The organism is Streptomyces sp. CoH27 (genome assembly GCF_020181035.1).
GTDB lineage: Bacteria > Actinomycetota > Actinomycetes > Streptomycetales > Streptomycetaceae > Streptomyces > Streptomyces camelliae.
Genome location: NZ_JAIQYY010000039.1, coordinates 1 through 50688, shown reverse-complemented (window position 1 = coordinate 50688; position 50688 = coordinate 1). Strand labels below are relative to the sequence as shown.

At 68.8% G+C, this 50688-nt stretch carries 40 protein-coding genes and 5 pseudogenes; 21 read left to right on the top strand and 24 right to left on the bottom strand.

The window, feature by feature from the left end:
* Nucleotides 1–676: 676 nt before the first annotated feature.
* Nucleotides 677–1315, top strand: coding sequence for a hypothetical protein (locus tag LE548_RS40015; RefSeq protein WP_225101965.1), 639 nt, complete (start codon nucleotides 677–679; stop codon nucleotides 1313–1315).
* Between the two features lie 396 nt (nucleotides 1316–1711).
* On the opposite strand, the gene LE548_RS40010 is transcribed toward LE548_RS40015, so the two are convergent.
* The 6 genes from LE548_RS40010 to LE548_RS39985 form a co-directional block, all read right to left on the bottom strand.
* Nucleotides 1712–2230, bottom strand: coding sequence for a hypothetical protein (locus tag LE548_RS40010; protein ID WP_225101964.1), 519 nt, complete (start codon nucleotides 2228–2230; stop codon nucleotides 1712–1714).
* 779 nt (nucleotides 2231–3009) lie between these two features.
* Entirely contained in the window at nucleotides 3010–4188 is a 1179-nt protein-coding gene (locus LE548_RS40005; protein WP_225101963.1) for a S1 family peptidase, read from the bottom strand.
* Between the two features lie 173 nt (nucleotides 4189–4361).
* Nucleotides 4362–5351, bottom strand: coding sequence for a LysR family transcriptional regulator (locus LE548_RS40000; RefSeq protein ID WP_225101962.1), 990 nt, complete (start codon nucleotides 5349–5351; stop codon nucleotides 4362–4364).
* A gap of 132 nt (nucleotides 5352–5483) precedes the next feature.
* Nucleotides 5484–5642: a hypothetical protein gene (locus LE548_RS39995; RefSeq protein WP_225101961.1), complete on the bottom strand. Its 159-nt coding sequence runs from the start codon at nucleotides 5640–5642 to the stop codon at nucleotides 5484–5486.
* A gap of 158 nt (nucleotides 5643–5800) precedes the next feature.
* The gene (locus tag LE548_RS39990; protein ID WP_225101960.1) at nucleotides 5801–7105 is read right to left on the bottom strand and encodes a sensor histidine kinase KdpD; all 1305 of its coding nucleotides are present in this window, start codon (nucleotides 7103–7105) and stop codon (nucleotides 5801–5803) included.
* Nucleotides 7102–7767, bottom strand: coding sequence for a response regulator transcription factor (locus LE548_RS39985; protein ID WP_225101959.1), 666 nt, complete (start codon nucleotides 7765–7767; stop codon nucleotides 7102–7104). The genes LE548_RS39990 and LE548_RS39985 overlap by 4 nt, the downstream gene beginning before the upstream one ends.
* 1210 nt (nucleotides 7768–8977) lie before the next feature.
* Between LE548_RS39985 and LE548_RS39980 the strand changes: the two genes are divergently transcribed.
* Both LE548_RS39980 and LE548_RS39975 read left to right on the top strand, forming a co-directional pair.
* Nucleotides 8978–10444, top strand: a complete 1467-nt coding sequence (locus LE548_RS39980) for a multicopper oxidase family protein (protein WP_225101958.1) — start codon at nucleotides 8978–8980, stop codon at nucleotides 10442–10444.
* Between the two features lie 502 nt (nucleotides 10445–10946).
* Complete coding sequence (locus LE548_RS39975; protein ID WP_225101957.1) at nucleotides 10947–11444, top strand: nucleotidyltransferase domain-containing protein; 498 nt, start codon at nucleotides 10947–10949, stop codon at nucleotides 11442–11444.
* A 55-nt stretch (nucleotides 11445–11499) separates the two neighbouring features.
* Here LE548_RS39975 and LE548_RS39970 read toward each other — a convergent pair whose 3' ends face one another.
* Complete coding sequence (locus LE548_RS39970; RefSeq protein WP_225101956.1) at nucleotides 11500–12057, bottom strand: transposase; 558 nt, start codon at nucleotides 12055–12057, stop codon at nucleotides 11500–11502.
* Nucleotides 12024–12563: a winged helix-turn-helix domain-containing protein gene (locus tag LE548_RS39965; protein ID WP_225101955.1), complete on the bottom strand. Its 540-nt coding sequence runs from the start codon at nucleotides 12561–12563 to the stop codon at nucleotides 12024–12026. Before LE548_RS39965 ends, LE548_RS39970 begins: the two co-directional genes overlap by 34 nt.
* A 257-nt stretch (nucleotides 12564–12820) precedes the next feature.
* On the opposite strand from LE548_RS39965, the pseudogene LE548_RS39960 reads away from it, so the two are divergent.
* A pseudogene (locus LE548_RS39960) lies at nucleotides 12821–13162 on the top strand (transposase); the annotation flags it as partial.
* Nucleotides 13163–13182: 20 nt separating this feature from the next.
* On the opposite strand, the pseudogene LE548_RS39955 reads toward LE548_RS39960, so the two are convergent.
* A pseudogene (locus LE548_RS39955) lies at nucleotides 13183–14354 on the bottom strand (IS3 family transposase).
* Between the two features lie 287 nt (nucleotides 14355–14641).
* On the opposite strand from LE548_RS39955, the gene LE548_RS46235 reads away from it, so the two are divergent.
* The gene (locus LE548_RS46235) at nucleotides 14642–15262 is read left to right on the top strand and encodes a TetR/AcrR family transcriptional regulator (protein ID WP_225101954.1); all 621 of its coding nucleotides are present in this window, start codon (nucleotides 14642–14644) and stop codon (nucleotides 15260–15262) included.
* A gap of 325 nt (nucleotides 15263–15587) precedes the next feature.
* On the opposite strand, the gene LE548_RS39945 is transcribed toward LE548_RS46235, so the two are convergent.
* The 3 genes from LE548_RS39945 to LE548_RS39935 form a co-directional block, all read right to left on the bottom strand.
* The gene (locus tag LE548_RS39945; protein WP_225101953.1) at nucleotides 15588–15995 is read right to left on the bottom strand and encodes a hypothetical protein; all 408 of its coding nucleotides are present in this window, start codon (nucleotides 15993–15995) and stop codon (nucleotides 15588–15590) included.
* Nucleotides 15996–16010: 15 nt separating this feature from the next.
* Nucleotides 16011–17162 (bottom strand): hypothetical protein, encoded by a 1152-nt coding sequence (locus LE548_RS39940; RefSeq protein WP_225101952.1) that lies wholly within the window; start codon nucleotides 17160–17162, stop codon nucleotides 16011–16013.
* Between the two features lie 933 nt (nucleotides 17163–18095).
* Nucleotides 18096–18506 (bottom strand): hypothetical protein, encoded by a 411-nt coding sequence (locus tag LE548_RS39935; RefSeq protein ID WP_225101951.1) that lies wholly within the window; start codon nucleotides 18504–18506, stop codon nucleotides 18096–18098.
* Nucleotides 18507–19275: 769 nt separating this feature from the next.
* Between LE548_RS39935 and LE548_RS39930 the strand changes: the two genes are divergently transcribed.
* The 4 genes and pseudogenes from LE548_RS39930 to LE548_RS39915 form a co-directional block, all read left to right on the top strand.
* Nucleotides 19276–19719, top strand: coding sequence for a M48 family metallopeptidase (locus tag LE548_RS39930; RefSeq protein ID WP_225101950.1), 444 nt, complete (start codon nucleotides 19276–19278; stop codon nucleotides 19717–19719).
* A gap of 71 nt (nucleotides 19720–19790) precedes the next feature.
* A complete protein-coding gene (locus LE548_RS39925; protein ID WP_225101949.1) occupies nucleotides 19791–20318 on the top strand; it encodes a DUF4303 domain-containing protein in 528 nt (175 codons plus the stop codon).
* Between the two features lie 454 nt (nucleotides 20319–20772).
* Nucleotides 20773–20937 (top strand): hypothetical protein, encoded by a 165-nt coding sequence (locus LE548_RS39920; RefSeq protein WP_225101948.1) that lies wholly within the window; start codon nucleotides 20773–20775, stop codon nucleotides 20935–20937.
* A gap of 153 nt (nucleotides 20938–21090) precedes the next feature.
* Nucleotides 21091–21270, top strand: a pseudogene (locus LE548_RS39915) (IS5/IS1182 family transposase); the annotation flags it as partial.
* A gap of 612 nt (nucleotides 21271–21882) precedes the next feature.
* On the opposite strand, the gene LE548_RS45755 reads toward LE548_RS39915, so the two are convergent.
* On the bottom strand, nucleotides 21883–22431 hold the full coding sequence (locus tag LE548_RS45755) for a WD40 repeat domain-containing protein (protein WP_263637124.1): 549 nt from the start codon (nucleotides 22429–22431) through the stop codon (nucleotides 21883–21885).
* A gap of 215 nt (nucleotides 22432–22646) precedes the next feature.
* On the opposite strand from LE548_RS45755, the gene LE548_RS39905 reads away from it, so the two are divergent.
* Nucleotides 22647–23654, top strand: coding sequence for a lipopolysaccharide assembly protein LapB (locus LE548_RS39905; protein ID WP_225101947.1), 1008 nt, complete (start codon nucleotides 22647–22649; stop codon nucleotides 23652–23654).
* Nucleotides 23655–23834: 180 nt separating this feature from the next.
* Nucleotides 23835–24275 (top strand): hypothetical protein, encoded by a 441-nt coding sequence (locus LE548_RS39900; RefSeq protein ID WP_225101946.1) that lies wholly within the window; start codon nucleotides 23835–23837, stop codon nucleotides 24273–24275.
* Nucleotides 24276–24518: 243 nt separating this feature from the next.
* On the opposite strand, the gene LE548_RS39895 is transcribed toward LE548_RS39900, so the two are convergent.
* The 7 genes and pseudogenes from LE548_RS39895 to LE548_RS39870 all read right to left on the bottom strand — a co-directional run bounded on the left by LE548_RS39895 (nucleotide 24519) and on the right by LE548_RS39870 (nucleotide 33147).
* Complete coding sequence (locus tag LE548_RS39895) at nucleotides 24519–25583, bottom strand: family 20 glycosylhydrolase (RefSeq protein ID WP_225101945.1); 1065 nt, start codon at nucleotides 25581–25583, stop codon at nucleotides 24519–24521.
* 1 nt (nucleotide 25584) lies between these two features.
* Nucleotides 25585–26058, bottom strand: a pseudogene (locus tag LE548_RS46780) (glycoside hydrolase family 20 zincin-like fold domain-containing protein); the annotation flags it as partial.
* Nucleotides 26055–29156: a hypothetical protein gene (locus LE548_RS39885; protein ID WP_225101944.1), complete on the bottom strand. Its 3102-nt coding sequence runs from the start codon at nucleotides 29154–29156 to the stop codon at nucleotides 26055–26057. The pseudogene LE548_RS46780 and the gene LE548_RS39885, both read right to left, overlap by 4 nt.
* A 122-nt stretch (nucleotides 29157–29278) precedes the next feature.
* Complete coding sequence (locus LE548_RS39880) at nucleotides 29279–29833, bottom strand: hypothetical protein (protein ID WP_225101943.1); 555 nt, start codon at nucleotides 29831–29833, stop codon at nucleotides 29279–29281.
* Between the two features lie 409 nt (nucleotides 29834–30242).
* Nucleotides 30243–31484 (bottom strand): substrate-binding domain-containing protein, encoded by a 1242-nt coding sequence (locus LE548_RS46775; RefSeq protein WP_374116234.1) that lies wholly within the window; start codon nucleotides 31482–31484, stop codon nucleotides 30243–30245.
* Nucleotides 31481–32152 carry a LacI family DNA-binding transcriptional regulator gene (locus LE548_RS45750; protein WP_263637123.1) on the bottom strand — a complete coding sequence of 224 codons (672 nt, stop codon included), beginning with the start codon at nucleotides 32150–32152 and terminating at the stop codon, nucleotides 31481–31483. The genes LE548_RS46775 and LE548_RS45750 overlap by 4 nt, the downstream gene beginning before the upstream one ends.
* Nucleotides 32153–32448: 296 nt before the next feature.
* On the bottom strand, nucleotides 32449–33147 hold the full coding sequence (locus LE548_RS39870; RefSeq protein WP_225101942.1) for an SDR family oxidoreductase: 699 nt from the start codon (nucleotides 33145–33147) through the stop codon (nucleotides 32449–32451).
* Between the two features lie 166 nt (nucleotides 33148–33313).
* On the opposite strand from LE548_RS39870, the gene LE548_RS39865 reads away from it, so the two are divergent.
* The 5 genes from LE548_RS39865 (at nucleotide 33314) to LE548_RS39845 (ending at nucleotide 38533) form a co-directional block, all read left to right on the top strand.
* Nucleotides 33314–34138, top strand: coding sequence for a LysR family transcriptional regulator (locus LE548_RS39865; RefSeq protein WP_225101941.1), 825 nt, complete (start codon nucleotides 33314–33316; stop codon nucleotides 34136–34138).
* A 114-nt stretch (nucleotides 34139–34252) separates the two neighbouring features.
* Nucleotides 34253–35086: a hypothetical protein gene (locus tag LE548_RS39860; protein WP_225101940.1), complete on the top strand. Its 834-nt coding sequence runs from the start codon at nucleotides 34253–34255 to the stop codon at nucleotides 35084–35086.
* Nucleotides 35087–35534: 448 nt separating this feature from the next.
* Nucleotides 35535–37274 carry a hypothetical protein gene (locus LE548_RS39855; RefSeq protein ID WP_225101939.1) on the top strand — a complete coding sequence of 580 codons (1740 nt, stop codon included), beginning with the start codon at nucleotides 35535–35537 and terminating at the stop codon, nucleotides 37272–37274.
* A complete protein-coding gene (locus LE548_RS39850) occupies nucleotides 37267–37644 on the top strand; it encodes a hypothetical protein (RefSeq protein WP_225101938.1) in 378 nt (125 codons plus the stop codon). The genes LE548_RS39855 and LE548_RS39850 overlap by 8 nt, the downstream gene beginning before the upstream one ends.
* Before the next feature lie 7 nt (nucleotides 37645–37651).
* Entirely contained in the window at nucleotides 37652–38533 is an 882-nt protein-coding gene (locus tag LE548_RS39845; RefSeq protein WP_225101937.1) for a hypothetical protein, read from the top strand.
* Between the two features lie 147 nt (nucleotides 38534–38680).
* Here LE548_RS39845 and LE548_RS39840 read toward each other — a convergent pair.
* Nucleotides 38681–39676, bottom strand: a pseudogene (locus LE548_RS39840) (IS701 family transposase).
* Nucleotides 39677–39837: 161 nt separating this feature from the next.
* Between LE548_RS39840 and LE548_RS39835 the strand changes: the two are divergent.
* Together LE548_RS39835 and LE548_RS39830 are read left to right on the top strand one after the other, a co-directional pair.
* Nucleotides 39838–40791 (top strand): IS630 family transposase, encoded by a 954-nt coding sequence (locus LE548_RS39835; protein ID WP_225101936.1) that lies wholly within the window; start codon nucleotides 39838–39840, stop codon nucleotides 40789–40791.
* Nucleotides 40792–40882: 91 nt separating this feature from the next.
* Entirely contained in the window at nucleotides 40883–41353 is a 471-nt protein-coding gene (locus LE548_RS39830; RefSeq protein ID WP_225101935.1) for an HIT family protein, read from the top strand.
* 531 nt (nucleotides 41354–41884) lie between these two features.
* Here the strand turns inward: LE548_RS39830 and LE548_RS39825 are convergent.
* Both LE548_RS39825 and LE548_RS39820 read right to left on the bottom strand, forming a co-directional pair.
* The gene (locus LE548_RS39825; RefSeq protein ID WP_225101934.1) at nucleotides 41885–43924 is read right to left on the bottom strand and encodes a PQQ-binding-like beta-propeller repeat protein; all 2040 of its coding nucleotides are present in this window, start codon (nucleotides 43922–43924) and stop codon (nucleotides 41885–41887) included.
* A 408-nt stretch (nucleotides 43925–44332) separates the two neighbouring features.
* Nucleotides 44333–46300, bottom strand: coding sequence for a WD40 repeat domain-containing protein (locus LE548_RS39820; protein WP_225101933.1), 1968 nt, complete (start codon nucleotides 46298–46300; stop codon nucleotides 44333–44335).
* 444 nt (nucleotides 46301–46744) lie between these two features.
* Here LE548_RS39820 and LE548_RS39815 point away from each other — a divergent pair, with 444 nt between their 5' ends.
* Nucleotides 46745–48853 (top strand): WD40 repeat domain-containing protein, encoded by a 2109-nt coding sequence (locus tag LE548_RS39815; protein WP_225101932.1) that lies wholly within the window; start codon nucleotides 46745–46747, stop codon nucleotides 48851–48853.
* A 4-nt stretch (nucleotides 48854–48857) separates the two neighbouring features.
* On the top strand, nucleotides 48858–49457 hold the full coding sequence (locus LE548_RS46770) for a transposase (protein WP_225101931.1): 600 nt from the start codon (nucleotides 48858–48860) through the stop codon (nucleotides 49455–49457).
* Nucleotides 49458–49466: 9 nt separating this feature from the next.
* Here LE548_RS46770 and LE548_RS39805 read toward each other — a convergent pair whose 3' ends face one another.
* Nucleotides 49467–50003 carry a DUF4240 domain-containing protein gene (locus LE548_RS39805; RefSeq protein ID WP_225101930.1) on the bottom strand — a complete coding sequence of 179 codons (537 nt, stop codon included), beginning with the start codon at nucleotides 50001–50003 and terminating at the stop codon, nucleotides 49467–49469.
* A 308-nt stretch (nucleotides 50004–50311) separates the two neighbouring features.
* Here LE548_RS39805 and LE548_RS39800 point away from each other — a divergent pair, with 308 nt between their 5' ends.
* Entirely contained in the window at nucleotides 50312–50614 is a 303-nt protein-coding gene (locus LE548_RS39800) for a poly-gamma-glutamate hydrolase family protein (protein ID WP_225101966.1), read from the top strand.
* The last annotated feature ends 74 nt before the right edge of the window (nucleotides 50615–50688 follow it).

The following is a 50688-nucleotide window of genomic DNA, read 5'->3' as shown; positions in this document are numbered from 1 at the left end:
CGCGAAGACGCGGGCATGCCCACCCCGCCGCTGGCCTCTCCAACAGGACGCGCCGGTGAGGCCAAGACCACGGTCGGCGCCTGATCCTGAAGCCGGGCAACGCCACGGCGGGGCCGGCATCACTTCGTCGGCGAGTGGAGTGGCGGTCGTCCTTTGGGACGGCCGGGGATCGCAACATCCCGACGACGGCCGCGGCGATGCTCAGGCCGCTGGATAATGGTCGCCCTCCGGGACGACCGAGGATCGCAACCCATCCGTGCTGGGGTGCCCCGCTGCCACCCGAGGGCGTGGTGACCGCGCCCAAGGATCGCAACAAGGCCCCGACCCCGCCGCCGATATCGTCGTCGCCGAGTGGCGGCCGTCCTCCGGGGCAGCCACGGATCGCAACCAGAAGCCCGGCTCCCCGTTCGTCAGAACACCCTCGGGTGGGCGGCCGTCCTTCGGGGCGGCCGCAGCAGATCGCCGCCGACTGCCTTGCCGCGCTCGCGAAGGCCGACAAGGACGCCGAGAAGATCGCCAACGGCGGCTGACCGACTGCCCCGCATCCCGGGCGCCAGCCAAGGTCCGTCAAGGGGAACGGTGCGACCGATACCGACGCCGTTGAAGATCTTCTACACATGATCAAGATCGTGCATAATGCGTCACGCGCGTACATATGTTCGACCACGGGAGAGACGTGAACATCTTCAAGCGGGCAGCCCGCGCGGCCGCCGCAATGGCGCTTTCGGTGGCCGGAGTAATCGCCCTCGGCGGTACTGCCCACGCTGGCTCATCCGGCCAGCAGTTGATGATCGTGGACAACAAGAACACGACAACCTCTGTCAAGATCATCGGCCTCGACCAGAGCGGCAACAGCGCCCAGGGCTGCTTCAACACCCCCGACTTCAAGAACGCCATCAGTGGCTGGTGGTGGCAGGGCAACGTCACCGTAGTCGCCTACAACGGCCAGAACTGCACCGGCGGCGACAACTGGTCCGGCTCCACGAACGTGCCCGCCAACCGGCCCGGTGGGGACTGGTGGGCCATAGTCACCGGCGACAACTCGCCTGCAGCCACCCAACAGATCGAATTCTTCGACAACCAGGGCATTGCCTACTCCATGTACGTTGAGGGCAACAACCAGGCGAACCAATGGGTCGGCCACTGCGTGGCAACTCCCGGCTGGGACAGCCTCGACAGCAACTGGTGGTGGCGTGGCGAGGTGCACATCACCACCTACCCGACCAGCGACTGCTCGGGCTCCTCGAACGGCTACTACGTGCGGTACGTCAACGGAAATGGCTCAAGCGCATACTGGTTCGGCGTCACCGACTAGCGGATCGTCTCAGACCGCAGCACCGTACGCCTCGTACCGGGGGCCGTGCTTGTGCAGGTCTCCCACTACCTGCCCCCGGCACAGGCCGGGCAGCACAAGACGGCGACCAACGGGCTGGGCTGAGGACCGCCGCGTGAAACCCGCCCTCGGCTGAGCCGAGGGCGAGTGATCACCACCTAGGCACACTGGGCACACCATCCCCGCGGGTGCGGGGATGGTCCCGAGTGACTTCTGCGTCAGGGCCAGGTCGAGTCCTGCTCCCCGCACCCGCGGGGATGGTCCCCTTCACGTAGAACCGGTAGTCCGACTTCTGGTCTGCTCCCCGCGCCGCGGGGGGTTGCGTCCATGTGACGAGGATTTTTAGTTGGCACAAAAGAGGGATAGTTGGCACCAAGATCACGATCGTTCTCCGAGGTGGCGGCGCATCACCTCGATGCACACGGCTCGGGCGGCGTTTGATCGGTCTCGCGGATACGGCACCCCGAGGTTCATGCCGCTGCCGGTGGTGATCGGCGGCTGGTCCCAGGCGAGACTCATCTGTGCGCCGGCCTCCGCTCGGGCCGTGGCCACGAGCGTTGCGTAGGGGCCCGTCACCGCCGATGCCTCGATCTCGAGCCACGCCTGGTGGAAGGCCATCTGAGTCAGTAGGCCGCTGACTTCGTCGGTGAGCTGTTGTCGTACGGCGGAGGAGGACTTGGGGCGACGCCGTATGCGGTACGGCATCTCCAAGTACTCCTCGACCGCCGTCAGGGCTTCGGCGAAGGTCTTGGCGCGGCGTTCCCTGCGTACGGCCCGCTGGTTGAGGGCGTACGTGAGATAGGCGCCGAAGAGAGCGATGCACGGAACGTTCAGCGCGGACGTCTGGGCCCAGATCCAGCTGCCGTCCGTCGCCTGTGCCGCCGCGATGACCGCCACGCACCACTCTCCGGCATGCCGTGAGGAGCATCCTCCATCAGCCACTGACCGCCGTGTTCACCGCCGGTGAGCCGCCAGTAGTGTTCGAGGAGACAAGTGTGTGCGGACTATCTCGATGAGGTCCAACAGCCCTTTCGAACTCGTCCAACGCCGCTCTTCCGGGTCGCGCGGATACCAGGGGCGGAGGGCGTCGTCGAACTTGTACCGGTGCTTCGAGGGAACCCCGGGCTTGGCGTACGTCAGTGAGTCGCGGCGGTACGAGTGGCGGAGTGCGTCACCGAATTGGCGCCGGGCGTTCCGTTCGAGCGGGGCCCATCATGCCGTGACGAGGTCGGCGGACCGGAAGAGATCGGATCGACGCCGTTTCGCATGCGAGCGGTGTACAGCAGGTCGTTGAGGTGGTCGATCTCGTGGTGGATGAGGAGGGAGAGGCCGCCCGCCACGGCGCGCCAGGTCCGAGAGAGGGGGGCGGCACTGGTGGGACAGCCGGTGCAATCGAGTTCACGGTCGCGGAGGTTCGGCGGTTTCTGGCAGTTTGTCGTCCCCGGCCGCCTCAGCTTGGTGGCCGCCGAGGGCGATACCATGCCCTGAGCTGGTCGAACGGGCGCCGACGCCAAGCGGTCGCATGCCGCTGTCACTGCCTGCGACGCCGTGGCACGATCGAGGGGCGGTCTGCAGAAGGCCACCCCTGACCGCTCCGCGGCCCTCATCCCTGAGCCGCCTGAGGAAACCCGCAGGTCAGACAGGGAACTCCTGCTGGAGTATCAGCCGGTTCTGGATCAACCGGTGGCCAGGGTCAGGCCGTAGGCCTGGAGTATCGGGTTGACGGGCTGGAAGTAGGTGGTTCCGCCGACGGTGCAGTTGCCGGAGCCGCCGGAGGTGACGCCCTGGGCCTGGTTGCCGGAGATGAACGAGCCGCCGGAGTCGCCGGGCTCGGCGCACACGCTGGTACGGGTGAGGCCGAGCACGCTGCCCTGCGCGTAGTTGACGGTGGCGTTGAACTGCTGGACGCTGCCGCAGTGCCAGCCTGTGGTGGAACCGGAGCGGCAGACCGAGGAGCCGATGGGGGCGACGTCGGAGCCGGAGACCGTCACCGTGCCGCCGGCGTAGTTTTTGACCTGGGGCTGGGCCGTCCAGGTCGAATCGGCCTGCACCCACGAGTAGTCGTTGCCGGGGAAGGTCGAGCCCTGGAAGGTTCCTATGGAGGTGCCGTCTGGAGCCGCGGCGCTGGAGCCCGCTTGTCCGCAGTGGCCGGCGCTGACGAAGCCGGGCTGGCCGTTCTGGGTGACTGGGAAGCCGATCGAGCAGCGGGCGGCGCTGTTGATGAAGTAGGCGTCACCGCCGCGGAGGTCGGCCAGCGGGCGGGGGGCGTCCGAGGCGCGGACGACCCGGACGAGGAAGTGGTCCACTCCGGACCTGGCGAGGAAGTCTTTGGTGCGGTTGGTGTCGGTGGACTGGACGACGACGGTGTTGGCCGCTTGGTCGACGTACCACAGCGGCGTGTTCTTCGGGGTGGCGGTGCGGGCCGCCGCGTCGAGCGTGGCCTTGGCCCGGTCGAGCGTGGCGAGGGAGTTGCGGACGACCCGGGCTCGGCCACCGTCCGCGACTATGGTCCGGGCGGCGGCGGGGTCGGTGGTGGCGACCGTCAGGGTGGTGTCGGCATTGCTGAGCCAGGCGCCGGCCCAGCGGTTGCCGAGTGCCCGCTTGAGCGCTTCCTGCGTCGCGGCGGCCCGGGCTTCGCCGGCCAGGCGGGTTGCGGCGGCCTGCGGAGTGAGGCCGAGGTCGCGCCGGAGCGCCGGGAGCAGGGCGGCGGGTACCGGGGCCGCAACCTCTTGATGGGCCGTCATGGCGTTGGCGATCGCAGTGTCGTTCGTGCTGGCGCCCGCCGGTGCGACCGTGGCGACCAGCGCGGCGATGGCCAGGGAACCGGCGGCAACCGCTGTGTGACGTCGGAGCATTGGGGTCTCCTTTGAGTGGGGGTTGCCGGAACCCTAGCCAGGATGGAAAGCGCCCGGGACATGTCAAAGTGCCCCTCTGTCGGCGCTATGGACCTGGCTGTAACACGGGAGGAGAAGGGCCGGTCAGGGCGTCGCGTCCGCGCGGGTTCTGAGCGGGTCGGGGCCGGACGGGGTCAGCGGTCCGCCGAGAGTGGAGCGCCATGCTCCCCGAGCCGTACAGCCGTTTCCTCCTGTCGCCGCAGCCATGCCGCGTACACCGGATTGCGGGCCGCCGCCTCCGCGTGTGCTGCTCTGGCGTGGCAGAGCAACTCGTCCGCGAGGCGCACCGACGCATGCGGGCGCCAGCAGATCAGCTGACGCCAGCTCAACTGCGGTGGTGCCAGCGGAACGGCCACGGTGCCGGCGGGCGGCGAGAACGTCGCCCGGCACAGGGCGGCGGCCCGGTTCGAGAGGACGAGGTGAAGGCAGGAGGCGGCGTCGGCCTCGTACACCGACCGGGGCAGGAAGCCCGCGCGGACGCAGGCGGCCGCGAAGCACTCTCCGAAGCAGCTCTCGCCGGGCGGCAGTGCCCAGCGCTCATCAGCGAGCTGTTCGAGCCTCAACTCCCGCTCACCTGCCAGCGGATGCTCCTCGTTGAGCAGGGCGAACACCGGGTCGACGGCGATCTCCCGCCATTCCAGCCGTTCGTCGCCCGTCGCATTGCGGTGCCCGCAGTACCCGGTCAGGGCGACGTCCAACCGACCGTCGACCACCCGGGTCACCAGCTCTGAGGCTGACATGGACGATTGAGTGCTCACCACCAGCTCGGGCCGGGCTGTCGCCAGTCGGTCGACCAGTGCGCCCAGGAATGGACCGTGGGTCGCCCCCAAGTGCAGTTCGCCGTCCTCGCGCGCCGTGGTCGCGAACCGCAGGGCGTCCTCCTGCAGTTGACGCATCGCGGGCAGCAGAACTCGGCTCCGCTCCAGCACCAGAACACCCAGCGGGGTCGGCTGTACGCCTTCCCGGCCCCGCTCGAAGAGCTTCCCGCCCACGGCGGCTTCGATCCGTTTCAGCTGGCTGGAGAGCGCCGATTGCGCGAGTCCCAGGCGGTCCGCGGCTTTGGTCACGCTTCCGGCATCACCGATGGCCCGGATCATCCTCAGATGTCGAAACTCCAGCTCCATGGGCAGACCTATACGGTAGAAAGTCGGCGAATAGTCGTCGGGGCGAAGATTTGACGAGAGTTCGGTTCGTGGACGACGTCCCGCAGGACCGCCGAAGCAGCGACCAGATCACGGCGTCGTGATGGTGCCCGTTCAGGTGCACGAACCCCGCAGATGCTCTCCGGGAGGAATCCCGCCGACGAGGTCGCGGGCCCGCCACACCGTGCCCATGCCGTCGGCTCCCAGCCGCACCATGAGTTCGAACCGCTCGGCCACCACATCGCCGACCATGTGTTCCCGCATCCGGGCCATGAAACCGATTCCTCGCTCCGCGCGCCTCCGGACCGGTCCCGTAGAACCGGTGGTGCACGTCCTTTGCTCGTTGCCTGCTGTTCGGGGGACCACCGGAAGTCTGCCTGGAGGAACCTGAGGATTCGGTGAGGCGTCCCCACCAGGGCGCGGGCGCCGCGTCAGGGCCGCTTCTGGTCCCGGACGGGCACGCTCAGGAGGAACCGGGACCCGCCGCGGGCACTGGGGACGACGGTGAGCGAGCCGCCGTGCGCGTGGGCCACCCAGGCGGCGATGGACAGCCCGAGGCCGCTGGAACCGGAACCGCTGTGGAAGCGTTCGAACAGGGACTTCGCCTGACCTGGCGGTATGCCGGGGCCCGCGTCGTCGACCGTGACGGTGCCGTCTACGGTGACGGTGATCTCGACGTCGGCGGGCTCACCCGGGGTGTGGCCGTGGGTGAGCGCGTTGCCCAGCAGGTTGGCGACGGCACGGCGCAGCAGTCCCGCGTCCGCGAGGACGACCACGGCTTCGGCCCGGACGGCCACCCGGTGCCCGTGCGCCGGGGTGTCGGCGACGACGGCATCGACGAGCTGGTCGAGTCGCAGTGGCTCCCGTTCCAGCGGGACGGCGCCGGCCATCAGTCGGGCGCGGGTGAGCAGGTCGTCGACCAGCTCGCTCATCCGGGTGGACTGGCGCAGTGTGCGGCGCAGCACTTCGTGGCTGTCCGCCTCCCCACGCAGGCCGGTCTCGGCGAGCAGTCGCATCGAGGTGATGGGGGTGCGCAGGTCGTGGGCGGCGTCGGCGAAGAAGGCCTCTTGCTGGTCGAGTGCCGTGAGCGCCGGCCGGACGGCGCGTCCGGCGAGCCAGCGGCCGGCCATGGCCGAAACGGCTACCAGGACCGCACAGGCGATGGTGAGGAGCAGCGTCAGCCGCCTGTGGCTGTCCAGGTGCCCGGAGGTGTCGAAGGCCGCGACCACCACGGCGTCCGTGGTGCCGGCCGGTCCGGTGACGGGCTCGGCGGACAGGCGCAGCCGGCGGCCCTTCGGTGTGGTCGCGGTGCTCAAGGCGCCGTGTCCCTCCCGGGCGGCCTTGGCAGCGGCCTCCTGCAGGGCCTGGGCGGGGACGGCCAGGCAGGGCCGGCGCGGTGAGACCACGCGGGACAGGCGCCCGCCACTAGCGGTGAACAGGGTCACCGGGGGGCAGTCGTACGCACCGTCCTTCGGGGCCGGGTATGCGAGGACACCGTCCTCATCAGGGGTGAGGCCGGCGGCGATGTCGCTGGTCCTTGTCTGCAGGTCGGAGTCGACCTGGTCGCGCCAGGACGCGTCGTCAGCGTGCACCGCGAAGACCGTCATGCCGATCAGGCCGAGCGCGCTCACGAGGGTGAAGAGCAGAGTGATGCGTCGTCGCATCCGGTGGATCCGGCCGGTCGGCGTCGGCGGCGTCCGGCGGCGTGTCCGGCCCGCCGCGACGCGCAGTCTCATGCCGGAGGCTCCAGCCGGTACCCGATCCCGCGGACGGTGTGGATCAGCGGCGGATCGCCCAGCTTGCGACGCAGCTGGGAGACCAGGACCTCGACCACGTTGGAGTTCGGCTCGGTCAGCTCGTCCCAGCAGCGCTCTATGAGCTCGGTGCGCCGCACGGCCTCGCCGGGCCGGGCGGCGAGGATTTCCAGCACGGCGAACTCCTTTACGGTGAGAGTCAGCAGGACGCCGTCGCGGTGGACCGTGCGGCGGGCCGAGTCGACCTCCAGGCCGCCACAGCGGACCACTGAGGGCCGGACGGCGGCGGTGCGCCGGCACAGGTTCCGCACCCGGGCGACCAGCTCCGGGACGGCGAACGGCTTGACCAGGTAGTCGTCGCCGCCCGTGGCGAAGCCCTCGACGCGGTCGGCGACGGAGTCGCGCGCTGTGAGGAAGAGGACCGGTACGGTGCTGCCGTCCGCCCTCATCCGGTGCACGTACTCCGCGGAGTCGCCGGACGGCAGCATCCGGTCGAAGACGACACAGTCGTAGCCGGTGATGTACATCGCCTCGTCGGCGGCGGGGAGGTCCCCGGCCTCGTCGACGGCCAGTCCTCCGCCGCGCAGTGCGGCAGCCACGGCGAACCGCAGGTCATCGTCGTCCTCGACCACCAGTACGCGCATGTCGGCCAGGATAGGCGTCGACAGGCGCCGAGGCGTCGGCGAGGACATGAATGCGCTCACAGGCTCCGGTGGATTCCTGTCGTCACCGCTGAACCCTGTCGTCACCGCTGAACCTCTCCACCATCGACGGGTCTCCCAGCCCACGTCGAACCATGGGGCGGGGTGGCGGCGCCTCTCCGATGACCAGGGGGACGTCTCATCGGAAGGCACCGCCACTCATCGGCCCACGACCGCCAACGGCTCCGGACCGAAAGTGTCGGCGGCGCGGCTCTCCGTCCGCGGGGGACCGGAGGCCGCTGCTGCCAACGCGCACGATCATCACAGGGGAAACCTGAGCATTCGGTGAGCTCCGCCGCCTTCGCCTGCCGACGCCGCCCTGGACGCCGACCCACCGGGCTCATCGCGCGACTCGCGTCATCCGGGCAGGGGAGCGTGGTGAGCTGGTGGTGCCACACGCCCGAGTCCGCCGCTGCCCGGCCGCGGTACCGGCCGCCAGGGTCGCCGCCAGTGCGAGAGCCGGCAATCCGGCCCGACGCGCCTGGGGCACGACCCGCTGCCGAAGCATGGCTCCGCAGCCCGGCCGGATCAGGTCCCGGTGGAGCCGCACCGGGTCATCCCTGGCCACCACTACTCGCACGCGGCTGTGCGTCACAACCGGGCCGCGGACGGCGCGCGCAGTCCGCCCTCATCAAATCCTCAGGGTTCCTCAGGAAGTCTCCAGGGCCGTCATGGAACGGAGCCGAGGAGGGGCGCGGATCGTGCAGTCGTTTGTGTACGAGTGGAGCACGCAGGGTGGGGAGCGGGCGTGGTGAAGGCCGGTGGACGGAGGCGACGGGCGGTACATGGCAGTGGGGCCGGTCACCGTACTCGCGGCGACGGGCTCCACTGCGTTTCGGGCCTTGGATCTTGCTTCCACGGGCCACTGCTGTGCCTGACGCCAGGTTCGGCTATGCCGCCCGGCCCCGGGGCGTGGCTTAGATCAGGTGGTCCAACCTGGGGCTTTTTGCTCCCCGTTCAGCAGGTACGCCCAGAGAGGAATAGTTTGTTGACCGCACGCTCGACCGCGAGTCGATCGCCCATCGCCCGTCTCGGAGTCCTCGTTGTCGGGGCCACTCTCCTGTTTTCCTGCCTCGCAGGTTGCGTGGGCGCAAAGCCAAACTCGGCGGCTACTGGAAAGCCACTTCCGACCACCGAAAAGCAGGCGGCTGGCATGGTGCCCGGCGCTGCGCTGCTGGAACCGCCCGAACTCAACAAGACAACCCCTGAGGATCTGACGGTTGAACTGACGACGGTTGAGAGAGAGGTGATGATCTCGGGCAAGAAGGTGCTTGCGGAGACCTACAACGGAAGCCTCGTCGGGCCGACCCTTCACGTGGTTCCTGGCCAGCGTGTCACCTTGAAACTGACCAACAAACTTGGCACGGCAACCAACTTGCACTTCCACGGGATGCACCTGCCCCCGGTGGGAAGCGCAGACAACATCATGCTGTCCGCTCAGCCTGGTCAAACTCTGACCTACCATCTCGAAATCCCCGCAAACCAGCCACCTGGGACGTATTGGTACCACGACCACGACATGTGCCCCAAGTCCGGCCACTCGATGCCCGGAATGGAGATGACCGCTGCCCCAAAGGACGCTCGCTGCGACGGAACTGAGAGCCAGATCGGGGCGGGCCTGTCAGGAACCATTATTGTCGGGGACAATCGCGAATCATTGCCGCCGGCCTACCGCCGGATCACGGCTCATACCTTGGCCCTCAAGGACGCCCAGATCAGCGGAACCAGCTCGATCGTCTACCCGGACGGGGTCCTGGAGCCCGCATCACCGACGGTTCGCCTGGTCAACGGTCAGTACCGGCCTACGGTGAACTTGAAAGCCGGCGAAACCCAGTTGTGGCGAATAGCCAATGAAGGTTACGCCATCTTCTACGATCTCCAGCTCGACGGCGGCAGATTCACAGTCGTCGGCCAGGACGGGAATCCCTCTGCAGCGCCGGCTCGGGTGAGACACCTCCTGATTCCGCCCGGCGGACGCTTCGACGTCCTGGTGACTGCCGGAGCCCCCGGAACAACCTGGCTCAGAACCCTCGCCCACGAGACCGGGCCGGAGGGCGACGGAGACTCCTACCCCAACACCACCCTCATGAAGGTCAATGTCCAACAGGGCCGCGGGAGCGCGGGGTCGGCTGCGACTGGGGCACCGTCGGGCATGGCCACCTCGCCCCAGGTCACTGGGCCGCTTCCCGGATCCCTTCCCGATCTGTCCGGAGAACCCATCGCCCAGTCTCGAAGCGTGGTCCTGAGTGACGACGGCGGCAACAACTTCTACATCAACGGCAAGCTGTTCGACATGAAGCCGACTTTCACGAAACCGGCCACGCTTGGTACGGTCGAAGAATGGACGCTCACTAACACGAGTGGTCATGATCATCCGTTCCATCTCCATACCGCACCGTTCCAGGTCCTCAGCGTGAACGGCGTTGCCCAGCCGCCCGCCGACTACAGGGATGGTGTGACCGTTCCCCACGCAGTCGATGGAGTGGCCGGAAAAGCAGTGATCCGGATGCGCTTTACGGACTTCAGCGGGCAATGGATGTTCCACTGCCACATCGCTGGACATGAGGACAACGGAATGATGGGCTCCGTGAAAGTCATTGCTGCCGGCAGCACGGGATAAGCAGCACGTCAGCGTCGGCCGGTGCGGCGCGGGTTGGGCAGGCGGACGCACTCCTTGGCATCCCGCTCAGTACTCCAGCCGGAGATGTGATCTTGCTGGTGGGGGCCGGTGGGAAGACAGGTGCGGCCACCGGTGATCATCGTCAGGTGTGTGGACTGAGTCTGGATGCACCACCGTACGGATCATCGGCAGAGAAGCTGTATCGGGACCTGGAGTCCGTCAGACGCACACGGGGCCTCCGCTGACAGCGGGGGGTAGCGGGCCCCTCCTCCCGGCGAAACACCCCCTCACCTGCGCTGTACCAAAGTGCCAACTATCTCTCTGTTTCCGGTTCACCAGTTGCTGAAGCTACTGAGCTTGAATGGGTGATGTCGGCTCGGTGTGGCCCGCGCTTCGCCTGCGCTTGGGGCGACGTCGAGTGCGGTGCCGCTGTTGTGTCGTATCTCGGTGGCGTCCGCCCGTCGGCGCTGCCAGAGTGCCCCCTGTGCTGAGTGAAACTGATGTGGTCGGAGTCCTGCACCTGCTGGAGACCGCGGGCGCGACGGCATGGGTGGATGGCGGTTGGGGTGTGGACGCTCTGGTCGGTGAGACGACCCGAGCCCACTCTGATCTCGACCTGGTCGTCTTGCTGGACGAACTCCCCGTAGTGCGGACGACCCTGACCAAGGCCGGGTTCACGGAAATCTTGCGAGACTGGCTTCCCACCGCGCTGGCCGTCGCGGACGGAACCGGCAGGGAGATCGACCTGCACCCCATCACTGGGTCGCGCCGCGAGGGGGGATATCAGCTTCTCCCCGGCGGTGAGCGGTTCCACTATCCAGCGCCGACAACCGGGACCATCGGCGGGCACCAGGTCTGGTGTGTTGACGCCGCCACACAGGTGCAGTGCCACATCGGCTACGTGGCCACCGAAAAGGACCTCCGCGACATGGCACGCTTGCATGCCAGCACGGGAGTCGCCCTCCCCGAGGAGTACACGGTCCGGCCGCCCGGCCACTGAGTGCTTCAGCGGCCGAACTCACCGACTCGCGCGCTCGCTCTTCTCTGGTTGCACATCAGTTCTCCAGGACCAAGCCGGAGCCGGTGAGGCAGCCGTCGATCATGTCAGGCCGGTACTGGAGCTGCTTGAGTCGCCGTTTCACCGCGCGCGTGACTTGGGCGAGGTCGGCGGCGGCGAGGTTGCCGACGTCGCGCTTTACTAGCGACCAGACACCTTCGGTGGGGTTCAGGTCCGGGGCGTAAGTGGGCAGCTGTACGACGGTGAGCCAGTCTGCGTTCGCGTCGATGAACGCGCTTAGCGGCCTGGTCAGGTGCAGCCGCACATTGTCCCAGACCAACACGATCGGACCGCCGAGCTGGATGCGGGCGCGGACGATCAAATCCCGGAAGTCACGCCACCCGAAGCCCTTCCGCTGGTCCTTGCGCCCGGTGTACTCCCGGACCGCATAGAACAGCCGGGAACGTCCACCGGGCTTGTAGCATGTCATACCGACCATCGACACCCGTCCGGAGCCCCGACCACGTACCCGCACGACGGGGGTGCGGCCGATCCTGCCCCAGGTCCTGGCACGCGGCGGAGTCAGCGACTGGCCAGCCTCGTCCTCGAAGACCAACCAGGCCCCTCGCTCCGCCGCAAGGCTCTTACCCGCGGCCAGGTCTCCTTCCTCCACACCTCCACCGCCGCGTCATCGCGCTCGATCGCCCGCCGGGCGGGCTGCTGCCAGCTCCAGCCGTACCGCCGCAACAGCCGCCAGGTCCCCTCGACCGTGTAGGAGACGTGGAAGAGCCGGCCGATCAGCGTCTTCACCCGAGCCAGCGTCCACCGCTGATCCGCCCAGCCGTGAACAAGCGGACCACGCTCCAACTCCCGCTCCAGCCGTGCGACCTGTACCTCGCTGAGCTTCGGCCGGCCCGGCGAGCCCTTCGACACCACCCCGGCCCGGCCGCGCTCGCGCCAGGCCCGGCGCCACCGCTCCACCGATCGCTCGCTCACCCGCAACCCGGCGGCGATCTCTTTGTTAGTCTCCCCGCCCTCGAAACGAGCCACGGCCTGCAGCCTAATCCGCTCGCGCGCGGCCCTCTCGCCGTCGGTCAGCCCTCCACCCTGCGCGTACCTCACGGCCCAAGGGCTACCGGAGCAGACCGGCCACTGTCAGGCGAACAGCCCGACATCACTCGATCAAGTTCAGTAGTTGGCATCAGCGCAGGTCACGAACGTTGCCGGGTGCCAACTATCGATCCTGGTCACAGTCCAGGGAAGTGGTGTACGGGTTCGACCTGATCCGGGAGTCTGCTCCGGCGTTGGGATGAGGCCCGCATAGATGAACGGTCACCGGCTGATCTTCGAGGTGTCGAAGCTCGAAGGAGATCAGCACGATGACCGCACCGGACAGTCTGCCCCTGCACGCCCTCGCGGAAGAGAACCTTGCCGCGGTGAGTCCCGATCTGCTGCGCGCGATGGTCAAGACGTTCACCGACGCGCTCATGTCCGCGGAGGCCGATGCCCTCTGCAACGCCGAATACGGGCAGGTCAGCGACGAACGCGTCAACCACCGCAACGGCTACCGGGCACGTGAGTGGGACACCCGCGCAGGGACCGTCGAGCTGGCCGTCCCCAAGCTGCGCCAGGGTAGTTACTTCCCGCACTGGCTTCTCGAACGGCGCCGGCGGGCCGAGCAGGCCCTCATCTCGGTGGTGGCCACCGCCGGGGCTTCCACCTTGATCGTGGACACCGGTTGTCATGCAGCGATGACCAGCGTAGTTGATCTCTGCTCGAAGGCGACCGGCGCGAGGTAGCCGATCGTGGAGTAGCTGCGCCGGTGGCTGTAGAAGCCGAGCCAGCGGAAGACTGCGAGCCTGGCGGCTCGTGCGGTCGGCCAGCCGCGCCGGTCGGGCAGGATCCCCCGCTTGAGCGAGGCGAAGAACGACTCCGCGGCGGCATTGTCCGCGGAGGTGCCGACCGCTCCCATGGATCAGAGGATCCCGGCCTGGTGGCAAGCGTCGCTGAACGCCTTCGACCCGTACTGAGCCCCGTGATCGCTGTGGAAAATGACGCCGTCCACCTGCCCGCCGTGAGTACGGACAGCCGCGCCGAGCTCGTCGGTGACGAGCTCGGCCCGCATGTGATCGGCCATCGACCAGCCCAGCAGGCGACGGGAGAACACGTCGATGACGGTGGCCAGATGCAGGAACTTCCCGCCGGCGATGGGGAGATAGGTGATGTCACCGACCCATGCCCGGTCGGCGACGGATGCGGTGAAGTTCCGCCGCAGCAGATCGGGCACCGCCTGGGCGGCGGGATCCGGGATCGTAGTGCGGTGTCGCCGCTGCAACCTCCGCCCCTGGATGCCGTGTTGGCGCACGAGCCGCTCGATGCGCTTGCGGTTCACCATCACACCGCTCGCGCGAAGCTCGGCGGTGATCCGCTTGGCGCCGTACGTCATCCCGGACTCTGTGTGGACCTTGCGTATCCGCCGGGTGAGCGCTGCGTCGGCGGCCTTCTTCGCGGCCCGCGCCGGCGCGGTCTTCAGCCACCGGTAGAACCCGGACCGGGACAGATTCAGCACGGTGCACAGCTGCTTCACGCCGAAGGCGTCGCGATGGTCGGCAACGAACTCGAAGCGGCTCACCAGTTCATCTCGCCCGCAAAATACTTGGCCGCCCGGCGCAGGATGTCACGTTCCATCTCCAGCTCGCGGACCTGCTTACGCAAGGCCGCGATCTCCGCGTCCTTCGTGGACTCCGCGAGCGCCTCGGGACGCTCGGCGTTCTCCGCAGTCTTGACCCACTGCCGAAGCGTCTCGTGATTCACGCCGAGTTCGGCGGCGATGCGTGAAACGGGCCGGCCCGACGAACGCGCCAGCGCCACCGCGTCGGCCCGGAACTCCGCCGAGTACTTGTAGGTCCCCACTCGGGACTCCTCTCCCTGAATTCAAGATCCAGTGTCGAGGTGTCCACGATCAAGGTGGAGGGCCCCCTCCGGAACACCCCCTCGGAACCATCCGCCGTCCATTCGGCCCCGACGACCGACCGCTCGGGACGCCACCAGGCCGGAAGCCCGACTCCACGCCGTTCAAAATCCGCGGTCCTCCGCCGTCACCACAACCCATCCGTTCCGGCCACACCGACAGACACACTATTGGAGTGAATTCCAACTGTGGAAGAGCGCAAAATCTTGGGGTTCTGTAAAGTCGCCCTGTGGCAGCGAACGAGACCTCCCGAACGGCCCGCCGGGCCGCCGCGACGCGACAGTCGATCATCGAAGCGGCGGAGGCGATCCTCGTCGCGGGCGGGCCCACGGCCCTGACCCTGGAGGCCGTCGCCGAACGCGCCGACGTGGCCGTGCAGACAGTCTACAACCGGGTAGGCGGGAGATCCGCGGTCCTCGTCGCGGTGGCCGAGCGGGCCTTCCGGGAGAACCGGGAGTACATGGACGCCGCCTACGCCGCCCCCGGCACCCCGCGCGAACGCATCCTGCTGGCCGCCGACGCCTACGCACGCTTCGCCCTCGAACGCCCGCACCACTTCCGGCTGCTCGCCGAACCCCCCGCCGACGCCGGGTCACTGAAGGGCATCGCCGACCTCGTCGACGAACAGAACGCCAAACTCACCGCCGCACTGCGCGACGGCATCGCCGACGGCTCCTTCAACCCCGACCTGGACCCCCGAGCCACCGCCTACGCCCTGTGGGCCGCCATGAACGGCATCCTCGCCCTGAGCTGGCGCGCCGACCGCCTCCATGTCGACCCACAGGACATGGGCCCCGTGCTCGACACCATCCTCACCGTGTTCACCCGGGGCCTCGACGCAAGGACCTGACCCTGCGCATGCACCAGTCAGGTGTTCCGGGGTGGGTTCCTTCGCGAAGACTTCGGCGTCGAATGCAGGTACCGGGACGACTCCAGCAGCACCTCGACGGTGGAGGACTGCGGTTGGAGGACATCGGACAGCACCATGCACTCGTCCTCGCGCCGCGCTGCAGAATTTCGTGGAGGGGGCAGGCCGGCAGGTTGTCGGGGTAGAAGCTGCAGGCGGAGTCGAGCATGCCTCGGTTCTACCGCTTGGTGGCCCCGTCGTCTCGCGCAGCTGCCTCGACTGCCCCAACTCGTAGGGCGATGTTGGAGAGTTCTGGCAGTGGTCCGCACTACGCGCTCTCCTCGCCTTGAATCCCGTCAGTCCTGGTCGGCTCGGACGCCGCACGACCTGTGTCGTCCGTGTCGGGCAACACATAGCCCTCGGATTCGTCCCAGGGAAGGTCCACGTCCTCCAGGTGCACGTGCCATTCGCCGTCGAGGGTGCGACGCAGCTGGGTGAGCGAGCCCAGGACGTGGGTGATCACCGGAAGCAGCCGGTCGGGATCGAGTGGCAGTCTTGTGGATCCGGCGAGGATCTCGTCCGGGTCGATCCCTTCTGCGCTGTAGAGGAACAGCTGCTCTTCGTCCGCATACGGGAAGGAGGCTGCGCGGGCGGCGACGATGCGCTGGATGGCGGCCGTCTCGACCCCGGTCAGCGGCTCCGCCCGGCTCGCGTGGTAGTAGAGGGAGACACTCATGGCGCGAACGTACCGTCAGGGTCTGACAGCGCGTTCTGGGGGCGAGCAGCCGCACCGGCCGGCGTCTCGTCGCCTGGCATGCGTGTCGAGGTGGTGGCGGGTCGTGGCGACGTCATCCGTCGAAGGACGACCAGTCGATGCCCAGTTCACCGAACGGCCGTAGTGCGCCGCGGTGCTGTGCGCCGATCGTGATCTCGAACATGCCGTCGCCCAGGTCACTGGTGCATGCGATGAGGCCGGGGGCGACGTGGAACGTCGTCGGGTCGGCCGGCCACCGCCACGGCCGGAGCGGCACGGAGCGCAACCGGTCGGTGAGGTCCTGTACGAGCGGCTCGGCACTGGGGGGTACCAGGCTTGGGCTAGGTACGGTGCCCCGGCCATCGCCTCGAACAACGAGAACTGCATCAGGAAGCCGCTGAGCGGCTCGCGTTCGGCGCTGTCCTCCGCCGCTGTCAGCCAGACGACCGGGTCGACCTCGGCCGGGTCCAGCTCCCAGTGGAAGCAGAGCTGGTTCTCCTCGCCGAAGACGACCCGTCGCGGATCCGCGCCCGGGCGCAGCTCGGTGGCCGGCAGGATCCGGTTCTGCCCGCCCAGCATCCCGGGCCGCTGGTAGGCCAGCCGGTAGAACTCCCGCAGGGCGCGCGGCAGGTCGGCGGGCACCGCACCGGGTGCGGCCGGGGCAAGACCCGGCCGCGGGTACCAGCCCGTGGCAAAGTGTCCCAGCGCCCTGACACGATCCTCCCCCAGCCGCGTGAGCCAGTCCAGGCTCGGCGTTTGCGGTGACCGACCGGTCGGCCGCACCTCGTCCAGGACCTCAGGCGCAAGCGGGGGCTCGATCCTCAGGTCGCACTGGAGCAGTTCACCGGCGGCACAGGACGAATAAACCGGCCGGCCCACGCCCAGATAGCGGCAGCCCCCGAAGACACGCACGAAAAGATGTACGGGGAGGGGACCGTCCGACTCGTCCACCATCCGTGCTCTCACCACGGCCGACGCCGGGCCCATCAGCCGGAACAGCTGACCGCTCCACACCCCGCTCACGCCCGGCTCGTCCACAGCGTCGCAAAGAATCACCGACGCGTCGGCGCCGAGCACCACCCGGGCACCGCCCGCCGTCGACGAACGCGCATGGCCTCCGGCGAGCGAGCACGCAGCCTCCTCGCCCACTATGTCCAACTGTTGGATCACGTGTGGGTCTCCCGCTGCAACGACTCGTACACTACCTCAGACTCCTGCCCCGCCGGACGTCGGCCAGGCCCGCCGGCACCGCACGTCCCGTACGCCGCGCTCGGTACCTCGCGTGTGAACATGAACTCCTCCAAGGCTGCTACGAGTGCGGGGCGACTCCGCGTCGTCCAGGTGCCGAGCAATACCCCGGCACCCGCCCCGCCGTCCCGGCCGCCCCTGCGTCGATCCAGGCGCAGGAAGTCCACGACGTAACACCCCTGGGGATCACCTTCCGGCTCCCAGCGCGTATCGAAGCACAGTCCCGAACCCGCATGGTCAGCGCTGATCAGCACTGACCCGTACAGCCAGTCGATGGTGTCGGGCCCGGGGTCCACTTCGTAGAGGCTGTTCCAGCTCACCGTCCAGCCAGCAGGGACGCGCAACGGCTGTATCTTCCGCCATGTCTCGCCCACGGTCATGAGGCGAGATCACCGCGCGGTACGCCAGAGCCGTCCCTGAACAGGAGCTGTCTGGTATCCACCGCCTTCAGCCGGTCGGCGGCGAAGCGGGCCCGCGAGGTGGGCAGGGTCAGCACGAGGTCTCCTCTGCGCCGCGGTGCTCGTATCCCCAGAGATCTGCCGGGCCTCGGCAGCCCGGCCCGGGACGGGCGGCGATGACGGCGCGAACGGTGTCGGGGAGTTCCGGGTTGGCGAGAGCTCGTGGTCGCGGTCTCCGCGAGCGGCCCGGGCTGGCTGGATTTCTTGCGGCAGCGCGGGGTTGGCGCCGAGGTCCTCCGCATGGCTGGGGATCGGCGCCGGGTCGGCTCTGCGGGTGTAGTCGGCCAACGCCTCGGGCGTGGTCGTGTGCCGAGCCACGGTGATCGCCGCTCGGCCAGCCTCCTCGGTCTCGCCGTCGAGGGGCTTCGAGCGGGAATCACCGCATGACACCGCCTTGCTGAGGATCGAAGACAATCGCACCCTGTATCTCTTCAAGGTAGACCATAAGCGAGATGATCTGGTTCGTGTACTCGCGGGCATCGTCGTCCCCGAAGACGACCCGGACCCGTCTTGCGACAGCCGAGAGATCAAAAGGCACCGATCCTCCGATCAACCGGTGCACAAAGCGCGCATCCTCTGCCACAGTCTCGCTCTCTTCGTAAGCGATGCGCGTCAGCCATGCTCCCCACCTGAGGGCGAGCGTAGGGCCCTTGGAGAAGGGAAGCCGCTCCCACTGCAGCGTGAAGCCCGCTGCGTCTTCGAAGAGCGCGCGCAGGTCAGCGGCCAGTGATTCGTTGGATATCTCTGGGGAGTCGGGACCGAGAAAAGCATGGAGTGCAAAAGTCATTGTCGCTGTTCAATCATCCGAGAGCAGTGGAATCAGGGTCGGCATGAGTCCGATCAGGCGCCGCTCCGGTGGCGTACTCCGGCACCAGACCTTGCGTGCCGATGGCATTGACGAGCGGCGGCCGGCCACGCGACCGGAGGTGGCTGAATCGGGTACGGAGGGATTCGGCGGTGCCTTCGTTGAAGCAACTTCAGCGGCGAGCGTGACCGGCGGAGCCGCTGTCCGGCCACAGAGCCCCGTGGTCGCCGCAGGGCCGACGGACAGTCCGGTCCGCTCTCGGGGGGCCTCTCCAGAGGGCGCAGTTCCGCCTGGCCGCGGCTGCTCTCCTCGGCCAACGCCCTGCTCGCGACGGGTTCGGGTCTCTCACGAAGACGGGATCCTATTTGAGCACCTCCCAATCATGGAGTGTCTTCCATGGTTGGGTTGAAGTCCATTACAGTGCCGTGGGTGTCGACTGTGCAGAAGCAGAAGGAGCTCTCACCGGCGACGTACACGGGCCGCCCGCGGAGGTGTACGCCGTTCCGCCGTCCGGGATGCCGATTCCGCTGTTCGACGGCGCAAGGCCGGCTGCAACGCGCTGGTCTGCGGCAGCCGGGACGAGCTGAAGTTGTGCGTCCTTCGGGTCGAGCGGACTCATGCCGCCACGGTGGCAGCGGCCAGATGGACAACATCGACGTGATCGCCACCAACACACTCGGACCCGCCCCATGTCCTCAGTGAGGAACCGGCTTGAACCGGCCGCCCGTACACGCGAATCAAAGGAACAGCCATGCCCCTGCCCGACGACCTCTCCGCCGAGATCGACGGCTTGTGCCGTCGCGGCGACACCCTGGCCGAAGCGGGCCAACTCGACGAGGCCAAGGCGCTGTACGTGGAGGCCCTGCGACTGCTGCCGGGTGATCCGAGCGACTGGGCGGCCTCGACCTGGATCTACGTGGCGATCGGTGACGTGCATTTTCGGAAGGGTGTCTTCGACAGGGCGTACCGGTGCTTCCACAACGCCGTCCGGTGCCCCGGCGGACTGGGCAACCCGTTCATCCATCTCCGCCTGGGCCAGAGCGCCTTGGAACTCGGTGACCACCACCGCGCGGCGGACGAGTTGATGCGGGCCTACATGGGCGGCGGTCCTGACATCTTCGACGAGGACGACCCCAAGTACCTCGCTTTCCTGCGGGCCCGCGCCGACCTCGGCCATGCCCGGGGTTCAGGGTGAGCCCCGGGCGAGCCCGGGAGTGTCGCCCCGAGGAAACACCCGCCGCACCTGAGAGCGAAGCGCCGCTGACCATGCTCCTGCCTGCCGCCCGATCGGCCTTCACCCGCCTCGCGGAGGGGCTCGGCGGCACGGAGTGCTGCGGATACGCGCTGTACTCCGACGCGGCGGCGATGACGGTCTGCTGCGCGGTCAACACACGGGATCATCTGGCCCGCAGCCAGGCCGCCGATCCGGACGACGCGGAGTACTACCGGTGGAGCCCGGCCGAATGGGCGTACGAGGGTGCGGGCCATGAGTACTTCACCGAGGTGAACCGGCACCTGCTCACACGCTCCATGACTCTCGGCGGCCGGGAGCTGTGCCAGTGGCGCGAGAGCGTGTACGAGGCATGCGTGGTGACCTTGGAGACACTGTTGGCGGAGGACATCATCGAGCGGGACGGCGACACCGTCGTGGTCTTCGCCGTCTCCGACCACACGGATGCGGAACGGGAGGCGGGCTGGATCCGCCGTCTCAACCCGCCACACCAGACCCGGCGTTTCACCCGCTGGCTCCGCGCCATCGGCAGCCCGGCCGGCGAAACACCACGCGCCCGGTGACGGAATGCGCGTTGTCCCGTCCCCAGGTGTGGTTCACGGCCCTGTGACCGGTTCTCAGCCCGTCTGCTTCAGGACAGCTGAATGCACGCAGTCGTCTCGTCCTGGAGAGTAACAATGGGTGTTCTGATCGACTACTTCCGCGCACCTGACGCCGCATCCGTTGTCCGGGTGCTCAAACAGACAGATGGCGCGTCCCCACTCGGCACGGAGCCCTCTGTCTTCGACGGAGTCGAGGCCAAGGGGGTGGATCCGACCGTTGTCCTGGCGATGCTGATCGCTGCTATTCGGCAGGTTGCGTGGCAGGTGGACCTGGTCGAGGAGACCACCGTGTGGCCGGCCTCCCCGGTCCCAGGCCCGGAGGACACCGAGGACGAGGCCAGCCGAGGCCAGCCCCTGGCTGACGGGACCGTGGGTGTCCGAACTACGTCCTCCGGTACGGGACACCCTGGCGGCAGTGCGCGACCTCGACGTGCCGGCCATCACTGCCGCATGGGTACAAGCGGAGGAACTGCACGGAGCGCGCGCCGAAGACATGCAACCCGTAGCCGAGGAACTCATCCGGCTCGCCAGGCGGGCTCGCGAAGCCGACGAGCAGCTCTACTGCTGGCAATGCCTGTGAGGAGGTCCGGCTGCCTGTCAACGGCATGCCCGTGCCCGCACACCGCGTCCGCCACTGCCGGTGCGACACGGCCGAAGGGCACGAGGCCACAACCAAGCTGAGCCGCGGACCCGACCGCCCGGCCGTCAACGACGCGGCAGCCATAGCGAGTGACATGTCGAGTGCACGCACGCCTGGCAGAACGCCTTCCACCGCCTTGCCCGCTGCTGCGAACGGCGCATCACCGTCATCGATGCCTTCGTCGCCCTCGCAGACACAATCATCACTGTCCGTAGCCTGAACAGACGAGCCTGGAACACCCACCGCTGGGACGACCGCCCGAAACGCCGCCCAGGAGTGCCCGCCTATCCGCGCGGGCTCGGCAGTGTGTATCCCGGTAGCCGTATCTGGCGTGAATACACAGGTGGAGTGCCTTCTGTAGGGGCGGGCTCCTCGTAACACTCGAGAAGCAGGTCGCCACACAGGTCGTCCAGCTCGTTCGGCGCTTCCTCCAGCAAGGCGTGGGCCCACGCCTCGAGGGACGCGTTCTTCAGCGCATCGTTCGGAACCTGATGGACCGGCTCGGGACCCATCACCTCCCACCCCGACGAACCGTGTTCGCGGAACAGCAGCCGCCACCAATACGGCTGCCAGTAGGGCTTCTTCAACGAGGGCCAACTCCCCAGTTCCGTTGCGGACGGTGGCTGCTTGGTCGAGGTGGGCAGCCGTGCCTGGTGACGCTTTTGATGCGAGGTGAGGGGTCGCGGCGGTCGTGGGTAGGTGTGTGCGTTCGCCCGGGTGGGTTCGGCATCGTCGCCTTGTCGTCCGCTTCGGCGGGTGCGGGCCCGCACCCCGCTGGGCCCGCCATCTTGCTGCCGCCGGTGACACATGCTGTCTGGAACCAGACGGTCGCGGCCGCCGTATCAGTGCCGTATGGCACGGCGGCGCCCAGCGTGGTCTGTGCGGTCAGCGAGGGGAGAAACAGGCGAGTTCCCCGCCGAATCCGACCAGCAGTTCTCCGCCCGGCGCCACCGCCACCGCCGCCGCCAGGACAAGGTCCGGGAAGGGCAGGGTCACGATCTGTTCGCCGGTGGTCAGGTCCCACACCCGCACCGTCCGATCGTCGCTGCCGGTGACGGCGACGGGCCGGCCATCCACCACCGCCGTCGCCACCGCCCACACCCCGCGGGTGTGGCCGGTCAGGGTGTGTATGAGCTGCGGGGTGACCATGCCACCCGTGGCCCAGTCCACCCCCCAACGTGCCGCCGGCTCGCCCGCCACCGGCACAGCCGTGATCCGCGCCGCCAGCCCGCGGTCCCCGTACCGGGCCGCGTCCAACGCCAGCAACTGCCGCCGCACCCCAGCCCCCGCATCCCGGTGCAGATGCGCCGATGCCCGGTACATCGCCGCCGCCAGCTCCTCCTCCCGCCCTGCAGCCCCGTCCAGCGCGGGCAGGACCCGTCCCGGGACGGTGTTCACCAGCCACCCCGGATCGGTCAACCACCCGCCCGCCATGGCACTTTCACGGTACGGACCACCACTTTGAAGACCGGCGCTGTCCAACTCGAGCTCCTTCTGTGCATTCGACACCGGCGTGCACGGTAATGGGTGCAGAGCCAATACTGGAATGCATTCCATGATTGGAGAGTGATCAAGTAAGATCCGCTCTTGGTGAGAGATCCGAACTCGGCGAGAGCAGAGTGTTGACCGAAGGCGCGGGAGGCGGAGCGGTGAGTGGCGCGCAAGGTGGGGGCGATGGTCTTCCGGGGCCGCTGAGGCTGCCCGATCCGGGCGATCTCCTCGACGACGAGAGCTTCGACCAGCTCGACTTTGCGGGCATCCTCGAACTCGCGCGTGCCTTCATCGACGCCGACGCGGTAGAGCACGCCTCCGCCCTCGCGGTGCGTGCCACCGCCTCCGCCAGCCCGAAGCGGCGCACGGCCGGCGTACTCGTCTCGGCCTTGGTGCAGCTCGCCAGAAAGAGGCCGAAGGACGCGCTGAAGAGCGTCAACAGCGTGGGCGAGTCCCCGGACCCGGACATCGCCGGCGAGGTCTTCCTCATCCGGGGCATGGCGATGCACGCCCGACGCAAGTGGGCGGAGGCCGACGCCAACTACCAACTGGCGATGATGCTCCGTAACGGCGCCACCTCGGGCCTTGCGGCCATCCACCTCGGCTTCCTGCGTGTGAGCCTCGGCGACGAGGAGGCGGCAGCACAGAACTTCGCCGCCGCCACGACCTGCGGCGACCCCGTGGTCATCGCGCGGGCTCAGCTCGAACTGGCCCTGGCCTTCGACCGCAACGGCCGGCGCGACGCCGCGATCGCCCCTTACGAGGCCGCGATGAGCAGCCCGCACCCCAACGTCGCACTGCGCGCGGCGTTCAACCTCGCCGGGTTGCTCAGGGACAGTGGCGACCCCAAAGCGGCCGTGTTGTCAGGAGCCATGCTCGAACGCGTCTACGCCACTGGTCATCCCGACTACGCGCCCAAGGCCGCGGTCGAACTCGCGGTCGGCCGCCTGGAGGCGGACCAGACCGACGGCGTCGTGGAGTTGCTCACCGTCGGCACCACCTCGGCCGACCCTGCGGTCGCCGCCTTGGCCCACCTCCACCTCGGCTCCTGCCTCGTGGACCCCGTCCAGGCCGACCAGCACCTCGCCATCGCCATGAAGACCGGCTCACGCGAGATCAAGCGGGCCGCTTCCCGGACTCGCAAGCTACGGCGCGCAGCGAACTGACCTTCACCGAGTCGCAGGGAGGCGGCATGAAGACTTCCGTTGGCAGATTTCCAAGAAGGTCGTCCCTTCTCGAACCGCAGAAAGGCTGAGGCCGCGGTGCCGCACACCGAACGAGCCAGTGCATCCGTCACGCGGTCGTCAGCGGCTGTCGCCGCCCTCGTCACCGCAGGCATGCTGGTGATGGCCCTCACAGGCTGCAGCAACAGCGACCCGGTCACCAAGGGGAAGGTCGGCACGACGTTGGACATGAACACGGACGGTGTGCGACTGAGGGTGACCGTCGTGAAAGTCCAGGACACCGGCTCCGGGACCACCGTCCAGTTCAGCGCCAGCGACCCCGACCACTCGAAGACCGCCAACATCAAGAACCAATCCTTCGTCGCGGTGGACGGCTCGGGCACCTGGTCGTTCCCGGCCCAAGGCGTCGTCGTCAACGCGCACCCACCCGACGTCGGCCACAACATCGGCCCCGGCCAGACGGTCACCGGACTCATCACCTTCCAGGTCACCGGCGTGACCCAGATCCTCTACAACGGCGCCGGCTTCGTCGTGAACGCCAACGGTGATCCGGTCAACGGCGGTTCCGCCTACTACGAAGGCTCCTGGACCGTCAGCCGCTGAGCATCCCACAGGCCGCTCGCCCACCGTCGTCAGTGAGGTGTCCGTCGACGTCAGGGCGATGCGGATCGTGACGGCGACCCGGAAGCCGATTGCGGAGGCGGCCGAGGATCTGGCCATCCACCCCGGGACGCTGCACAACTGGGTGTCGCGTGCACGGCGCAACGGGCCCCGCCGTCGGACCGGCCGGTGGCCGGCTGCGGGAAAGTGACGGGCGGCATCGCCCCGCCCCCCGGCTCGGGCCGCTCAGGGCGGCGGCGATCCGACCTTGTCGATCAGAACGCTGAACTGGCCGTAGCGGGTGGCTGACTTGGGTGAACCCCAGGCGATCTGGGCCAGCGACCGCAGCGGGTCCCTGATCCTGGAGGCGACATGGTCCTCGGTGTAGGAGTTGTCGCTGTCGGACCAGATCGCCATCTGCGCGCCACGCAGGCGCGGGCTGTCGGCCGGGATCGTCTGGCTGCCCTTGCCGAGGGCGAACCGGTTGACCGCGAAATCGTCGTAGATGGCCGCGGGGTCGGGGTAGGAGTCGTTGTCAGTGTCTCCGTACAGGACGTTGGAGTTGCTGTTGAGCAGCGCATAGCCCTGCTGGTGGAGGTCGGCGGCGCTGGGGGATGAAGAGCCGTACCAGTGCTCGATGGTCAGTCCGGCTCCGACCCGTACCACGGTGTCCGGGACCAACTGGTCGTTCCACATGCTGGGTTGCCTGCCGTTTGCACGCAGATAGGCCACGAGCCGGTTGATGAAGTCGTAGGCCAGGTCCCAGCCGGTGGCGCCGGGACCGTGCAGGCGCCGGGCCGTCGCGGCCAGCTGTGGGAAGGAAGCCAGTTCGGAAGTGGTCAGCCACTCGTCGGCGCCGATGCTCCATCGTGGTCCCGGAAAGACGTCCAGGTACTCGCTGAGGAACGATCGGGCCAGGTCGTATGCTGCGTCCATCTTGGACAGGTCGAGGCTGAGGTAGCCGTTGGCCCGGCGCAACGCCAGGCCCGGGTGCTGGCCGAGCATCGGGTTCATGTGTCCCGGCATGTCGATCTCCGGGACGATGGTGATGTGCCGGGCCGCGGCGTAGGAGACGAGATCGGCCATCTCGGCTTTGGTGTAGCGCTTCTCGGCGACGGCGGCGGGATGGGTGTCGCATTCCAGGCGGTATGCCTGTGTGTCGGTCAGGTGCAGGTGCAGGGTGTTGTATTTGAGCCAGGCGAGTTCTCGGACGAGGGCTTTGAGGGAAGCCGATGGAGTAGTACTTGCGGGCCACGTCGAGCATGAACGAACGCTCGGGGTACGCGGGTGCGTCGGTGCTGCTGCCGCCAAAGATCGTGGTGCTCTGGCCCAGGAGTTGCCCGACCGTCCGAGTGCCGTGGAAGACGCCCGTGTCGCTGGAGCCGCTGATGGTGAGTGCTGCTCGGACGTTGAGCCAGTAGGCGTCCTTGGGCAGTTCGGGGTTGTCGAGGGCAAGGTAGATGTCGCCGGTCAGCGCGTCGTTCGCGGTACCGGTCGTCACGGTTGGGGTGACGCCGGTGAGTGCCTTCACCTCGGCGGCGAAGAGACGGGCGGTGGTCGACAGCAGCGGCATGGCACCGGCGGTGACGACGATTTTCGGGGACTCACCGAGGGTGAACCTGGTTGGGCCTGCAGTCCAGTTGGTCAGGGCTGGTATGACCGTCGGGACGCTGGAAGCAGTACGGTTTCGCGTCGGTGAGGCCCCGCCGCACGCGGCTGCAGCAACAAGTCCACCCCCGAGGAGCCATCCGGCGAACCGTCTGCGGTTCGGAAAACGGTCCGTCACCGGTTTCCCTCCGGTTCGTCGAGCACGGTCACCTCCGAGCCGTAGGCCACGGCCAGCCGGCCGTCCGGCGCCGTCGCGAGCGCGGTGACGGGGTCGGTGAACTGCGTGGGAGAACCAAGCTGTTCGAGCGTTGTCAGGTCCCAGACGCGGACGGTCCCATCCTCGCCCCCGGTGATCGCGGCGGGACGCCCGTTGAGTACGGCGGTGGTCAGCGAGACGGCTCCGGTCTCGTGCACGGTCAGGGGTTCGCCCAGAGGGGCTGCGGTGGCCAGATCCCACACCCGCAGCATTCCCCTCGTGTCGTCGTTGCTGAGGGTGGCCACGACGGGACGGTTCTCGACGACCGCGGTGGCCACCGCGTCGAGGAACTCCTCCTCGTCGTCGCTGTCGGGGTTCGGCTCGACGGCCATGAACTCCCCCACCCGGGCGCCGGTCGCCAGATCCCACACCAAGACCGTACCCGTGCCGTCCCCGGTGACCGCGACCGCGCGGCCGTCCAGCAGCGCCGTGGCCACGTCGGCCACATCCTCCTCGTGACCGGGCAACGGCCCCCGCAGGAGCCTGCGATCCGCCAGGTCCCATATGTGTACGGCGCCAGCCCTGTCGCCGGTGACCAGGACGGGACGCCCGTCGAGCACCGTCGCCGCGAGGGCGTTCACGGCGTCGGGGTGTGCCAGGGGCCTACCGGTCTCCTCGCCGGTGGCCAGGTCCCATACCCTGGCCATGCCGTCGTAGCCGCCCGTGATCACGACAAGCCGGCCGTCGATGTGCGCCGTCGCCATCGCGGACCCGGTGCCGCCGTGCCCGGTGATCGGCGTGCCCACCACGTCCCCCGTGGCGAGATCCCACACCCGGGCCGTGTCATCGGCGCCCGCGCTGACCACCACCGCGCGACCGTCGGTCTCGGCCGTGGCGACGGAGTGGACGGTGTCGCTGTGCCCGGACGACCGGTCACCCGGTGACTCGAACCAGGGCAGTTCCCAGACCCGGATCCGTCCGTCGGCGCAGGCAAGGACGGCGAGGGGCCGCGCCTCGGCCACGGTGGCCGCCACCGCGCGGATCTGACCATTGAAACCGGTGTAGACCGAGGCGAGTTCCGCGCCGTCGGCCAGGTCATAGACCCGCGCGATCGCGCTCAAGCCTCCGGTGACGACGATGTCGCGGCCGTGCGCCTGCGCCAGGACCGCCCCGCGCGCGCCATTGGCCTCCCCCGAGATCGTGCTGCCCATCTGCGTGCCGGTCCCCATCTCGGCGACGACGACCTCGCCGCTTCTCCCGCCGCAGACCATGACCGGCCGGCCGTCGAGGACCGCCGTCGTCAAGGACTGTGCCTCGCCGGCTCGGGGAATCCGGCCGCGCAGCTGCGTCAGCCAGCGTTTGTCCAGGTCCCACACCCGCCCGACGCCCTCCTCATCGAACGTGATCGCCACCGTTCGGCGGTCGATCACGGCAGTGGCCAGCAGGCGCAACGGGGTGTTGCCGTCAGTGAGCGGCTTGCCGACCGGCTCGCCTGTCGCGAGGTCCCAGAGGCGTACGGTCCCGTCGGCGCCCGCGCTGACCGCCACCGGCCGACGGCGGACCCTGGTCGTGGCCACCGCCGTCACCGGGCCCGTGTGACCGGTCAGGGGCGCGGACAGGTCCTGACGGCTCCTCAGATCCCGTATGCGGACGGTCCCGTCATCGCCCCCGCTGACCACCACCGTACGGCCCTCCAGTGCCTCCACGGCCAGCGAGACCACGGCGCCGCGGTGGCCCTCCAAGGCGGCGCCCAATGGCTCGCCGCTGCCCAGATCCCACACCCGCACCGTGCCGTCGGCGCCCGCGCTGACCGCGACGGGGCGACCGTCGAGCAGCGCCGTGACCACGCCGTACGCACCGCCTTCGTGGCCCGCCGCACTCCAGCGGAAGCCGCCGAGTCGTGTGCCGGTGGACCATGCGACACGTCCCCACCCCGGGGCGGGCTCGTCCGGCAGGGGCACGGCGCTGATCCGCGATGCCAGCTGCCGGTCGCCGTGCCGCACGGCGTCCAGGGCGAGCAGGGAGCGGCGTACGGCGGCGGGGGCGGTCGCGTGCAGCTCGGCCGAGGTCTGGTAGACCCGCATGACGGACGCGACCCCCGGACCCACCGCCAGCTCCAGCAGGGCGTTCACGGTAGCCGGGTCGGCGGTCACCAGGAACCCCGGGTCGCCCGTCAGCACCCGGCCCAGCCGCTGAGCGGCCTCGGAGGCAAACTCCGTGTGATCACCCTCGGCCGCCCGCCGCCAGTGAACGGTGGCCTGGCCGGTGTCGCCGCGCTCCGCCAGCAGGTCGCCGAGGCGCAGTTGGGCGAGCTGGCTCTGGGGCTGTACATCGGCCTCCACGGCACTGCGCAGAAGAACTTCGGCCGACTCCATGTCGCCCTGCTCCATGTGCGATTTCGCCCGGGCCAGCAAGACCGCGGTCGAAGCGTGGGAAACGGTGCTGGGGCTGTATATATCGTCCAGCACCTGCTCCGCCTCCTCGTCCTGTCCCAGGTACGTGTCGAGGTCGGAGATCCGCTGCCGGGCGATCTGGGCGAGGGGCGGCGGCCCGCTCAGCAGGGTGTAGTACAGCCGCGCGGCCTCCGTCCGATCGCCCGCGCGCTCCTTCAACTCGGCCAGGTACAAGGCCGCTGGGGGAACGACGGGCTCGTATCCAGACGCGCACGCCGTACTCAGCAGAGGCAGGGCCCGCTCGTCGTCGTCCGCCTTGACGTGCATGAGCCCCAGAGCCAGTGCGGAGCGGGCGGCCAATCGGCGCAGCGGGGACCGCCCGGCCCGCTCGAAGTACGTGGCCGCCTGCAGGACGTCGCCCTGGCGAGCGACAGCGACCCCCCGGAAGTAGAGCACGTCGTACTCGGCCTCGGCACCGGCAAGGGCGACCGCACGATCCATCGCCGCAGCTGCCTCTTCGTAGCCTTCCGCCACCCCCAACCCGACCATGCAGGTGAGGAATTCGGCTGCGGCCCGCTTGCCCGGATCGCCACTCGCCCGCGCCGCATGGGCCAGCCATACGGCCTCCGCGCTACGGTCCTCCGCCACCAGTCGGTCGAGCCGCTCCATCACACTCTCGTACGTCATGCCCATCATCGCGACCGAGTCCTGAAGGGCATCCTGTTTCTGCTCGATACGCCGCTGCCGCCTGCGGTGCAGCCAGCCTCCAACACCCCGCCCGTCTTTCGTTCCCACCGCTCTTCTCTCTTTCAGCCGGTCCGGCGAGCGACGTGGATCTGCACGCCCCGGGTGAGGGTCTCGCCGAGAATGCTCACGTAGGTGTCGCGTTCCATGCCCTTGAGGTCACTGATCCGGGGCAGGCTGCTCTCTCCGTAGCCGTTCTGCGGAACCAGGTCGAAGCGCACGTCGCGGAACTTCGCCGGATCGGAGCGGTACTTCTTGAGGGTGAGGAGGGCGGGCAGGGTGTCCGTCCGCACCTCGCCGCCGAGGAGAAACGGCTGGAACACGCTGACCGTCCTTCCCCTGGTCGCCCTTCCCAGCCCGTCCTGCCCCGACCGGCCGCAGAATCCGCGCGTTTCGAGTTCCACCTGAACTCCACTGGGCAGCGGTATGCCTGCGCCGGCGTCGACCTCCAGATCGAGGCCGGGCACGTTCTGCTCCCCCTTCCTGCTCATCGTCACCATCAAGGGGAGGACGGCGTCCGTGTCGTAGTCGACGTCATGGCAGAAGCTGCCCAGTACGACCGTCTCGAGCGGTTCCGCGTCCGTGAAAAGGTCACCGGAGTCCGGGGCTGCCTCCGACACGCCCCGGCGAGCGTTCCGCAGGGACCCGGTGGCCAGGGCAACGCTGTAGCGCGTCCCACCCTGGTTCCGGACCGCGAAGCTCCCCCGGGGGACACGGTGAGGGCCAGGGCGGGATCAGCGGTCGGCGTCGCGGACGACGATGGCGATGGCGATGCCGAGGACAGCGTCGCCGTGGGTGTCACGGACGGGGTTTGCGCGGTGCTCGTCCGCTCGGCGGCCCCGGGCGCGGCCTCGCCGACCCGGCCGCAGGCGCCGACCGCCAGACCGAACCCCGCGCCGGGCACCAACACCACTCCACTCCGGGCAGCCCGGCGGCGACGAACAGATCCGTATCGGCCCTTGGCGGACTGCGCCATGAGTCAACTCCATTGGGCCAGGCCTTAGCTTGATCCAACTCCAAGAGTGGAAGTTATTCCAAGTCTGGAGAGCTGTAAAGGTGCCCTGATCGCAACGCCTTGACTGCGGAGGCTGGCGCAGAGCGTGCCGGCGCAGTGAGCCGGTCGTGGGCGGTGAGGCCGACGCCTGCCGAATCCCTTACGCCGGTGGCGGTCATGCGTACCAAGGAGGGGTCAGGTGGAAGTGCGGTCCGGCGGGGCGGGTCGCGTCGAGTTTTTCGGCGATCGCCAGGAGCATGCGGGCCCCCGCCGTTCCGCCGTCCCCTCCAACCACGACGCCGTGCGCGGTGGCGACAGGCGGGCCGATGCGAGGCCGGCCCCAGCCTCACCACGCGAGTCAGGCCGGGGGCGGATCGGCCGATGCCGCGGAGGGCGCGCGGAGTGATGAAGCGCGCCGGCCAGTCGCCGGGCTCCAGCAGTACGGTCTCGGCGGTTGCGGGTTCACTCCGCGCGCTCCGCCGTCCGCCGAAGGCCACCCGTACCCGCACGGTCGCGCAGGTACGTGCGCTGAGCGGCGTGAAGGGCCGCGGGACGGGGATCTGCTCCCCGGACTCCACGCGGACGACGTCAGCGCCGTCCAGCTCCACCCCGTAGGCGGTCTGCGCCCGTCCCTGTCGTGGGACGGCACGTAGCGCCGCGGGCCTGCGCCCGTCGTGACCGCAGTTCCGCCCGCTCATAGCCATCGGGTGATGAGCGCGTCGGTGCGCCGATGAGCCGCCGACGACGGTGACGCCGCAGATCGGTCGATGCGCCTGCGGGCGACGCTCGCAGCCGAGTGCGGGCCCGATGGGAGCGCCGCTGGAAGCACGAGCGACGAGTTGGGGGCGCAGGTGCTGGGAGGCGGCGGGTTCACCGGCGATGCGGTGCAGGAGTCGGCGTACAGCCGCGCGACCGAGTTCGGCCATAGGTGAGTGGACGCTCGTCAACGGTATGGGCAGTTCGGCGGCGAGGGGGGTGTCGTTGAAGCCGACCAGGGCAAAGTCGCTGCCGGGGCGCAGGCCCAGGTCGCGGGCGGCGCCCATGGCGCCGAGGGCGGCGAGGTCGGCGAGGTCGGCGAGGTCGTTGACCGCGAAGAGCGCGGTGGGCCTGTCGGTGGGCACGAGCAGCTCCGCCGCGGCCCGACGTCCGCCGGGGATGTCGAAGGAGCAGTGGCGCACCCGGTGGCCCGGGACCGGCAGGCCGGCCTCACGGTAGCGGTCCAGGAAGCCTGCCGCGCGGTCGGTTCCGGTGCTGGCGAACGGTTCTCCGGCGATCACCGCGACCCGGCGGTGCCCCAGTCCCAGCAGGTGTCCGCCGCCATCCGCCCGCCCAGGAAGTCGTCGCAGGTCACGGCGGGATGATCCCCGTCCGTGCGGCGGTTGACCAGGACGTACGGGACGCGTCGCAGCACGGGGTCGGCCGGCACAGCGCCGTCGAGATGAGCGTCACCGATGATCAGCCCGTCCACCCGGCGGCCCAGCACCATCGCGATCCGCTCCCGCTGCACGGCAGGATCGTCGCGGGTGTTGGTGACGAAGACCGACAGCCCGTGTGCGGCCGCCTCCTCCTCCACACCCTCGTGGATGGTGGCCACCACGATCTCCGACAGACGCGGGAAGAGCACCCCCACCAGGTTGCTGCGCCGGGTGCGCAGACTGGTGGCGTGAGGATTGGGCCGGTACCCCAACTCCCGGGCCAGGGACCGGATGCGCTGCGCCGTCTCCCCGGATGGCGCCCGGCCCTGCACGTCCGCCTTGCCGTTGAGGACCCGCGACACCGTCGAGACGTGCAGCCCCAGCCGCTCTGCGATCCCCTGCAACGTGACCGGCTCGTCCGTACCCGTCGTAGCGCCACCCCAGCGCCAGGGGAACCGCCGCAGGAGCACGCAGAACGAGAAGCGGAGGAAGCGAATGAGCCCATCGAGCGCCGCCTGCGCCGCAGCCATGGAGTAGGAGGCCCGTGAGCTCCTTTCCTGGCTCAACGGAGATCCGGACCTCATCGACCCTGACCGCGCCCAGGCCCTGGTCTGGGCGGAGATCGAGCTGGCGGATCTCCACTCGCATGGCCACACCGATCACGAACTGCGTCCACTCGTCGCCCGAGTCATGTCGTTGCCGGCCGGGATCATCATCCGGCTGCACGGCGCCTCGGGGTGGGGTGACCCGCCCCGAGGCGCCGTGCAGCCCATCGGCATGTCCTGGCTGGCGGAAGCCGCAAGGCCATGGCGTCACGTAGAGGGGGTCATCGCGCGCCGATGGTGGCTCCGCCGTCGATCACGAGTGTCTGGCCGGTGGTGTAGGCGTTCGACATGAGGTGCGTGAATGCCTTGGCGACGTCGGCGGGCTCGCCGATCCTGCCGACCGGCAGTTCCGCAGCCGTCGCGCTGTAGAGCTGCTCACGCTCGGCATCGGGCATGCCGTCCCACAGCGGGCTGCGAACCAGGCCCGGGAAGACCGCGTTGACCCGGACCGGTGCGAGTTCGGCCGCAGCCGCCCGGGTGAATGCCTCGATGGCGCCCAGGATCGTGGCGCACGCCGTGAAGCCCGGGGTCGGCCTCAGGAGCCCGGCGCCGCCGCTGAGCGTCACCGACTTGCGCACGTACGGCAGGGCTGCCTGGGTGGCCGCGATCGCTCCCCACACCCGGACCGACGCCAGGTCCTGCATCGCTCGAACGTCAGTGTCGGCAAGCGCACCGAACAGCAGGTCGTCGCCCGCAGTGACAACGAGGTGGTCGTGCGCGCCGATGCCGGCGAAGAAGGTTCGCACAGCTTTGGCGTCCCGAAGGTCGAGTGCGTATCCCTCGGCGGACTCGGGGAGCCGGTCCAAGGCTGCTGCGACCGCCTCGGGACGTCGGGATGCGACGACAACGCCAGCGCCCAGCGCAGCCGCGCGCTGGGCGGTCGCCCAGCCGATGCCCGAAGTACCGCCGATGATCACCACCCGGTCACCGTCGAGTTCGGACGGGACAGACAGGACCTGGTCCGTGGGAGCGGTCATGGAGAGATCTCGCCTTCATGAGGAGTTATTGAGGGGCACCAACGACACTGCAGGCTGCGCGGCGGTCCCGTCCAAGACCTCTTCAGCACGCGAGCGATACCCTGAAGGCATGGATGGCGACCTGGACCTGAGGAAGATCCGCTACTTCCTCGCGGTGGCGGACGAGGGCAACTTCACTCGCGCCGCGGCTTCGCTGCACATTGCCCAGCCCGTCCTCAGCCGCCAGATCCAAACCCTCGAACGAGAACTGGGGGGCCCTCTCTTCATCCGCCGCCCCCGCTCACTCGAACTGACGCCGGCCGGCCGGGAACTGCTCAAGGACGGACGGAAGCTGCTGGCGGATGCGGCTGATCTGGCAGCGAACGTCAGGGGCCTCGCCACCGGACGATCCGTGTTCACGGTCGGGCACCACCGCGCGATCTCGGTCCGCGCAGCCGTAAGAGCTTTCCAGGCCGAACACCCGACCCTCACGGTCAGGACAGTGGCTCTCGACGCGGATACCCAAGCCGCCGCACTACTCGTCGGAGATGCCGACGTGGCCGTGGTGCTTCCGCCGTTGGCCACCGAAGGACTCATCACTCAGATTCTCAAGATGGAACCCACCCTGATCAGGGTGTCCTCGGAACATGACCTCGCGCAACATGCCGAAGTCACGCTCACGGACCTGGCTCCCTACGAGAACGTGCGGTTTGAGACCGCAGGGGAAAACGGTCGCCCTGTGCGGAACGTCGAAGAAAGGATTGAACTCCTGGCCAGCAGCACTGGTGTGTACATGACGCCTGCTCTCTGTGCTGACCGCTACCGCCATCCGGACGTCGCGTCCATCCCCGTCAGCGATGCCCCGCCGACCCCGATCCTCCTCGCCTGGGCGTCCTCCCGAGACTCGCAAATGACGAGAGACTTCGTCGCTATCGCGACAGCATCAACGTCATGACCCGCAACATCTAGCAGCTCAACTGGATCACTCGGACGATCGATCACTTTGCCGAAGCCCTGGCCCCGGGGGGTACGTCAGATGCGTACCATTACGCTCTGTCATGCTTCGGGAATGAGGCATCAGCAGATCCTGGACAAGCTCGCGGCTGGTGGAATCGTCCAGGCGATGAATGAGGATGTGGCTCGGTGGACCAGCGAGCAGATGTCATACCGCGGCCGGTCGCATACAGAGGTCGAGAAGACGGTGATACGGCCGCTCCTCACACGTTGGCGTTGCCTGCTCGACGCCGCTGACGCCACACCGGCGGCCAAGGACGTCGCGTGGGTGGCGCTGGCCACCTTGCTGCACAAGTACGGATTCCACGACAGCGCCATCACCGCGAGAGCCTTGACCTCCATCGACGAGCTCAACCGTCACGTCGTCCTGTCCGACGCGTTCGAAAGGCAGTCCCCGGCGATCAAGGCATTGCTGCGGTCGGCACCGACACCACTGACGCGTCGGCCGCGCAATCCCAGAACGGTCACCTTCCTACGCCCCGGCGACGTTGTCTCCATCCAACTCGCCGACCGCTTCCACGCCGCGTTCGTCCACGGGCTGCACGGTGCGAACGAATTCCCGGTGATTGAGTTCTACGCCGGATCCTTCACCCAGCCGCCCACCATGGCACAGCTGGCAGACCGGCCAGCGGCCCGAGCAGGCGCTCGCGCCCGCTTCGGCGTCGTGGGCCTGACCTACCTGCCCGACCCCGCCCATCAAGTGGTGGCACTGGCCTCGCAGCACTCCAAGGCACCGCACGGAGGCGAACCCCAGGCAGGCGGCGGCCTGTGGAGCTTGACTGACATCATCGCCTTGCCAAGGACCACGGCGGCACTCTTCGACGACGACCGGGAGCAGCACCTCCAAATCGGCGGTGGGGGGTCTCATGCTGCAGGGTCGGTACGGTGAGGCGCGAGGACCTCCGGCACGGGTATCGCCATGCCCGCGACCAGCAGCGGTCACCCAACCGAGACTTCCGTTCGACGGACACTGCCCAAGATCGGAGAGACAACAACCTCTTAGCGCGGCCAGCGCGTGACCGTGCGCGACGACGTCGTACGCCCGGCCCCGCGCAACACCCCTCGGGCCCGTGGAACCCGACGCCCCGCAGCGTCACGCGACGACCCGTCCCCGCACGGCAAGGGTCATAAAGGGCAGCCAGCCGCGCACGGCGACGCCGTCATGCCACTGAAGAATCGAGGTCAATGGGCCGCACAGTGACACCCCCTCGCCACGGCCGCACTATCCGCACCATTTATCCATTCGGTAATCGCGCCGTCACTCCTTATGCTTGGATGTTGGCCCGTCAACTCACTGAGCGCATACGGCAGGGCAGAACGCCCCGGGGGACGAGACAGTGACGCAGCAGACCTTGGTGCCGCCGCAACCGGAGCCGTCAGACGGACGATCCACGCCGCCCGCAGGCGGACGCACCCCACCGCACGCCAGCGAGGCGACCCGGCTGCTGTGCGCCGGCACCTACCTCGACGAGGTCTACCGGCACGCGGTCATCGAGGAGTTGTACGTCCACGAGGAACGCATCGTCGCCCCCTCGTTCGGTTTCGACGCCGCCCGTGTGCTGGCTCACGCGCTGCGCGCCCAACGCCTGTATCTGGGCTGGGCGTTGGTGATTCTGCTGCTGTGGGGCGTCAGCTGGCCGCTCACCAACCGGCTGAGCCTGATGTTCCTGATGCCGGTGGTGCTGATTTACCTGGCCGGCCGGGTGCGCGGGCCCGCCCCACGGCCCGTCTGGTACCGGCGCTGTCTGGCCTGGTACATGCGCTGGTACGCGTGGCTGTCCTTCGTCTTCGCGCTGCTGACGCCGTACGCCATCGCCATGAAGAACACCGACCTGCTGCAGCAGGCCCGCGATTTCTGGAACGTTCTGGTGATCCCCCGGCTGGTCTTCACCGACGACGGCGTCTACCAGACCGGCCGCCTCCAGGGCTGGATCGCGCTGGCGTTCCCCCTGGTGATGGCGCTGGCCGTCGGCTTCGAGCGGCACATGGTCTGCCGTGCGCTGACCGGTGAGCTGTCCCGGGCCAGGTTCCCCGACGCCCGCGCCGACCCGGCCGAGCGGACCACCGAGGGCAGCCGCTTCCACCGGCTGCGGGACCGCATCCGGGTGGAGCAGCACGAGCCGCTGGCGATGTACCGGGCGGACCAGCCGTTCTGCGGGGCGGGCAGGCCGTACGACACCTGGTCCCTCTCCGTGGAGCTGCAGCCGCGCGCGGATCGCGCGAAGAAGCCCGACCCGTTGGACAACCAGACGATCCTCAACCGGATCAAGCCTCTGCTGCAGGCGCTGCGGGTGCCCGCCACCGCCCGCACCCCGGAGGGCGCGGCCGCCGTACGGGACCGGCTGCGGCAGTTGCAGATCGACGAATGCGTCTTCCTGCCGGTGGACGGGCTGCCCAGCCGACAGCAGGCGCCCTACGGGCAGTTCGAGCAGCACCGCGCCCGCGCGGTCGAGGAGGGCGGCGAGACCCGGCGCCACTTCCTGCGGGTGCAGGTCGGCGGCTGGGAGGAGGAGCTGGTCACCACCGTCTTCGTCCGGGTGCACACCCAGGGCGGCATGCTGATGCTGGAGGTCGCGCCGCACGTGCTGCGCCCGGTACGGCCGCTGTTCCGGGACGCCGACCGGGTGGCCCACGACTACCTGCACGCCAACCCGCTCGGCAAGGCCGTCTGGGCGCTGACCCGGATGCCGCACTCGGCCGGCCAGTCCGTGGTCACCGTCTGGCAGACGCTCACCCTGCTGGCCCGGCTGGCGTCCCGCGGCATCGGCAGATCGATGCCGGACGGCCCGGCGCTCTCGGTGCGCGAACTGGGCTCGGACGACGAGGCGTCGCTGTTCCAGGACATGGACCACCAGCGTTATCTGAAGACCATTCAGGACCGGGTGGCCAACGGGGTACGCCAGGCGCTGCGCGAAGCGGGCTGGCAGACCGAGGAGTTCGAGCAGAAGATCGTCAACATCAGCAACGGCGGAGTGCTCATCGAGCAGGCGAGCGGCGCCTTCGCCATGGGGTCCGGCGCAGTGGCCAACAACCAGGAAGCGGGGCCCTCGGGAGGGATGGACAGTGGCAATGGATGAGCAGCAGCCGACGAGCGGCGGCACGCAGAACGTCAACATCGGTACGGCGAAGGGGGCCTTCGCCTTCGGCGCAGGCAGCGTGGCAAACAACTATGAGGGCCCGCAGCAGCTGAGCACCGAGCAGCGCGAACTGCTTGAAGCCGTAGGGAAGTTGCGCGAGGAGCTACGGGCGTTCCGCAGCACCCCGGAGACGGACGAGCTGACCAGACAGCTCACCGGCACGCGGGACGAGATCCAGAACACCGGTCAGGCGAGTCCCGGACGGCTGACCAGACTGCGCACCGCGTTGCAGGACGCGGCGACGGCGGTCGGCATGGCGGCCTCGGGCGCGGCGGTCGCACAGGCGGTCTCCGCGCTGCTGGGACGGTGACGGTGGCATGAGCGGGGCTTCGGGGGACAGCGGCATCCGCTGGAACGACGAGACACAGCGCTGGGAGTCGGCGGGCGAGGCCGGGACACCGGTCCCGCCGTCGCCACCGCCCTCGCCGGTACCGGCGTACGACCCCCCGCAACCCGTGGAGGACCCGTACGACCTCGGGTACACGGTGACGCCTCCGCCCGCGCCCACGCGTCGATCGCGGCGTACGACGGCCCTCGTCGCCGCCGCGACGGTCGCCGCGGTGTCGGGCGGGATCGCCGGCGGGGTGCTGGCAGTGCGGGGCGACGGAGGGCACGGCGGGACCGGGTCCGGCCCGGCGTCCGTGGTCAGCGCGTCCGAGACGGCGACCTCGGGCAGCGGGCCGACGGGCGGCGGCCTGCCCACGGACACGGGCACCGTCGGCGCCTGGTCCACCGACTCGCCGTCATCGTCACCGACCGACGTCCCGCCCGGGTACGTCCTCCAGGAGGACGCCTCCGGCTTCACCATCGCCGTACCGGACGGCTGGCAGCGGGAGGAGAAGTCGAACGGCACCTTCTACAACTCCCCCGACGGCCGCAGCCTGTTGCAGGTCTTCGCCATCAAGGAGCCGGACATGACCCCCCGCGCGGCCCTGACCGAAACATCCCACAACCTCGCCGAGAACAACAAGAACTACAAGGAGATCAGCCTCCAGGACATCTCCCAGGATTCGGGCGAACCCGCGGCCGAGCTGGTGTACGCCTACGACCGCCCGGACGGCACCCGCCGCCAGGTCGTCGACCACGCCTTCGGAACCGCCACCGGCAAGCAGTACGCGGTGCTGGTGGCGGGCCCCGAGAGCGACTGGCCACGGCAACGCGACATCCTCCAGATCGCGTTGGCTCATTTCTCGCCGTGATCTAGCTGTTGCGGGTCAGGACGTTAGTAGTGCTTCGTCAGGTTCTGGCTCCGGTTCTGCTTGTGGTGAGTGGGCGACCGCAGGTGGTGCAGGTGCCGGTCCAGCACCTCAACAGGTCCTGGAGTGTGTCGAGGACTTGGTAGAGGGTCAGGCCGGCGTGTGTGCCTTTGGGTCGAGCCGCCGGAGGGTGAGAAAGGCCTGGGCAGCGGTGACGAGGGTGACGTGGTGGTGCCAGCCGCGCCAGGTGCGGCCCTCGAAGTGGTCCAGGCCGAGGCCGTGTTTGAGTTCGCGGTAGTCGTGTTCGATCCGCCAGCGCATCTTCGCCCACCGCACGAGTTCCTCGACAGGTGTGGTGGCGGGAAGGTTCGACATCCAGTAACCGGTCGGAGCCTCCTGCCCGGCAGGCCATTCCACCAGCACCGCGTGTGGGGGCAGGACGCCGTCCCACCGGTAGTGCCCGCCGCCCGCCTTCTGGGCGGCGGCCCTTCCCGGTCAGTGCCGGCACATAAGCCAGGCCCCGTTCCTCCAGCGCGAGGCGGAACGGGGTACTGACGCCGTAGCCGGCATCAGCGACCACGACAGGGGCCTTCAACCCCCATTCGGCGAGCACGTCGAGCAGACCAAGCGCCAGACGCCACTTCTCCTGATGGCCCGTGCCCTGCGGCACTCCGGCCTTCCGGCAGCGGCCCGGCTCGTCCGTCCACTCCCGGGGCAGATACAACTGCCAGTCCAGCGGACACGAAGCCGCGTCGGTGGCGGCATGGACGCTGACCGCAACCTGGCAGTTCGCCCGCTTGCCCAACGCTCCGCAGTACTGGCGGGCCACCCCGACCGAGGAAGTGCCGCACTTGGGAAACGACACGTCGTCGATCACCCACACCTCAGGGCTGATCGCCTCGCACAACGCTCGGCGGTCCGCCGCCGCACCGGCAGCGGATCCCACGGCGACTGGTTCACGAACTGCTGCAACGCCTGCATGTTGCCGTCCGGCAGCCGCTCGGCCATCGGCTGGACCGACTTGCGACGGCCGTCCAGCATCAGACCCCGCAGATGACACTCGCCCCACCGCCGCTGATCCCGCCGCGGCACCGAAGCGAACACATCACCGACGAACTCCGCCAACTCACCCCGGAGCCGCTCCACTTCCCCCCAGCCTCACACCACGAAGATGCCCACCACCAGGTGATATCACTCAACGTAACGAAGCACTACTAGTGCCGCACCACGCAACGTTCGCCCCGATGTGATGTGACGCGCCGCTCGGGTCCTGTCCCAGGACGGCGTGCGGCCGTCAAGCTGTGCGGGTGGCTGAACGAGTACACGTTCGCGAGATCGATGATGATGAGGGCAGGCGGTTGCTGCGGATCGTCCGCCGCGGCACGGGGTCAGTGGTGACCTGGCGCCGGGCCCAGATGGTGCTGCTGTCCGCACAGGGCATGCCCGTGGTGAAGATCGCCGAGGTCACGTTCACCAGTGCGGACCGGGTCCGGGACGTGATCCGAAACTTCAACACGGACGGGTTCGTATCGCTCTACCCGAAGTACAAAGGCGGTCGGCCGAAGACCTTCACGTTGCCCGAGCGCCGTGAGATCAAGAAGATCGCCAAGTCCAAGCCGGCCGAGCACAATCTGCCGTTCTCGACCTGGAGCCTGGTCAAGCTGGCCGACTTCCTGGTCGCCGAGGGGGTGGTCGACGACATCAGCCACGAGGGCCTGCGCATCCTGCTCCGCGAGGAAGGCGTCTCCTTTCAACGCATAAAGACCTGGAAGACCTCGAAAGACCCGGACTACGCCGAAAAGAAGGCACGGGTCGAGCATCTCTACGCCATCGCCGACGGCGAGGTCATTCCCGACGAGGGCGAGCCCGAGGTCATCTTCTGCATGGACGAGTTCGGGCCGCTCAATCTCCAGCCCCACCCCGGACGCCAGTGGGCCGAGCGCGGCGGACGGCACAAGGACCCCGAGCGAGAGCCCAGGCCGAGGCGACGGGCGACCCACACCCGCCCGCATGGTGTCCGGCACCTGTTCGCCGCCTACGACCTGAGCAAAGACCAGCTTTACGGCCACAACAAGAAAACCAAGAACCGCTCGAAGTTCCTGGAGTTCTGCCGCTATCTGCGCTACTTCACCCTCGACGGCACCGGCCACGCCAGTCACAAGGAGCAGGGCAGCATGATCCGCCGGTACATCATCTGGCGGAACAAGCACGCCGCCGACGAGCGCCTCCGTACGATCGTGAACGGGGCGAACGTTGCCTGATGCGGGGCACGAGTTCCAGTAGCGCCACCGGTGTCGTCCGCACAAGGTCCCGCGCCCGGTCCCTGCTGTCGCGGTGCCGTAGCCTCGGGCCGTGGCCAGGACATGGGCGGATTCGTGGGAAGCAGAATGGTCGGGCGAGGGGTGCGCCAAATGCGCGCAGGGCCGGCCGGACGAGGATGAATGGGGCGTCCGCTGGTACGCCGGTGAGTTCGCCGATGCGTACCTGTTGAAGCGGCCCGCGAGCCCCGGGTACAGCGTGGTGGTGTTCCGGGGCCGACATGTGCCCGATCCCGCGCTGTTCACCGATGCGGAGGTCACCGGCTACTGGTCGGCGGTCCGGACCGTCGGCGCCGCGATCCATCGCGTTTTCGCGCCCGCGCAGATCAACTACCAGTGCATGAACAACTCAGTGGCGCACGTGCACACCCACGTGCTGCCGCGCTACCTGGACGACCCCGGCCCGCGCACCATGCTCCCGGACCAGGCATTCGCCACCGCCCGCTCACTCGCCCCGGCCGAGCTGCTGGCCCAGCTCGGCCGGCTGAAGGCGGCGCTGCGGTAGCGTCCGGTAACCACGCTGACGACGAGCGACTCCCCCAAGGCCGCGAACAGGGCCAACGTTGCTTGATGCGGCACCAGGGACGCCGCGAGTTGACGGCAGTCCATCGCCTCCCACCGGTTCCGCCCCGTCCGCCAGGACATCCATGATTCGCTGGTAGCCCGACACGAGAACCGTCGGGGCGAGTCCTTCCCGCCAGTGCGGCACCACCGAACCGGGCACAGTCGCCGTGACCTGCACCGACTCTTCGCCGGCCACCGCGACCGGCGGCGCGTCCCCGGCACCACGAGGCTCCGCCAGAACCTCGCTAACGGTCTCGCGGGCGATCATGAATCGCTCCCACACGGCCTCCGCATCCCACAGCTCGGCCTGGAGAGCCTCTGGTAGCGGCCCAGACGTCCGCTGCCATCGAGTCGCACACGCCGCTGCCAGGGGTGTTCATGAGTACGTGTGACCAGCGGCCTCGCGGAGGGCTGAAGGTCTTTCCCCGTCCTGCGAGTGAGCGTTTCCCGTGGGGGAAGGGGACGCAGGGCGTCAGGTGTGAATCGCGTACAGGAAATCGTCCTTGCTGCCGACATACACAGTCCCGTCCGCCACCACGGGCGTCGCACGCACCTCCCCACCGGTCTGCAGACGCCAGCGTTCCTCGCCCGTGACCGCGTCCACCGCCCAGAGCGACTGGTCCTCGCTACCGATGTACACGGTCCCGTCCGCCACCGCCGCCGACGACTCACGGGCGCGTCCGGTCTCCTGCTTCCAGCGTTCCTCCCCGGTGGCCGCGTCCACGGCCCACAGGTACCAGCCGTTGCTGCCCATGTACACGGTCCCGTCGACGACCGCGGGCGTGGACCACGTCGGACTGCCGAAGCGCCGCTGCCACCGCTGTTCACCAGTGGCGGCGTCCAGCGCGACCAGGCCATGATCACGGCCGGCGTAGACGGTGCCGTCGGCCACCACCGGTGCGGTGTAGGGCGAGGCGTAGGTCTTCACCTGCCAGAGCTTGCTTCCCGTAGCGGCGTCCACCGCCCACAGGGAGTCACGGGGGTGAGAGACGTAGACCCGGCCGTCGGCCACCGCGGGGGACGTGAACTCCTCGTAGGAGCGCGGGTAGCGCGACCTGAGCCGCTGCTTCCACCGCCTGCGGCCGGTGGCCGCGTCCACCGCCCACATTCCGTCGCCGACGGCCAGGTACACCGTGCCGTCGGCCACCGCCGGCCGGGTATCTCCCGCGTAGTCAGTCGCACGCTTCCACCGCACGTGTCCGGTGCCCGTTTCCACGGCCCACAGGTGTTTCCCGTTGCGGATGTACAGAGTGGCGTCGACGACCAACGGTGACGAGTGGAACGGGAGGGCGGACGTCAGGCGCCACCGTTCCTGGCCGGTGGCGGCGTCCAACGCCAGCAGGTCACGGTGGCTGGGCTGGTACACGACGCCGTCGGCGACGGCTACGGTGAAGGCTCCCGCGTTACGGGCGTGCACCTGCCAGCGCACGGTGCCGCTGATCGGAGCCGAGCTGGATTCCGAAGGGGCGTTCGTCGGTGTCGGACGGGCGGATGCGGCGCGGTGATCCTCGGCGGGTGCTTCACCTTGCCGATGGGCCCGTACGGCGTAGAGGTGCTCATCGAGGCTGTCGATGTACACCGTGCCGCCGCTCACCAACGGCGTGGAGTGCACCGGCCTGGTGGTCCTGACCTTCCAGTGTGTCTCGCCGGTGGCCGCGTCCACGGCCCACAGGCGCCCGTCGTGGCTGCCCGCGTACACCGTGCCGTCGGCGATCGCCGGCGTCGCGTGGATCTCACCGCGGGTCTTCAGCCGCCACCTCTCCCGACCGGTCCCGGTGTCCACTGCGATCAGATACCAGCCGACGACACCGACGACCGCGATGCCCTCGTCCACTGCGGGGCTCGCCCACACCGCTCCTCCGGGGGACAGCCGCCAGCGTTCCTGGCCCGTCGCGGCGTCCATCGCGAGCAGGCCTTCGTCGTTGCCCACATACACGCTGCCGCCGGTCACTGTCGGCGACTGCCGCACGCCGCCGGAGGGGAGGATGTCCCATCGCCTGCTTCCGGTGGCTGTGTCCAGGGCCAGCAGGCGGCCTCCCACGGCCGCGTACAGCAACCCCTGGGACACTGCCGGCGGTGGATTGTTGGAGGTGCGGTGGTCCGCCACCTTGACGTTCCACACCGGTTGGCCGGTGAGCCCGTCCACCGCCCACATCCTGCCGTCGTGCGACACGGAGTACACGATGTGGTCGGCCACCGTCGGCGCCGACATCTTCGACCGGCCCGCTCTCCACTTCCACCGCACCGCGCCACTCGCGGCATCCACCGCCGTCAGACAGCCGACGGTGTCGGCGAAGTACACACCGCCGTCGCCCGCCGCCGGCGATGTTTCGATCCCGGCGTCGACGTGCAGTGTCCAGCGTCGCTGTCCGGTATCCGCGTCGATTGCTGCCAGATCGAACAACTCGTCACGGACGTAGACGGCGCCGTCGGCCATCGCCGGCGTGTGGTAGAGCACGCCCCCGCCCGGCACTCTCCACAGCGTTCTGTCGCTCACCTCGACACCAGTCATCGCTTCCCCTCCCTGCACTGCACCGTCCGCCCTGTGGCGTTGGCTTGACGCCGTGCGGGTGACGACACTGCGGAAGCCGACAATGCACCGAACTCTGACATGTCGTTTTTGAGGCGCGCAACCGTGAATCCACCTGGCCACACCGGGCGTTGGCTGCGATCGGGCTCGTCGCACCCGGGTTCCGGCAGCGGCCGTGACCGGGGCGGACGGTGAACTCCTGGCACGCCGGCTGTTGAACGGCGTCCTTCGGTCGGCGCGGCTTGTCCGCCCGCCGCCGGACGACCGTGCGGGCGCACCGGCTGCAGGGTTGCGGCCACGGGCCGCTCTGTCGCGCACGTCGTGCAGGTTCTCGCCTGTCCGTCTCGTTACCCCGCGCGACGGGTGGGACGGGGTGGTGGCCGAACATGTTCACTGCCTGCCGAGCGGGAGGCTGAGGACTCCGCGGTCATGTCCGACGATCAGGTCCGCGCCCGCGGTGGCCAGGCAGGTGAGCGACACGTCCAAGGAGATGTGCTGCACTGCGCCGGTCTGTGGTTCCCACACCCGCAGCCGGTGACCGTGACGGGTGCCGGTGATCAGGACCGTGCGACCGCCGTGCTGGGTGGCGGCGGTGATGAGCGGCGGGCCGGCGGTGCCTGTGGAGCTGGGCAGACCATCGCCTACGGGGGTACCGGTGGAGAGATCCCAGAGCATGACGACCCCGAGGTTGTCTGCTGTGGCCAGCAGGGTTCGGTCGGGTGTCCAGACAGCCTCCACGGCCGCCACCCGGTGGTCGGCATCGGCGAGCGCGCGTGCGCTCAGTTGCACGGCCGCGCCGCGGTCCCAGGGGTCGTCGACGGCTGGATCCCACACGTGAACGCGGCCCGCGGTGTCCGCGGCCGCGATCAGCGTGTGGTCGGCGGAGATCGGGACGGCGGTGACCGACTGGATCGGACTGCCGTAGGGGTTGAGGCGCCTGACGCACTCACCACTGTCCGGTTCCCACATCCGGACGGCGCCTTTGGGGGTGGCGGTGACGAGCAGGGTGTGGCCGTCGGGGACGACAGCGGTGCACATTTCGGTCACCCCGCCGGGCCAGTCGCCGGCAGGTTCGCGAACCGGCTGCCCGGTGAGGGGGTTCCACATGGCGATCGTCCCGCTGTCGCCTCCGCTTGCCAGAAGGACGCGGCCGTCGGGCAGGAGCAGGGTGGTCATCGAGCGGACGGCGTCAGGATGTCCTGGGAGCGGGTCGTGGACGAGCCGGCCGTCGGTCACGTCCCACAGGCACACCACGCCCTTGTCCCCGGCGCCGGCCACGAGGTTCGGCCCACCGGGGCGGGACACCACCGCCAGGGCGTAGACACCCCCCAACGAACCGGGCACGGAATCGGAGAACACCGATATACGACCCCAGGGTGTGCCGTCGGCCGCGACCACCGCGTTGTCTTCCTGCCGGAATCGGGTCGCCGCTCGGCTGGGTTGTCCGGCCGCCGCTGATTCCGCTGCGGCAGTCGACCCGTCAAAGTCCGTCCGCGCACCAGCCGGACCGTGTTGGGGAAGCGCACCGTCCGGGTTCTCCACCAGGCCGTCCGCGATCGTCCACGTCCGCTCGCAGTCCCAGCACCGGAAGTGCCCGGTGAGCGACATCAGTCGGCGGGCCAATTTCCCTGCGGCCCGCTGTGGGGTGCCCCTGACCGCAACCATCCCGGCGACCAGGCACAGGACGGCCTGTCCTGGTGTTTCGGGAGACACCCCCCTCACCGCGACGTCGCGTGCCACCTGCAGGAAGGGTTCCCAGCCCTCCCCCAGCGCCTCCTCCCGCAATGCCGCGGCGACCTCGCCCCACGGATGCCCTTCCTCCCGGACAGGGGCGGGGCTGGGCAGCAGTGGAGCCTTGAGGGGCGCACGCGCCGGGTCCACGAAGAAGTCGGGGATCTCCGTGTCGCTTCCGCAAGCGGGACACGACAACAGCAGGCCGCTGTCCCCGAGATCCGGGAACTGCCCCAGCACCTCGCCCATGGGGTTGCTGGCCAAGGCCACGCAGGAGAGGGCGAGTTGGGCGCAGACCTGCCCGGGAGTACCAGCGGCGAGGAGGCTTCGGGTGGCCGCCCGCTCGGCCAGCCGCAGTGCGGCGCCGAACCCCTCCTCAAGATCGGCCGGGACGGGGGGCCGGTAATCGGCGGTCACCATGAACCCGAGGTCCACCCAGAAGTCCACGGTCTGTCCCGGAGGCAGGACCGCTGCCGCCTCGACGAGATGCGGCAGGGCCGCATAGGCCCCGTCGGCGACGACTCCGTCATCCATCAGGCCGCCGGACAGGTCCGTCCAGGTACGGCGCCACGCGTCGCCGCCCCCGGTGGCAGCCGCGGAGGCCAACTGCGCCAGGAGTACCTGCATCTCCTCGACCTTCACACCGTCAAAGCCACGCCAACGAGGGCTGTCCAAAGGCAGCTTCGGAATCATGGAACGAGTCTCGCAGGCGGCACTGACAATCAGGAGGCGGCTTGGTGTCCGGCAGCCTTTCGCTCGGTTCGTCATCCGATCGACGAGCCCTTGGCCCGAACCGAGTCCGCCGGCCCCGCGCAGCAATCTTCGAAGCTCGTCGTGCACGAGCCGATCGGCCCTGGGTCTGGGCCCCGAGGAGACCGTGTACCTGGCATTCTGGTCGCATCGGGCCGTGTCGGCGGGGGTGTGCGTGGAAGTGCGTATGTTGCTGCGGGACGTTCCTTCGGCGTGTGTGCCCGGACCGTTGACGAGGGTGGCATGGTTACCATGCCGGTTATGTCTGGTGAACTCTCAAGCAGCGGTCCGGACCGCGAAGTTGCGGCGGCAGGTGGCCGGTTGACCGATCCTGGATGGCTGGTGCACGGGGACCCGGAGCTGGTCCTCGCGGGCCTGGACGGCGCTGCCGGGCAGGAGGAGATCCTGGCGGCTGCTGTGTACCGGACGTCGGGGCATGTGCACCGTGACGCCAGTGCGGGGGTGCGGCGGCAGGTACTGGCGCTGGACGCCGCCCGGTACGGGAACCGAGAGCTGGCAAGAAACATCGCCCAGGTTGCAGTCCGCCAAGAGATGGATGACCCCTGGGTCGTGCAGTGGGCGACGGGCAGCGACTTGGACTCCCGGCTGCGGTACGCGTTGCCGGTGCCGGCCAAGGTGGGCGTCTTGGCGACCGTGGTCGTGGAGGGCCGTGGTATCGCTGTCGCCGGTTGCGAGGACGGCACGCTGCACGCGTGGGATCTGGCCACGGGCAGCCGATACGGCAAGGCCGTGTCCGCTCACACCGGCGACGTACGTGCGCTGGCGACGGCGGTGCTGGACGGTCGTCCTGTCGCTGTCACCGGCGGCTTCGACCGAACGATGCGGGTCTGGGACTTGGCGCGGGGAGAACTGGTCGGTACGTGCTCCGCCGACGATGACTCCTGGGTGAAATTGCTGGCCGCGGGACTGGTCGAGGGTCGACCGGTCGTGGTCGGCGCCTGCATCGACGACGTGGTGAGAGTGTGGGATCTGGCCACCCTCTCCCAGCACAGTGAGCCGTTGACCATACACACCGGCTTTGTGTCCGCTCTGGCGACGGCGGTGCTGGACGGCCGCCCCGTCGCTGTCACCAGCCACTCCACAGAACTTGGGGCGACGGACCTGATCACGGGGGAGGAAAACGTCCGAGTGTGGGACCTGATCACGGGACGGGAGTTCGGCGCCCTGGGCGACCGTCACGACGAGCCTCCTGTGTTCGCGGACCAGGCGTACAACCGGACGGCGGAAGGCGGCAGTGACGGCGACGGGGAGACAGGGCACTGCGCCAGTCTGGACCTCAACGCCAGGGCGCACTTTCTGGTGACAGATCCGGCGTCCGAGTGCCCGATGGCCGTCAGCGCCAACGCCTACGAGGTGCACGTCTGGAACCTGGCCACGCGCGAGCAGGTCGGTGAGCCTGTTGCGGCCTTCGTGGAAACGGCGGCCGTGAGGGTGCTCCACGACCGCCCCGCCGCCCTCGTCGGGTACGCCCATGGGCCGGTCGAGGTGTGGGATCTGTCCACCCTCCGGCAGCTGCGGCCGTCGCTGACGGGTCACGAGGCGGCTGTGCGGGGAACGGCGACGGCGGTGGTGAACAGGCGTCACCTCGCGGTCACCGGTGGCGACGACAGATCGGTTCGGATCTGGGACCTCGACGGTGAAAAGGAGACGGGTAGCTGGCTGACTGGTCATGCCGGCTCCGTGACAGGGGTCACCACGGCCGTCGTGGACGGCAGTTGCGTCATCGTCACCGGCGGCTCGGACGCGGGAGTGCGGATCTGGGACCTCGGCGGCAAGGGACAGCTCGGTGAGCCCCTGACCGGCCATACCATTGCCGTGGATCTGCTGACGGCGGGGACGGTGGACGGACGGCCCACCCTCCTCACGCGCGGCGACGGCTACAAGACGGTGCGGATATGGGACCTGACCACCCGGGAAGAGCTGCACGGACGGTCGACCAGTGAGTACACCAGCTCCTTCATCGAGTTCTTCGGGGTAGTCGATGGCCGCTTCGTCGCCGTGACCGGGGAAGGCCGTGTCTGGGACCTGACCGCGAGCCAATGGATCGGAGTGCAGCCGCGGCAACGAGGCGCCCTGGCCCTGGAGACGCTCGAAGGCCGCAGCGTCATTCTCACCAGCCTCAGGGCAGAAGGAGTCCATCTCTGGGACCTGGCCACGGGCGAACTGCTGGCACCGCCGCTGACGGGACACACCAGTGAGGTGCGTGCGGGGGCGACCGGCACACTGGACGGTCGCCCTGTCGTCGTCGCCGGCGGCGACCGAACCGTGTGGATGTGGGACGCAAGCACGGGGCAGCAGATCGGTACGTACGCCTTTCCTTCCCGTATCAGGGGACTGACGGTGGCGCCCGACGGGCGGCTGGTGGTCGGTTTCGGCGCGGACATAGCGGTCCTGACCCATCGCCGCTGAGAGCGTGTTCTCAACCTCTGATCGTGCGGACGCCGTCATCGACGCGGACAGCCAGGGCTTCAATGGCGGCAAGCTGATCAACGGCCGCAAGCAGCATGTCGTGGTCGACACCGTCGGCCTGCTGCTGGGCGTGATGGTCACCGCCGCGGACACCGGCGACCACACCGCTGCCCAGGTGCTGCTCGGGCAGGTCACCGATGTGCACCACCGGCTGGAACTGCTCTGGGCCGACGGCGGCTACACCGGCAGCCTCGTCGAGCACTGCCTGGCCACGCTCGCGCTGGTCCTGGCGATCGTCAAAGGCAGCGACGACATGCGTGGCTTCGTAGTGCTGCCCAACCGGTGGATCGTCGAGCGCCTCTTCGCTCACCTGACGGCCCAGCGAGCCACGTCGGCTCACCCGGCCCGAGTCCGCCGGGGGTTCCGCCACCTCCGCGTGAAGACCACCCGCCCCGCCAGCGTGCCCAGGCCCTCCAAGCCCGGACCCGGACGCCCACCCGGCTCGAAGAACCGCCGGTCACCCCCACGTCACGAGCCAGGGAAGACCGTGAAACGAATCGAAACCCTCACCGAACATGTCCGCCTGAAACAGCAGCGAGGTTAATGATCAAGCTTAGTCCAGGTAGAGGGCAGCCAGACGCGGCAGACGGCGCGCCATCTCGTCTGAGTCGTCGAAATCGAAGGCCCAGGCAGGGTCCAGTTGCGGGTAGCGGATGGTAAATGCGTCTGCAGGGAGCTGATCACCGGTCGCCGTGACGTGTGCGTCCCAGGCGATGCCCAGGACGTCCTCACCCTCCAGGTCGAGGCCGTCGGCCACGGAGGCTTGCACGACGGGCAGTTCTGCGAGGGCATCAGGATCAGCGACGACGCGATCGAAGACCTCACGCCCCTGAGCGATCAGCCAGCCGCGGAAGTAGTCGAAGCCGTCGTCTGAGCATCCGCCGTTGATGACGTAGGCAGCAGCCCACAGCGGGTTGGTGTAGGACTCAGCCATCAGGTCCCACAACACCTGTTGAGCCGCGACGATCTCCTCGGCTGTCCGGACGGCCAGCAGCGAGGTTGCCTCGCGAGCGACCGATTCGCTCTCGTGCGGGTTGATCACCTGGTCGCGGGCTGCTGCGATGAGCTCCCAGAACTGCTGTTTGTTCATGGTGGCGGAGCATGCCACCTGGTACTGACAGCCCAGCGATCCCGACGGTTGGAGATCACGCTGCCACCTGCTCCGCCTCCAGGCTCGGGGCCGGAAAGGCGACCAGTTCATCGAAGAGTCTGTGCTCCTGCCCTGTGAGCGTCGTACCTCCGCCTTCGCCGAGAGCCGCGCGTCACACAGGTCGACGACCGTCCGCGTCCACTCCGCTCCCTCCACCGAGCCGCTCGAAGCTCGGCAGGTAATCCGCCCCGGCATCCCACAGCACCTCCAGCGTCTTCGAGGGGAGATTCCCGAGGACCTGGGCGTCCCTGCGTACTGCCAGGGCCTCCTCATCAACCGACTCCGCGAGGGGCACCGACCCCATCTACGGCAACGACCCGGCCAACATCGTCAACCGCACCCGCACCCGCACCGGCGCCGACGCCCAGATGGAACTGTCCACCGCGCTGCGCAAGGCGATGTTCGGTGACTTCTCCAGCGCGGCCAGGCGCAGGACGACAGCCGGCGTGCCGAGCCCGGACAGCCCCTACGCCGACCACTTCTGGAACAGCTTCGTGAGCGCCGTCCGCGAGGGGATCAAGAACCACGAACTCGGCCTCGACTCCCACTAGCCTCGCGCTTTCGCGAGTGGGGTTGTCCGGGTCTTGATCAAATAAGCGGAGAGTACCGCTGACCTGCAACGATG

Bases quoted from the DNA above. Each gene is read 5' to 3' on its own strand.
- LE548_RS39865 (WP_225101941.1), top strand. From the start codon at position 33,314: ATGGATGGCGACCTGGACCTGAGGAAGATCCGCTACTTCCTCGCGGTG.
- LE548_RS39820 (WP_225101933.1), bottom strand. From the start codon at position 46,300: ATGCAGGTACTCCTGGCGCAGTTGGCCTCCGCGGCTGCCACCGGGGGC.
- LE548_RS39845 (WP_225101937.1), top strand. From the start codon at position 37,652: ATGAGCGGGGCTTCGGGGGACAGCGGCATCCGCTGGAACGACGAGACA.
- LE548_RS45750 (WP_263637123.1), bottom strand. From the start codon at position 32,152: ATGGCTGCGGCGCAGGCGGCGCTCGATGGGCTCATTCGCTTCCTCCGC.
- LE548_RS39925 (WP_225101949.1), top strand. From the start codon at position 19,791: ATGCTCCTGCCTGCCGCCCGATCGGCCTTCACCCGCCTCGCGGAGGGG.
- LE548_RS39885 (WP_225101944.1), bottom strand. From the start codon at position 29,156: ATGACGTACGAGAGTGTGATGGAGCGGCTCGACCGACTGGTGGCGGAG.
- LE548_RS40005 (WP_225101963.1), bottom strand. From the start codon at position 4,188: ATGCTCCGACGTCACACAGCGGTTGCCGCCGGTTCCCTGGCCATCGCC.
- LE548_RS39945 (WP_225101953.1), bottom strand. From the start codon at position 15,995: ATGAGTGTCTCCCTCTACTACCACGCGAGCCGGGCGGAGCCGCTGACC.
- LE548_RS39900 (WP_225101946.1), top strand. From the start codon at position 23,835: ATGGCCCTCACAGGCTGCAGCAACAGCGACCCGGTCACCAAGGGGAAG.
- LE548_RS45755 (WP_263637124.1), bottom strand. From the start codon at position 22,431: ATGGCGGGCGGGTGGTTGACCGATCCGGGGTGGCTGGTGAACACCGTC.
- LE548_RS39990 (WP_225101960.1), bottom strand. From the start codon at position 7,105: ATGAGACTGCGCGTCGCGGCGGGCCGGACACGCCGCCGGACGCCGCCG.
- LE548_RS39935 (WP_225101951.1), bottom strand. From the start codon at position 18,506: ATGACTTTTGCACTCCATGCTTTTCTCGGTCCCGACTCCCCAGAGATA.
- LE548_RS39980 (WP_225101958.1), top strand. From the start codon at position 8,978: ATGGTGCCCGGCGCTGCGCTGCTGGAACCGCCCGAACTCAACAAGACA.
- LE548_RS39825 (WP_225101934.1), bottom strand. From the start codon at position 43,924: ATGACTGGTGTCGAGGTGAGCGACAGAACGCTGTGGAGAGTGCCGGGC.
- LE548_RS39850 (WP_225101938.1), top strand. From the start codon at position 37,267: ATGGATGAGCAGCAGCCGACGAGCGGCGGCACGCAGAACGTCAACATC.
- LE548_RS39995 (WP_225101961.1), bottom strand. From the start codon at position 5,642: ATGGCCCGGATGCGGGAACACATGGTCGGCGATGTGGTGGCCGAGCGG.
- LE548_RS39930 (WP_225101950.1), top strand. From the start codon at position 19,276: ATGCCCCTGCCCGACGACCTCTCCGCCGAGATCGACGGCTTGTGCCGT.
- LE548_RS39805 (WP_225101930.1), bottom strand. From the start codon at position 50,003: ATGAACAAACAGCAGTTCTGGGAGCTCATCGCAGCAGCCCGCGACCAG.
- LE548_RS39985 (WP_225101959.1), bottom strand. From the start codon at position 7,767: ATGCGCGTACTGGTGGTCGAGGACGACGATGACCTGCGGTTCGCCGTG.
- LE548_RS39860 (WP_225101940.1), top strand. From the start codon at position 34,253: ATGAGGCATCAGCAGATCCTGGACAAGCTCGCGGCTGGTGGAATCGTC.
- LE548_RS40000 (WP_225101962.1), bottom strand. From the start codon at position 5,351: ATGGAGCTGGAGTTTCGACATCTGAGGATGATCCGGGCCATCGGTGAT.